The 42046-nt window shown below is 47.5% G+C and carries 33 protein-coding genes and 1 pseudogene; 13 read left to right on the plus strand and 21 right to left on the minus strand.

The window, feature by feature from the left end; genetic code table 11:
• The 3 genes from Q1A69_RS16265 to Q1A69_RS16275 all read left to right on the plus strand — a co-directional run.
• Positions 1-183 (plus strand): hypothetical protein (locus Q1A69_RS16265; protein WP_299587659.1); only part of this gene is annotated, 183 nt, incomplete at its 5' end.
• Positions 184-1110: 927 nt separating this feature from the next.
• A complete protein-coding gene (locus tag Q1A69_RS16270) occupies positions 1111-1518 on the plus strand; it encodes an FAD-binding oxidoreductase (protein ID WP_299587662.1) in 408 nt (135 codons plus the stop codon).
• A 185-nt stretch (positions 1519-1703) separates the two neighbouring features.
• Positions 1704-1916, plus strand: coding sequence for a hypothetical protein (locus Q1A69_RS16275; protein WP_299587665.1), 213 nt, complete (start codon positions 1704-1706; stop codon positions 1914-1916).
• Positions 1917-2145: 229 nt separating this feature from the next.
• Here Q1A69_RS16275 and Q1A69_RS16280 read toward each other — a convergent pair whose 3' ends face one another.
• Positions 2146-3066, minus strand: coding sequence for a LysR family transcriptional regulator (locus Q1A69_RS16280; RefSeq protein WP_299587667.1), 921 nt, complete (start codon positions 3064-3066; stop codon positions 2146-2148).
• Positions 3067-3188: 122 nt separating this feature from the next.
• On the opposite strand from Q1A69_RS16280, the gene Q1A69_RS16285 reads away from it, so the two are divergent.
• A complete protein-coding gene (locus Q1A69_RS16285; protein WP_299587671.1) occupies positions 3189-3911 on the plus strand; it encodes an SDR family oxidoreductase in 723 nt (240 codons plus the stop codon).
• Between the two features lie 32 nt (positions 3912-3943).
• Here Q1A69_RS16285 and mmsB read toward each other — a convergent pair whose 3' ends face one another.
• Entirely contained in the window at positions 3944-4843 is a 900-nt protein-coding gene (mmsB, locus tag Q1A69_RS16290) for a 3-hydroxyisobutyrate dehydrogenase (protein ID WP_299587674.1), read from the minus strand.
• A 39-nt stretch (positions 4844-4882) separates the two neighbouring features.
• Complete coding sequence (locus Q1A69_RS16295) at positions 4883-6394, minus strand: CoA-acylating methylmalonate-semialdehyde dehydrogenase (RefSeq protein ID WP_299587677.1); 1512 nt, start codon at positions 6392-6394, stop codon at positions 4883-4885.
• A gap of 339 nt (positions 6395-6733) precedes the next feature.
• Between Q1A69_RS16295 and Q1A69_RS16300 the strand changes: the two genes are divergently transcribed.
• Complete coding sequence (locus Q1A69_RS16300) at positions 6734-7789, plus strand: hypothetical protein (protein WP_299587681.1); 1056 nt, start codon at positions 6734-6736, stop codon at positions 7787-7789.
• A 110-nt stretch (positions 7790-7899) separates the two neighbouring features.
• Here the strand turns inward: Q1A69_RS16300 and Q1A69_RS16305 are convergent, their stop codons facing one another.
• Both Q1A69_RS16305 and Q1A69_RS16310 read right to left on the minus strand, forming a co-directional pair.
• Positions 7900-8931: an alpha/beta fold hydrolase gene (locus tag Q1A69_RS16305; protein WP_299587684.1), complete on the minus strand. Its 1032-nt coding sequence runs from the start codon at positions 8929-8931 to the stop codon at positions 7900-7902.
• Positions 8932-9268: 337 nt separating this feature from the next.
• A complete protein-coding gene (locus Q1A69_RS16310; protein ID WP_299587687.1) occupies positions 9269-9871 on the minus strand; it encodes a GNAT family N-acetyltransferase in 603 nt (200 codons plus the stop codon).
• A 436-nt stretch (positions 9872-10307) separates the two neighbouring features.
• Between Q1A69_RS16310 and Q1A69_RS16315 the strand changes: the two genes are divergently transcribed.
• Positions 10308-11768 (plus strand): DEAD/DEAH box helicase, encoded by a 1461-nt coding sequence (locus tag Q1A69_RS16315; RefSeq protein ID WP_299587690.1) that lies wholly within the window; start codon positions 10308-10310, stop codon positions 11766-11768.
• 3 nt (positions 11769-11771) lie between these two features.
• Here Q1A69_RS16315 and Q1A69_RS16320 read toward each other — a convergent pair whose 3' ends face one another.
• The gene (locus Q1A69_RS16320) at positions 11772-11993 is read right to left on the minus strand and encodes a hypothetical protein (protein ID WP_299587693.1); all 222 of its coding nucleotides are present in this window, start codon (positions 11991-11993) and stop codon (positions 11772-11774) included.
• Between the two features lie 74 nt (positions 11994-12067).
• Here Q1A69_RS16320 and Q1A69_RS16325 point away from each other — a divergent pair, with 74 nt between their 5' ends.
• Positions 12068-14965: an FG-GAP-like repeat-containing protein gene (locus Q1A69_RS16325; protein ID WP_299587696.1), complete on the plus strand. Its 2898-nt coding sequence runs from the start codon at positions 12068-12070 to the stop codon at positions 14963-14965.
• A gap of 40 nt (positions 14966-15005) precedes the next feature.
• On the opposite strand, the gene Q1A69_RS16330 is transcribed toward Q1A69_RS16325, so the two are convergent.
• Positions 15006-16307, minus strand: a complete 1302-nt coding sequence (locus tag Q1A69_RS16330) for an amidohydrolase (RefSeq protein WP_299587699.1) — start codon at positions 16305-16307, stop codon at positions 15006-15008.
• A 413-nt stretch (positions 16308-16720) separates the two neighbouring features.
• On the opposite strand from Q1A69_RS16330, the gene Q1A69_RS16335 reads away from it, so the two are divergent.
• The 5 genes and pseudogenes from Q1A69_RS16335 to Q1A69_RS16355 all read left to right on the plus strand — a co-directional run bounded on the left by Q1A69_RS16335 (position 16721) and on the right by Q1A69_RS16355 (position 23481).
• A complete protein-coding gene (locus tag Q1A69_RS16335; protein ID WP_299587702.1) occupies positions 16721-17032 on the plus strand; it encodes a cupin in 312 nt (103 codons plus the stop codon).
• 240 nt (positions 17033-17272) lie between these two features.
• Positions 17273-17431 (plus strand): annotated as a pseudogene (locus tag Q1A69_RS16340) (DUF1272 domain-containing protein); the annotation flags it as partial.
• Positions 17432-17807: 376 nt separating this feature from the next.
• A complete protein-coding gene (gene glk / locus Q1A69_RS16345) occupies positions 17808-18770 on the plus strand; it encodes a glucokinase (RefSeq protein WP_299587705.1) in 963 nt (320 codons plus the stop codon).
• A gap of 215 nt (positions 18771-18985) precedes the next feature.
• Entirely contained in the window at positions 18986-21829 is a 2844-nt protein-coding gene (locus Q1A69_RS16350; protein WP_299587708.1) for a TonB-dependent receptor, read from the plus strand.
• 140 nt (positions 21830-21969) lie between these two features.
• Positions 21970-23481, plus strand: coding sequence for a tryptophan halogenase family protein (locus Q1A69_RS16355; RefSeq protein WP_299587711.1), 1512 nt, complete (start codon positions 21970-21972; stop codon positions 23479-23481).
• A 71-nt stretch (positions 23482-23552) separates the two neighbouring features.
• Here the strand turns inward: Q1A69_RS16355 and Q1A69_RS16360 are convergent, their stop codons facing one another.
• From Q1A69_RS16360 to Q1A69_RS16380, 5 genes are all read right to left on the minus strand, one after another.
• Positions 23553-23852, minus strand: coding sequence for a hypothetical protein (locus Q1A69_RS16360; RefSeq protein WP_299587715.1), 300 nt, complete (start codon positions 23850-23852; stop codon positions 23553-23555).
• Positions 23853-23916: 64 nt separating this feature from the next.
• Complete coding sequence (locus Q1A69_RS16365) at positions 23917-25722, minus strand: VCBS domain-containing protein (RefSeq protein ID WP_299587718.1); 1806 nt, start codon at positions 25720-25722, stop codon at positions 23917-23919.
• Between the two features lie 319 nt (positions 25723-26041).
• Positions 26042-28231, minus strand: coding sequence for a hypothetical protein (locus tag Q1A69_RS16370; protein WP_299587720.1), 2190 nt, complete (start codon positions 28229-28231; stop codon positions 26042-26044).
• Positions 28232-28234: 3 nt separating this feature from the next.
• Positions 28235-30232, minus strand: coding sequence for a DUF3857 domain-containing protein (locus tag Q1A69_RS16375; RefSeq protein ID WP_299587722.1), 1998 nt, complete (start codon positions 30230-30232; stop codon positions 28235-28237).
• 384 nt (positions 30233-30616) lie between these two features.
• Positions 30617-31471, minus strand: coding sequence for a DUF3014 domain-containing protein (locus Q1A69_RS16380; protein WP_299587725.1), 855 nt, complete (start codon positions 31469-31471; stop codon positions 30617-30619).
• Between the two features lie 263 nt (positions 31472-31734).
• Between Q1A69_RS16380 and Q1A69_RS16385 the strand changes: the two genes are divergently transcribed.
• Positions 31735-33399 carry an alpha-amylase family glycosyl hydrolase gene (locus Q1A69_RS16385; RefSeq protein ID WP_299587728.1) on the plus strand — a complete coding sequence of 555 codons (1665 nt, stop codon included), beginning with the start codon at positions 31735-31737 and terminating at the stop codon, positions 33397-33399.
• 80 nt (positions 33400-33479) lie between these two features.
• Here Q1A69_RS16385 and Q1A69_RS16390 read toward each other — a convergent pair whose 3' ends face one another.
• The 9 genes from Q1A69_RS16390 to Q1A69_RS16430 form a co-directional block, all read right to left on the minus strand.
• Positions 33480-34322, minus strand: coding sequence for a universal stress protein (locus Q1A69_RS16390; RefSeq protein ID WP_299587730.1), 843 nt, complete (start codon positions 34320-34322; stop codon positions 33480-33482).
• A 970-nt stretch (positions 34323-35292) separates the two neighbouring features.
• On the minus strand, positions 35293-35679 hold the full coding sequence (locus Q1A69_RS16395; RefSeq protein ID WP_299587732.1) for a RidA family protein: 387 nt from the start codon (positions 35677-35679) through the stop codon (positions 35293-35295).
• Positions 35680-36200: 521 nt separating this feature from the next.
• Positions 36201-36704, minus strand: coding sequence for a GNAT family N-acetyltransferase (locus Q1A69_RS16400; RefSeq protein ID WP_299587734.1), 504 nt, complete (start codon positions 36702-36704; stop codon positions 36201-36203).
• 69 nt (positions 36705-36773) lie between these two features.
• Entirely contained in the window at positions 36774-37097 is a 324-nt protein-coding gene (locus Q1A69_RS16405; RefSeq protein ID WP_299587737.1) for a hypothetical protein, read from the minus strand.
• A 786-nt stretch (positions 37098-37883) separates the two neighbouring features.
• The gene (locus tag Q1A69_RS16410; RefSeq protein WP_299587740.1) at positions 37884-38117 is read right to left on the minus strand and encodes a hypothetical protein; all 234 of its coding nucleotides are present in this window, start codon (positions 38115-38117) and stop codon (positions 37884-37886) included.
• A 785-nt stretch (positions 38118-38902) separates the two neighbouring features.
• Positions 38903-39628 carry an alpha/beta hydrolase gene (locus Q1A69_RS16415; RefSeq protein WP_299587743.1) on the minus strand — a complete coding sequence of 242 codons (726 nt, stop codon included), beginning with the start codon at positions 39626-39628 and terminating at the stop codon, positions 38903-38905.
• An 89-nt stretch (positions 39629-39717) separates the two neighbouring features.
• The gene (locus tag Q1A69_RS16420; protein WP_299587746.1) at positions 39718-40170 is read right to left on the minus strand and encodes a hypothetical protein; all 453 of its coding nucleotides are present in this window, start codon (positions 40168-40170) and stop codon (positions 39718-39720) included.
• Positions 40171-40967: 797 nt separating this feature from the next.
• The gene (locus tag Q1A69_RS16425) at positions 40968-41324 is read right to left on the minus strand and encodes a hypothetical protein (RefSeq protein WP_299587748.1); all 357 of its coding nucleotides are present in this window, start codon (positions 41322-41324) and stop codon (positions 40968-40970) included.
• Between the two features lie 81 nt (positions 41325-41405).
• Positions 41406-41918 carry a hypothetical protein gene (locus Q1A69_RS16430; RefSeq protein WP_299587750.1) on the minus strand — a complete coding sequence of 171 codons (513 nt, stop codon included), beginning with the start codon at positions 41916-41918 and terminating at the stop codon, positions 41406-41408.
• Between the last annotated feature and the right edge of the window lie 128 nt (positions 41919-42046).

The raw sequence follows: 42046 nt of genomic DNA on the forward strand, positions 1-42046 counted from the left end.
GTGAAAAAGCTGCCCGGACAGGAAATGGTTAACCTCAATGTCACCACTACCGCGACTGAATCCGGAGCCACGGAAGTCCAGGTTTACCTGACCGCAGTAGAGGGCCTTAGCGAAGTACAACTGTCTGAGTTTAATATTGCCCTGATCTCCCAGATCGACGCCGTCAACGCCCAGGTTGACTAGTGATGAGTCATAGAATTGGTATCTATGACTCATTTATTACTTGTTTTTTGAGTCATAGAATTGATAATTATCTTTATGCGACAAAATTTAAAGGAAGTTACACGATAAGTTTTTAGAGTATTCACTTGATCCGTGCCAGTTGTTAAGCAGTAATAAGCTCAATATTAGTTACGAGGAAAATTTTATAATCTTTTCCTAGAAAAAAAGTTCTAAACTTCTGATAGAAAGCATCAGTTTCAGGTAAGTGTGAAAGGTTTTTTTATAATGTTTTCCTACAATGCACAAATCTATAGGCCGGTAAAACACAATTTATGTTCTCCTTTCAGTTTTAACGAAGACATGTACTTTGCGCATGGATGCCTCAGTACATGTGGCCATTTAAAATATTTACTTTCTGTTTTTAAAAAAAATAATGAAATGCGGATGCCGTTTGGCAACGTTGGTGGTGTGGTTTTTTTGATTTTTTTGTCAGTATCACGGTTAAGTGCTTTGCCGTGCCGGATGTACAAAGAGTTATTCAGCTAGAGTTGTTTTGGACTCCTAGTGATTGTGATTCCGCATGATATCTTTAAATATTTCCTGCCGTTTATTTGTGTCCTGCATTCAACTCTGAAGTAGGTCTTCCGTTGGGATGTTGCACTTCAAAGTTGAACGCAGGAATTTTTGTTTTTTGTTGGATGTATCATTGTTGGTTTGTGTCTTTACCTTGATTTAAGATACTTTATCTTCTATCTATTTGGTTGTCCTTGTCACTGTTATATATGAGGTTACATGCAACCGTGCTGGCTGCCTGAATATTAAAGGTAAGCGGGTAAAGTAATCGGTAGCTGGATTTGCAATATTTTCCTGGTAGGTTATAGACACTTGTTTGGTTGTTTTTCCGGTTATGAGTATATTGAAAAAGAGAATAGGCCTAAAATAATATCCATGAAGTATTTGCCGTTATTGTTTTTATTCTATGTGAAGTCCCTGTTCGCTGTAGAGATAGAGGATTTTTATTCTGATGGATGCAGTATCTTTCCTGACGGTACACCCAATCAGAGTGATTTATGGCTGGATTGTTGCCGCGTCCATGATTATGCCTACTGGAAGGGGGGAAGCTATGCGCAGCGGCAAGAGGCCGATCGTAACCTAGAAGTCTGTGTTGCCAAAACTGGAGAGAGCGAAGTAGCGTTACTGATGCTGGTTGGAGTTAGAGTTGGCGGGACGCCATTCTTGCCAACCCCTTTTCGCTGGGGTTATGGTTGGCCCTATTTACGGGGTTATAAAGCCCTGACAGAAGAGGATCTGGAAGCCATTGAGCGGGCACAGGAATCTTTACCAAGGATGCCCTAGGTAATCTATTATCACCTGTATTCAACTCTATGATTTTCTTCTTTAGGTGATGCTAGAAGCAACTGATAGCGTGATCAATAATAATAAAGTTTATTAAAAATAATTTATAGGATGTTCTATTTTTGCTGTGTTTTATAGTTCGATATTACCCTAAATATGCTGGCCTTTAGCTGTTTGGGTTTTACTTGGGCAGGAATATTGGATTACTGGAAGTTTTATTAGGAATTATTCTTGCCAATTTTTCTTTGGCTTTTATAGTTGGTTGGTGTGAACGTATGGCCAAGGATTTAAAGGGGTGCTGGATCAATTTTATTCCCTATATGAGCCCCGTACTGGTAGGGTTGGGCGGTACAGCAGTTTATATTTATGCTGCGCTACAGGGAGAAAAGGTATTTTAGCTTTATTTGACGGTGTCTATGGCACAGGCAACGGCTTTTTGGGTACTTCTGGCAATTATTTTTTGTATTTATCCCTTTATTAATATGGATAGACAAGCTGAAGACGAGCCCAAGCAAAGTAACGGCGCAGAAAACCCCAGAGAGGGTTTGATAAAAGAGTGAGAAAGGGTGGATGAAGCTGCTGAACGCTTTAAAATATCATTGTATAAAGATTGGTACCTGTAACTTTTTAGCTATTTTCTACGGGCCCTCTTTTCAGCAACTGCCCATATTCTGTGGCGAAGTGGTCCTTTAACCATTGCATCAAACTGCGTACGCGGGCTAACTGGTGGCGTAAGGGCGGGCAAACCATGGAGAGCTGGGTGGACTCTGACCATCCAGGTAATATCTCCTGTAATTTACCCTGTTGGATATCCGCCTGAACGTAGATGTCCGCCAGGCGGGTTATTCCAAGTCCCGCCAGCGCTGCAAGGCGCATCGCCCGGCCGCTGACCAGTTTGATACCCTGCTCGACTTCGACCTTATGTTTGGTCTTACCGCGAGTCAGCACCCATTGACCAACACTGCCGTAAATTAGGGGCACCCCAGAAAGATCCATAGGCTTTAAAATTGGGCCCCGCACCTTGATAAAATTCGGGCTCGCAACATAGCGGGTTTTGATACTGTGCAGCTTGCGTACTTTGAGGGTGGAATCTGGCAGCTCACCCATCCGTATGACTAAGTCATAGCGATCCTCAATGAGATCGACATGCACACTGGAGAAATCCAGCTCTATTTGCACATCGGGATGTGCCTTCTGGAACTTAATGACTACGGGGGCAATGATCTCCTCACCGATTACTCCACCCACCGCGTTGATGCGTATCTTCCCTTTTACCTTCTCCTTGGAATGTGTTGCCCACTCTGTTGCACTATCCAGTTGCTGCATCGCTTGCTTGCAGCGCTGGTAATAGCCTTCACCGACCTCAGTTAGTCGCAGTTTGCGGGTAGTGCGGTGTAACAGTTGAACATCCAGGGCGGATTCCAATTCGGAGACTTGCTGGCTGAGCGTGGCCTTGGAGAAGCCTGTATGGTCCGCTGCAGCGGTAAAGCTGCCCTGCTCGGCTACGGCGATAAAAGCGCGTATGGCCCGCCAAGAGATACTGTTCATAAAATCCAAACAATGTTTTCATATTAGTTAGGTTAGTCATTCTAATTCTAAATTCTATACTGCTGATACAGAAGGGTTACCCCAGTAACTCAAGATCATTGATTTCAGAAGAGAGAGTTCGTATGTCTAAGCCGCTAGTTGTAATAACAGGCGCCAGCTCTGGAATTGGAGCGGCAATAGCCCAGCATATGTCGGATGCCGGGCATCCGTTGTTGCTATTGGCCCGTCGTCAGGAAAAGTTAGAGGCGATGAAGTTACCGAATACCCTATGCCGACAGGTCGATGTTACTGATACCGCAGCTTTAACTAAGGCAATTCAGGAGGCGGAAGCGCTGTATGGGCCTGTGGATTGCCTAGTGAATAATGCCGGTAAGATGTTACTGGGGAGTATTGAGACCCAGAATACCGAAGAGTGGCGGGAGATGTTCGATGTGAATGTGCTTGCCTTGATGAACAGTATGCAGGCTGTTTTGGCTGATATGAAATCTCGCGGTTGTGGCACTATCCTCAATATCAGCTCTATTGCCGGGGTGAAAACTTTTATCAATCACGCGGCCTATTGTGGGACCAAATACGCCGTGTCGGCGATCAGCGAAACCGTGCGGGAAGAGGTCGCCGCAAGCGGAGTACGTATTATGGCCCTCTGCCCAGGTGCTGTGGAGACTGAGCTGCTAAGCCACACCACCTCTGAAGAGATTATCAAAGCTTACGAAGAGTGGAAGGCCTCCATTGGTGGTGCCATCAATGCAGAGGACATCGCTCGTACGGCGTTGTTTATGTACAGTCAGCCCCAGCATGTGAATATCCGCGAAGTTCAGATAGCCGCTACGGGTCAGGATAGATAGGTTTGATTGGGAAAGAGACTGAATAAGCTTTCCTATTTATCAGCCTCTTTCCTGAAAATTGTCTGGATGCTGGAGAAATCCAGCCCTTCATTGCCCTTCAAACTGTGTAAGCCATATAGATTTCTAGCCAGTGAGCCGAGCGGTGTATAGCTTTTGCTATTGTCGGCGGCTTGCTGGGCGAGCCCTAGGTCTTTACACATCAACCCCACTTTAAACCCCCCGCGATATTGATTGCTCGAGGGCACACTATCCATAACACCGGGGTAGGGGTTATAAGTCTGTAGAGACCAGTTAGCGCCAGAGCTTTTCGACATGATTTCGGTCAGCACTTTGGGGTCCAGGCCGTTATCAACACCCAGTTGGAGTGCCTCGGCAGTACCTATCATATGAATAGCCAGCAACATATTGTTGCAGATCTTTGCCGTTTGCCCAGCTCCAGCAGGGCCAGCAAAAAAAACATTGGCCCCCATATGTTGTAATACTGTTTTGGCCCGCTTTACATCCTCGTGCTCACCGCCGCACATAAAGCTGAGCGTAGCGGCGGCAGCCCCTTTCACTCCGCCAGAGACCGGGGCTTCTATTGCATGAAGGCCTTTATCTCGGGCGGCGCTAAGCAGGCGTTTTGAGCTGCTTGCGGCAATTGTGGAGCAATCGATAATTAAGGATTGCTTTTCGATGTCTTCCAGCAGACGATCTTTATCAATATAAAGGCACTCCACCGCAGTACTGCTGGGCAACATACTAATAACAAAATCTGCTCCCTTCACCGCTTCTTTTGCCGATGAACATTTTTCCACTCCCTGCTCTACAGATGCCTGGAGTAAGGCCTCTACAGGGTCGAAGCCTTTCACAAGGAACCCGGCTTTGGTTAAGTTGTAGGCCATAGGGGCGCCCATATGCCCCAGACCAAGGAAGGCGGCGATTTTATTCATGACGTTACCCAAAAAATAAAACTGTGTTGGTATATGGAGTTACTTAAGTTGTATGGTCATATTAGCCTGTTCGGCGTGTTCAATATCTGAATCGAACCAGCGAGCGGTGATAGTTTTTGTCTCAGTATAGAAACGTACGGCCTGCTTACCATAAGCGTGAAGGTCTCCATAAAATGAACTGCGCCAGCCAGTAAAACTAAAGAAGGGCAGTGGAACCGGGATAGGCACATTGATGCCTACCTGCCCCACAAGAATTTCATGCTGATATTTACGTGCGGCCGCTCCGCTGGCCGTGAATATGGACGTTCCATTGCCATAGGGGCAGTTATTCACCAGTTTTATAGCTTCATCGAGGTGATCTACACTCACCAGACACAATACGGGACCAAAAATCTCATCGGTATAAATTGACATTTCGGTAGTGACATTGGCAAACAATGTCGGGCCAACCCAGTTACCATGGGGATACCCCTCCACTGAAACTTGTGAACCATCCAGCAGGCAGTTTGCCCCCTCTTTTTTACCTGTCTCGATATAACCCAGTACTCGCTCCTTTGCTGCGGGAGAAATCAAGGGGCCATAGTCGGATTGCGGACTCTTCCAATGCCCGGGTGTTATCTTTGCCATCGCGTCCCGTATTTCGGGAATCCAACTTTGCGCCTCACCCACTAATACCGCCACTGAGATAGCCATACATCGTTGACCGGCAGCACCTACAGAAGAGCCGATGATGTTGTTAATAGCGGCCCCTTTATTGGCATCCGGCATGACCACCATATGGTTTTTTGCCCCGGCAAAGGCCTGGACTCTTTTTAAATATTGGGTGCCTGTTTGATAAATATGGCGGCCCACTGGCACTGAGCCAACAAAAGAAATGGCTCGAATATCTGGGTCCTTAAGTAAGAAATCTACCTGCTCGCGGCCTCCATGGATAACTTGTAGCACACCTTTGGGGGCTCCTGCCTGCTCAAACAGTTCAGCCAGTTTGCACGGTGTAATGGGATCCTGTTCAGAAGGTTTAAGGATAAAGGTATTGCCACAGGCAATGGCTAGCGGAAACATCCACAATGGAATCATTGCGGGAAAGTTAAATGGCGTAATACCGGCGCAGACGCCGATGGGCTGAACATAGGAATAGCAATCTATAGCGCTGGCAACATTTTCAACGGTTTCACCCATTAACAAGGTCGCAATATTGGCGGCATGTTCAACTACCTCAATGCCGCGCCAAATATCCCCTTTGGCGTCCTCAAACGTTTTACCGGTTTCCTCTGCGAGAATTTCAGCCAGGGTCTCTTGGTGCTCCTTCAGAAGAGCCTGGTATTTGAGCATAATGCGCGCTCTAGTAGGGACTGGGGTATCCCGCCAGGTAATGAACGCCTGCTTTGCGGAGGAAATCGCCTGGAGTTGCTCGGCCTCAGTGGTATAGGGCGCCTGGGTTAAAACCTCCCCTGTGGCGGGGTTTGTTACATCCAGCCACTCCTCGGTATTGGATTGCAGCCAGTCGCCGTCAATGAATAGAGGAAGGCGTGAAGGGGTGGATTTATTCATATTATTTGCCTTACCAGTAACAGATGGAGAAGTGCCACACAGTTTAGGCGTTGCCTGATTGAAAAAAGAGGTGTTTTGCGCCGCTTCTTGATAGGAAAAAGATCGGCTTTGATTCTAAAGCGTATTATGGGGTGGTGAATATCGATAAATATCTTTTTTTGTGGGCTTCTCATCTTTTTTAGCAATATTGGATTTTTGTGCGCACCTTCTCAACCTGAACAATAGATTCTCTGGTTTCAAACTTCGGCCATATTCATACTGTTAGTATGCTATCTCTATAGGTTCGAAGTGATTTTTGTGAGGTTTTCTATTCATTTACTTTAAGAGAGAGGGTGGACGGTGTTTCATAATAAAATAATACAAGTATTTATTCTGTTTGTTTTGGGTTCCTTAAGCGCATTTTTATCAGCAACCACTTTGGAGGATCTAAGGTCTCACACTCCTACGTCAGATAAGACTTGGGCAGAACAATGGTTTTATAACATTGCCGTGCCGGATGTTGGTTACTTCAAAGTAAGCCTCCAAACGTATATTGCCCCAGATTTTATTGCGCCGGAACCCAAGGCTTATATCCACTTGGCGTTTTCGCCAAGAAACGGTGTTGAGGTAAAATATGATATTTTTAGAGATGAAGTTATTTTATCTAATCCAGATGGTTCCGAGGGTTTTTATTACGAAGTGCCCGGTGTGGTTATGGCAAATGAGGAGGGGATAAGAGTAAATCACTCAGATTTTAATTTCTCTATGCGTTGGAACGGGGAGCATCATCATTATTGGCATGGTTTAAATCCTGGGCAGACACCGTTTGGCATTATTCCAGAGCTTCCGGGAGTTGGCGGAAGATGGTTTCTCTACACAGTCGGAACCCCTGTTGAATACAACTTTAGCGATGCTGGCCAGTCGTTAATAGGACTGGGTTATGCCCAATTGGATAAGGGATGGTATGACAAGGAATCCAGTGCTGGCATGATCTACTCCATGGGCTTGTCAGATGAACTTTACTATATGTTCACCGGGGCAAAACTGGGGGAATCTGATTTTGAGATGTGGGCTGGTAGGTATATTTCAGATGAGTATGACTTAATATTTCATCCGGCATTTAATAATCTTTCGGTAAAGAGGGAGCTGGATGCTTGCACTGGTCGTATCAAAGTTGAGCTAAACAAAATAAAGTACAAGTTGATCATGGAGGCGCAAGCCAATATTAATAGCTTTTATCCATTGTTGTTCCCTTCAGTCATTATCTTTGGGGGCGAGCAAAGGTATATGAAGTCTATGCAGGCCAACATTGATTTCTCTCTGTATAAAAAAGGAATTTTGGTTGAATCTATCCAGGTGCCCCAGGGTCTTCTGGAATTTAGTGGTCCCTTGGCTTGTGATGGTTTTTTTAACTGAGATGCAATGCTTTTAACAGGATAATTCATTATTTTCACTTTAAAAGGCGGAACTCTAGGGTTTCGCCTTTTAAAGTAAGCCAGCAGTCCTATTGGTATCAAAAAGTGAAACTACCTACCTTGGATCAGCCAATCCTGTAATGCGCTATGTTCAATTTCCCCGATAACCGCCATGCTTGGATGATTCCTGTCTTTCAAGAGCACAACCTCGATATGATCCTGGTTCAGCGTTCGGAAGTGATCGTAGGGTGATATTGAGTCAGTATTAGAGGCAAATAAAAGCACGGGTACAGAGGATTTGGTGAGCAAGGGTTCAATTTGTGTTTCCAGTAAGCCTATATTGACTCCTTCGAGGGCAATTAATGCTCCCTTTCTTATTTCTTCCTCAGAGAGCGCTTTACTCAGTAGTGGAAAATTTTCTTTGGCATAATTATAAACAGCCTGATCAAACTTCAACATGGGGGCCTGTAATATCAGGCCACTGATGTCTTGCCGCGATTGAGTGATTCTCGCTGCGGTAAGACTTCCCATAGAATTTCCAAGAAGGTAAATAGGTTTGCTTTCTATTATGTCTTTATGAATAAGGTCGTCCATTAGTCTGTTGATCATTTCGCTATCACCAACACCATATTCCTTATGGCCTTCGGATTCACCATGGCCGAGAAGATCTGGAATCACTACCTGAAACCCAAGGAGGCGAAAGTATAATGCTGAGTTAAGCATGAACTCTTTTGAGATTCGGAATCCATGTAAAAGGACGATGGTGCCAGAATAACTGTTTTTTAATTTTTCTTTGTCTATAGAAAAATCAACTTGGCTGGTTTGGTTACCTGAACCAGTTTCTATAGAGTATTTTAGCCTCCCCCCTTTCAAAGGGGCAGCATGAAAATAACTGATGCAGAGATTTCTTTGTTTGTCACAGTAGTTATTTTTATTAAATCCCCATGATTTAATCTGTTCGTTGGAAATTATGTGGTTGTAAGAGAGGCTTTTTGAGCTTGCAATATATTCTGAAATGTTGAATGCGCAAGATGAAATAAGTATGCAAGATGATATGGTCAAAAATAGTTTTATTCGTTTCATTTTTATGGAGTTTAAGTGATCAGTTAGCTTATGTGTGAATTCAAAAATTAACAGGGCCATGAATCACAGATGTGCCGGTGGTGGCGATTACATGTTATAGCCCTAAACCGACTCAACGAGAGATAATGGGTGAGTTCTAGCAAATATAGGTAAGCAAGGTCTACCTTTCTTTTTGATTGCTATAGGGCAGTGTAAAGGTTTTAACTCAAGTGTTGCGTCTTACCGACTAGGACACTAGTCAAATAGAACGAGGAACTGGATGACCAGATAGTCAAAGGTGAGCGGTGTAGGCGAGGCTAAGAGGGATGCCGGGCTCTAACGAGAGTTTTTTAGTTTTCAGAGGTTGGCGGCAGACAAATAAAATTCGCTAACCGCCAAGAATAATAGGGGGGAATATTTAATTTAGGTTAATTCCGGCCTCCCTGGAGGCTGTATCAAAGCCGTTGGCCTGCGAGTTAGCCTGCAAATTGAGGGTATAGGTTAACAGGGTGTAATCTTTAGGGTCCGCCTTACAGATAAAACCCATAGAGCGGGCAAAAATTTGTACGCGTTTGTTATCTGCGGACTCAATGGAGTAAATCCGCTCTAAGCCCTGCTCCCTGGCACAGTCAATGAGGCGCTGTAGCATTAGCCGACCGAGCCCCAATCCCTGCCAATCATCACTGACAACAACTGCACATTCACAGGCTCTTCCATCGGCGTCCAGGGCATAGTGCGCAGTGGCCACGGCTGTTTGTGCATGATCACTGTTGCAAAGGGCAATAAAGGCTTCATGTATCTGATGGTCGTTATCGGTGAGCAACTCAATCAATTTTTGACTGGCTTTACTGCTGCCGCCAATAAATCGATCACGGCGGGTCTGTGGCGACAGGTCTTCAATCAACGCCTTTTCCAGCTGGCCATCACTGCGACATACAGGGCGTATCGAGACCCTGCGGCCATTGTCGAGTGTTACCTGCTCAATTTTATGTTCGTTACCGACACTACTGTTGTGTGACATGGTTGTGAATATCCCGACAGCACTTGGCTGAATCATTTGTGGTTCGCAACGGGGGTTGGATATCACAAAGATAGACGCTCGCGTTGCGAACGTGGAACTATGTTACGGTCGAATCGCCCAGATCCCTAACACATCTCACACTCTTGGAAAGAGAGAGTTTGGAACTATACAGTCAGTTTGTATGTGGTATAGTGTTCCGGCTGAATTTTCTCAGCTGCGTCATTTGTAGACCGGTAATCCACCGGTATCCTCCCGTGAACTTTTCTTAAATTCTTCCCGGAACCTTCTACTGAATGCCGCGCGCCGATTAACCGGTGAATAGACGGCTGTGTGTATCGAGCATTTTCTGCTCTGGATGCCAACTCCGATTTTTCTATTTGCACCTCTGTGGTGCGAATGTGTTTGATTGCGCCTGGAGCGCAGTTTGAGGTTATTTATGTTGTTTGAAGATCTGGGCCTCGCCCAGGAGATTGCCCGTGCGGTTTCTGAGCAGGGGTATAGCGCGCCTACGCCCATTCAGGCCCAGGCCATCCCAGCTGTGATGCAGGGCAATGATATTATGGCTGCGGCCCAGACGGGTACCGGTAAAACGGCTGGTTTTACTCTGCCGCTGCTACATCTTCTGAGTTCCGGGGAGCGTGCGAGTAGGGGCCGGGTTCGTGCCCTGGTGCTAACCCCAACCAGAGAACTTGCTGCGCAGGTATTCGATAATGTGCAGAGTTACAGCAAATATCTGCCCTTGCGCCACTCTGTTGTGTTTGGTGGAGTGAAGATCAACCCGCAGATGGTCCGACTACGCGGTGGTGCGGATATCCTGGTGGCGACACCGGGGCGCTTGTTGGATCTATACAATCAGGGAGCCATCCGTTTTGATCGGCTTGAGGCCCTGGTACTGGATGAGGCCGATCGCATGCTCGATATGGGCTTCATCCACGATATCAAGAAAGTGTTGAGAGTTTTGCCGGCTAAGCGTCAGAACCTGTTGTTTTCGGCCACTTTCTCCCCGGAAATACGCCAGCTGGCAAAAGGGCTGGTGAAGAATCCGCTGGAAATTGATATCAGCCCACGCAATACAACCACGGAAACGGTGCGCCAGAAGTTACACCCTGTGGATAAGGCCCGTAAAACCAAACTGCTGAGTCGCCTGATTCGCGGAAACGACTGGCACCAAGCCCTGGTATTTAGCCGTACCAAACACGGTGCCAATCGCCTGGTGAAGCAGCTTGAGGGCGATAATATTCGCGCGGAAGCAATTCACGGCAACAAGAGTCAGAATGCACGCACCCGTGCCCTGGCCGACTTTAAAGCGGGCAAGGTACAAATTCTGGTTGCCACTGACATCGCTGCCCGTGGAATTGATATCGACCAACTGCCCCAGGTGGTTAATTTTGATCTGCCTAATGTGCCCGAAGATTATGTGCATCGCATTGGCCGTACAGGCCGGGCAGGTGCGAGCGGACAGGCAGTTTCTCTGGTTAGCGCAGATGAAATCAAGCAGTTGCGCGATATCGAGCGCTTAATTGGTAAGCCGATTCTCCGCGAAGAAATTGAGGGTTTTGAGCCAGATCATCAGTTGCCTGAATCGGGTAATCCAAAGCGCGGCGGCGGACAAAAACCGCGCGCTAATGGTCAAAAGCGCAGCGAAGGAGCGCGCGGTAACGGCGACAGTCGTGGTGGGCGCAATGGCGAGGGTAACCGTTCCGGCAATCGTGGGAATAGTCGTGGCAATGGTGAGAGCCGGAGCAAGAGCGGCTCGCGTAACGGTGGAGACAGTCGCGGAAGCTCCGGGGCTCGCAGCAAGAGCAGCGAGAGCGGGCGCGGGAATAGCCCTTCTGGCACCGCTCCCCAGCGGGCGCCCCGTCGCCGCCCCGCAGGGGGCCGCTCTGAGAGCGCTTAACCATTAAAATAAAAAAGCGGCGATAAGCCGCTTTTTTATTTCCTGTCTATTTGTTTCTCTAAGTATCGCTTTTAAAGCGTTTTCAATCGTATTTTTACTGCTAAAGAAAAAGTTCACTCGATATTTGGTACCAGTGTTCAATTCTGTGCTTAATATTCTTTCCTCTTTCCTCTTTCCTCTTTCCTCTTTCCTCTTTCCTCTTTCCTCTTTCCTCTTTCCTCTCATTTTATGTCACATCTTTAAGTAATATTCGTGTTAATTTATGTTTGCTTTTAAAAGCGATTTTACAAGGAGATGTTGTGAAGCTTAGATTACTCGCAAAATATTTGGGACTTTCCTCGGCTGCTTTTCTATTTACAAACACTGCAAGTGGAGAGGTTCAGTTTCAGCCGGTAGAAATTTATTCCTCGGGATCAAAGGCAGAAGCGGTCGCTATTGCCGATTTTAATAATGATGGACTTGATGATGTTGTACTAACTACATCGAGCAACTTTGATCCTGAAAATGACTTTAAATTAAAGGTATTTCTACAGGACGAATTTGGTGGTCTGGCGGGTTCTATTGATTATCCACTTACAGGTGGAGAGACAAGTCTGCCTCAATCTATTGCAGTGGGTGATCTTGATAATAATAGTTTGATAGATGTTATTGTTGGACTTGACAGTGGCGTAACTGAGATATATCTGCAAGATCCCGTTGACGGTTTAGTATATGCGGAATCTTTGGAAAACTCCTATTCTGAGCGAGTCGCAATTGCCGACCTTAGCAATAATAGTAATAAAGGAATTCTCGGGGTTAGTTGGGAAGAGAATGGTGCTGTAATAACCCATAAAGTAGGGGGGTCACCTACCTATGTAAGTACCGCTAGCGATCTAGCTATTGAAAGTCTAGGGCAAATGGCATTGGGTGATGTTGATGGAGATGGTATAACGGATATTTCTCTAATTGCTAACGGGGCTCCCGAAAATAGCCTGGTTGTTCTATCGCCGGATGATTCTTTGAGGTTGAATGAAATTACCAGTATTGAATTAGATGGAAATGCTGATGATATTCAAATAAAAGGGATCGCCATTGGTGACCTTAATAATGATGGGCGCAACGATATTTCCGTATCACTCGTTGGTGAGGGGCGTCTTAACCCTGGAGTCGCGGTATATTACCAGGGAGAAGATGGCTTATTGCAGCAGGCTGACATTCATAACTATGGCGGCATTCCTGGGGAACTTTTAATAAAAGATATTGATAATGATGGTTTTGCTGATTTAGTTGTCTTGCCGGTTGGTGGCGAATTCTTAAGTATTTATCAGCAGCAAGATGATGGTGCTTTGGCTCTGAGTGAACAGATCGCCATTCCAGGTGCGATGTATACCAACCCTCAGAGTATGGCTAGTGGTGATGTGAACGGGGATGGTATTGCAGATATCGTTATCGTAAATCCTTCCCAGGGATTGGTTGTACTAAAGGGTGGTTCTGGGCATATCAATCAGCCGCCCACAGCGGTTGCCGGTGAAAATCAAACGGTTGAAGGTAATACGGCGGTATTGCTCGATGGTACTCTGTCTTCTGATTCCGATGGCAGTATCGAGGCCTACCGCTGGACACAGATTTCCGGGACCTCCGTCATCTTAAATGACTCTAGTGATGGCTTTGCTAGCTTTACCGCGCCTTCCGAAATTACTGGAGTGGTGCAAGAGTTAATTTTCGAGCTGGAAGTTGAGGATGATAAGGGTCTAAAGAATACTAGCAAAGTAACGATTAGTGTTGGGGTTAACTTAGATCCTGTTTTGATAGTCGATCTGATAATGTCAGCATTTACTGCCGGCCAAGAGGTTACATTATCTGCAGGTCAGTCTTATGATCCTGATGGAACCATCGTTAGCTATCAATGGCAGCAGGTTTCTAGTGGCCCGCGTATTGAACTGAAAGAGCTTGATGATGGCTCGGTAACATTTATTGTTCCCAAAATAGTTGCAGAGCCAGGAGTTTCCTACTCAGCACTAGTATTTACGATTGAGATTGAAGATAACGGCGGCGCAAAGGTTAAACAGAAAAGGTATTTTTTTGTTAAAGTGTTAACAGCTCCTGTGGTCGGAAGTGCTTTTCTAATAGTAGACCCAGGCGAGGAAGTCTTGCTTCAAGGTTGGGTTGGGGATAATGACGGCCATATTGTAGATTATCGCTGGCGTTCACTCTCCGATATGGATATCGAATTAACAGCCCTCGCCGATGGTAGCGCAAGCTTTTTAGCACCCCAAATTCCTGAGGGTACAGAAGTCACACTGGAATTTGAGCTTGAGGTTGAGGATAACGATGGCCTGACAGCCACGGGGGTATTTACTGTAATTGTTAAGCGGAATATTCCCCCGTTTATTGGGATAAGTTTTCAACCATTGGCTTTACCGAATACAAATATTACTTTAGATGGTTCCCATTCAGGTGATTCAGATGGATTTATTGTGAGTAAACAGTGGGAGCAAGTATCAGGTCCCCCCGTTGAATTGATGGATGCTAATACTTTAATTACTAATTTTAAAGCGCCAGCAGAGCCAGCCGTATTGTCATTCAAATTGAGTGTCACTGATAATAGAGGGGTGACACTTCAGTCTACTGTCAGTATAGAGGTTGCGTTAGTTTCTCCCAGAGTAATAAGTACGACTCAAGAAGTGGGGCCCGGTGAAAATATCATACTGGCTCCTGATATTTTTTGGGACGCTCCAGGTGCGCATATTGTAGATTATCGTTGGCGTTCACTCTCCGATAGGGATGTGGAATTGACAATCCATGCCGATGGTAGCGCGAGTTTTATAGCGCCACAAAATCCGGGGAGTGAATTTACTCTGGAGTTTGAGCTGGAGGTTGAAGATAACAATGGCCAGACTGCTACGGGTGTATTTACAGTAATCGTTGAAGGAAATATTCCACCGTTTATGGTGGTTGCATATGGGGCTGTAGGCGGTGTTAAGACTAATACAATTTCGACCTTGAGCGGTGGGGCTTCAAGAGATCAAGATGGAACTATTGTGAGCCAGAAATGGGAACAAGTATCGGGTCCATCCGTTGAGTTGATTGATGCGGACAAACTGACTGCTTATTTTATGACTCCAGCGGAGCCTGCCAGTTTATCTTTTAAATTCAGCATAACGGATGATGATGGAGCGACGACCGACACGACTATAACCTTAGATGTTGAAGAGTAGATAATAATAAAGGCGAGCCTCACAAGAGGCTCGCTTTCTATTACTGTTGTTTATAATTGGCCATATAATTCAAAGTCAATACAGTCAAAGCCTCAGTACCTTTGCGCAAAGCACTTTCATCCACATAAAACAGCGGTGAATGGTTGCTTGGCGCTTTGCTTGGATCTTGGCCTTGTGGGGTTACGCCAAGGAAGTAGAAGAAGCCGGGTACTTCATTCGCATAGTAGGAGAAGTCCTCGGCTCCGGTTATTTTCGGGACTTCGACCACGCGCTTGTCACCCACTACAGACCTTAAAATAGGCAGAGCCTTTTCTGTTAGCTCGGCATTATTGATCGTTACAGGGTAACCCTCCAGAATTTCTACCTCGGCGTTAGCCCCAGAACTTTCGGCAATTAATTCCGCAGTGGTTTTTAAGCGTTTAAAGATCTCAGCGCGATTATCCATATCAAAATTGCGAATAGTGCCATTCAGATAAACGCTGTCTGGAATAATATTGTTGCGCACGCCACCATCGATACGGCCGTAAGAAATTACCGCTGGCTCTTTGGTGATATCGACCTGGCGGCTGACAATCGCCTGGGTGCCCATGACCACCTGTGCAGCGGCGACGATGGGGTCAACGCCGCCCCAGGGGCGTGAGCCATGGGTCTGGCGGCCGTTGATAGTAATGCGGAACTCATCGGCAGCGGCCATGAGTGGGCCTGAGCGATAGCCGATGACACCGGAGGGTAGAGAGGAAGTCACATGCTGACCAAAGGCCACGTCCGGCTTGTACTTCTTGAAGATGCCCTCTTTGAGCATCAGTTCAGCCCCGCCTTCCTCATCATCGGGTGCGCCCTCTTCAGCGGGCTGAAAAATAAACAGTACGTTGCCGGCCAACTCATCGCGCAGGCCGGCGAGTACCTCGGCAGTGCCCATCAGCATGGCTACATGGGTATCGTGGCCACAGGCATGCATTACGCCCACGTCTTTGCTTTGGTAAGTGGCTCGCGCTTTGGAAGCGAAGGGGACATCGGTTCTTTCGGTGACCGGCAGAGCGTCCATATCCGCGCGTAAGGCAACGGTTGGTCCGGGTTTGCCACCTTTCAAAAAGCCCACTAGACCGGTATGGGCGATATCGGTTTCTACCTCAAGGCCCAATGTGCGCAAGTGCTTTTCAATGTATTTGGCGGTTTCAAATTCGCGATTGCCCAGCTCGGGATTCTGGTGCAGGTGGCGGCGCCATTCGATGACCTTGGATTCGGTATCCTGTAATAGTTGCTGTGGTCCTTGATCGGACGCAGACGCTGGGCTGGTCAGTAGGGCAGTGCTGATGGCTAGCGGTAGGAATAATTTTCTCACGGATTTCCCCTGGTTCTCATTATCGTTAGCCGATTCTAACGGGCTGGGAGAAAAGCGCCAGAGGTAATTAAGTCTGTTCCTTTTAGTAGATGCTGCTAGATTATTAGCCTTTAAAACAGACTCACGGAGTGGCTCGGTGTATATAGGTTCACTCCTATCGGCTCAGAGATAATGTAGATTCTGAAAACACTGATTGATTGCCGATTCGAATTTTTATATTGCTTCTGAATATTGAGTTTCACGATATTGTGAATACCTTTACAATAAATTTTATTAATATTAAAGGGTGCCAGGAGAAATTTGATGAAGCGAGTGAAAAGAGGGATCTTGATAACTGTCTTTTGGGGGGCGGAATATTTTGTTCGTTAACGAATTTTATTTTATGTGTACCATAAAAAAGCAGTGAGACGGCTATGGAATTTGTGAGAAGTAAAGAGTTTACCGGTAAGGTTGCCTGGGAATCAAAATTAATCGCCAATATGGATGGTGTTACAACCAAATTGCATTGGACCGATAAGCCCTATGTTTGGCATATTAATGATGGCCAGGAAGTTTTTGCCGTACTTGGTGGTTGTGTTGAGATGTTTTATAAGGTAAACGGGCAGGTGAGATCGCAGCTATTAAATACTGGTGATATTTTTTATGCATCGGAAGGCACTGAACATGTCGCTCATCCGCGAGGTGAGGCTCGGGTTCTGGTGATAGAGTGTGAGGGCAGCGTATGATAAGTCTTCCCCAGAGATGTTTAGTGATTGACTGAATACAGTAAAATCTATAGGCCGATATTTTATTTTTTCTTTGGGGCGATTGATTTCGATTTTTTATCGCTCTGCGATAAGGGCTTTTTAGCAATATTTAAGAGTTATTCAGCTTCAAGTATTTCAACTTTTAGGTGGTGGGTAGTGTTCTTCCCTAGCGTTGGCTAAGTATTGAATTTTAGGTGATTAAAGAAAGGAAAATGGTCTATGTTGGCATTGAGACCCAACTGCGAGTGTTGCGATAAAGATCTCCCATCTCACTCGGTTGAAGCGATGATTTGTACTTATGAGTGCACTTTTTGCCGCACTTGTGTTGAGGAAGTTTTAAGTAATGTCTGCCCTAATTGCGGTGGTGGTTTTTGTTCTCGCCCCATTCGTCCACAAATAGCGCGGCGTCCTGGAGTGGGGCTCGAGTTTCAGCCGCCCTCGGGGCAGCGGGTACTGAGCACATTTAGCCGGGAAGAGATGCAAGAATTTGCCCAGTCGATAAAGGGAATTGTTGCCGAAGCGCGCTGACTTCCTGAATAACGTGGGACAGAGCTCAGCCTGGTGACCAGCTGTCATCTATTGGTCAGGGGTAATGAAATGAGGGCTATCCTGGCAGTGGCCATTTTATACAAAGATAGACCACCCGGTTATTTTATGGGCCAGGCTGTCCTCAGGACGGAGTTCTGGGGCTAGCATAATTTCCTCTGACCCCTTAACTTATATCGCCTTTTTTGGGGATCTTATAGGGATAACTATGACGAGTATCGTAGCGGACATCGGCGGCACAAACGCCCGCTTTGCGATAGCCAGGCCAGTTGGGCAGGGTTATGCGCTTGAAGGGCTGAAGGTGGTGGATTGCAAACGCTTTGATGGGTTTGACGCTGCTTTACAGCATTGGCTCGATGGCCTCGATCAGCCCAGGCCCGATAAAGCGTGTATTGCCGCTGCGGGTCCGCTGGAAAAAACGGCCTCCGGTAGCCGTGTTTATATGACCAACCTGGGGTGGAATATTGAAGCCGCCACCTTAGCTGAGGCGTTTCAGTTTCCCCACTTGGAGCTGATCAATGATTTTGCCGCACTGGCTCAATCGCTGCCGCGTTTGTCTGCCAACGACTATCAAGTACTGCGGGAGGCTCCTCGCTTACCTGGAGCCCCTATGGCAGTTCTGGGGCCGGGCACAGGTCTTGGTGTGGCCGGATTGGCAGAGGCTGAAGGTCGTTACCATGTCCTCGCGGGAGAGGGGGGGCATGCCAACTTGACGGTCTCAACTGAGCGCGAGCTACAGCTATTACAGATTTTAATGAAGAGCCGCGCTCCGGTTTTTAATGAGTGGGTTCTCTCCGGCAATGGGCTGGTAAACCTGTACCGCGCCGTATGTACGTTAAATGGTAAAACACCCGATGATCTGGCCCCGCCGGATATTAGTGCCCGTGGCCTGGATAACTCCGACCCCTTTTGCAGAGAGACTCTGCTGGATTTTCTCGGCTTCCTCGGTAGCGCCGCAGGAGATGCCGCTCTGTATATGGGTGCTAAGGGCGGTGTCTTCCTGGGGGGGGGAATACTGCCGCGCATTGCCGAACTGCTGCCCGAGAGCGCGTTCGAGCAACGCTTCCTCAACAAAGGGCGGGTTCATCAGTGGATGGAAGCCGTACCGGTGTACGCGTTAAATGCGGGCTATCAGGCACTGATCGGTGCCGCAGTACAACTGGAAGGTTGATCTTTTCTTGTCCTCTCACGTCTCTAGCATCCACTCGTTAGTCCGTTTGTCAGGTTATTAATATCTGTCGCTGCAGGTTGTAATCTAGCAGCGCCTTAGTGTGTTTAAAGTCACAGATTCTCCCACCTCCTCCCCCCGCGGGGGAGGATGTTATGGATAGGGGGCCGGCCTAGGATGCAGGGTCTCAACATAACGATAAGTCCAGGGAGAAGATGATGAGTCTATCCAATAAAGGTAAAGGGGCGCTCAGACCCACTTTGCTGTCTGCGGCCATTGCGGCCTCTGTGTCCGCCTCTATTGGGGCTTACGCACAGGAGCAGGAAGCACTGGAAGAAGTAACCGTTACCGGTATCCGTGCAAGCGTCTTGGGTTCCCTTGAAGCCAAGCGCAGCGCGGATGTTGTGGCGGATGTGGTGGATGCGGGTGCGCTGTCATCTCTTCCCGACCAGTCTATTGCCGACGCCCTGGGCCGCCTGCCCGGCGTTACCACCGTGCGCTCTTCCGGCCAGTCGTCAGAACTGAATATTCGCGGTATGAATGGCGACTTCCTGCAGACTACGCTGAATGGCCGAGAGCAGGCCTCCACCAGTGGTTACACCGAAAGCACCCGCTGGATTTCCTTTGACCAGTACCCGGCCGAGCTGATCAGCCAGGCCGCGGTGTACAAGTCTCCTAAAGCCTCCCACATTGAAGGTGGTGTGGCCGGCTCTGTTGAGCTGAAAACGGCCAACCCACTGGATGCCGAGAAAGAGCACAACTTCAATGCCAATGTACGTATGTCGTTTAACGACGCTGCTGATGATGTGGGTGCCGATGAATTCGGCCAGCGCGTAACCCTGTCGTATATGGGTAAATTTATGGATGACAAGGTTGGTGTGGCCCTGGGTTACTCACACCTTGAGCAGCCGAATAGTTTTACCAAGGCGCGTGCTGGGGCTGACGAGCAGCTGGGTTATGACAATGTTGGTCTTCAAGGCGAGGGCGATGTAAATGTTCCCCGCGCTTTTCAGTGGCAAGCGGGTACAGGAACCGATACTCGCGATGGCTATCTGGCCAGTGTTGTTTTCCAGCCGACTGATAACTTTAAAGCTCAGCTTGATTACTTTAAGTCTGAGTTCGAGCGTATCGATACCCGTCATGGTATTACGGTTGGGAATTTGGATCAGTATGGGGGTTATATTGGTACTGGAGCGGTAATTTCCGGTGGCGCTGTGACAGAAGCAAGTCTCAATGTTACTGATACCATCAGTGGTCCCTGGTTTGAGGCGCGTTCCGAGGATCAGTCTACTCAGGCCGATAGCGATAGTATCGGTTTGAATCTGGAGTGGAATATTGCTGATCGTCACACGCTGGTTTTTGATTACTCTTACAGCGAAGGCACCAAAACCCGCAAGGACCAGATTGTGTCCATGCATGCCTATGATTTAGGTTACAACGAGGAGGGTGACCTGGAAACTTGGCAGGAAGCCGCGAACCAGGGTTTTACTTTTAAGATGGATGGGGAAGGAATCCCCACTTCGGCGTTTATGGGAGTGGATTTTACCAACCTGGACACCATGCGCCTTTCCCGTTACGAAGAGTATCCTCATCAGTACACCGATGAGGTAGAGGCTTTTAAGCTGGACTACCAGTTTGATCTGCAATGGGGGGCTATCGCCTCTTTAGAAGCCGGTGTTCGACTCTCGGAGCGTACTTTCGATTCAGATCGTAGCACCTTCCTCTATGGCAGTCGTGATGGTCAGTACAACGGATACTGTGCAGATAATATATCTGACGTCGAATGTATGCCCCAGCCACTTGATGGCTTCGTTAAAGTGGCATCTGTCGATGGAGCTCCAGACCATTTTGTTGTAACTAACATGGATGGCTTGGCCTCCAGCATTTTCGGCACCGGTAATTACGGCGGTGTTAAGATGTTTAGTGATGGTAAAGACTGGACATATATTGAGTCCGGTGCGGTCACCGAGGAAGTTTTCGCATATTACCTAATGGCAAACATCGATACTCAATTGGGTAGCATACCGGTCACGGGTAATTTTGGTGTACGTGTTGTTGATACCGATGTGAAATCCCGTGGTATCCAGAATGTCGGTGCTGGTAAAGGTATAGAGATTACTGATGATCTGGGTGTAACCAGTAACGACTATGATGATGTCGAATATGGCCCCGAATATACCGATACTTTACCTTCATTGAATTTAAACTTTGAGCTTACTGAACAGGACTATGTCCGTTTCGCAGCGGCCAAAGTTATGGGACGTCCACCGGTAGGGCAGCTGAAAGGCGGTGCTGGTTCGTGGAATTCTGATGGCCAAAATGACTACAACGTATGGACTAAAGGCTCCCCTTACCTAGACCCTTTCCGTGCGAACCAGTTTGATCTGGCTTATGAGCACTATTTCGAAGATGGTGGTGCTGTAACGGCCGCAATTTTCTGGAAAGACATCGAAACCTTGGTTGAAGAGCAGTTTATTTATCTCGATACCCAAGAGGAGCGAGATGCACTATTCAACTCCTTGGGGATCATAGTGCCTGAAGGGCGTGAAGCGGCTGCATTTAAAACCTTCGTTAATAACGATAAAGGCGGTTATATTCGTGGTATCGAGCTGGCGGGTACTAAAACCTTCAATGAGCTACCGGGTATTTATTCTGGGCTTGGCATGACCGCTAGTTATTCTTATACCGAGAGTGAAACGGAAGTTACTGGAGGCAGTCTCTCTGGCGAAAATATGCCTTTACCAGGGCTGTCGAAAAACGTTTGGAGTACTACGGTATTTTGGGATATCGGTAGTTTCAGCAGCCATGTGAATGTGCGTTATAGGGATGAATTTACTCAGGTAATGTCTATCCCCGGCAGTTCTACTGTGGTTCCTGCCCGGGAGTACACGACTGTGGATGCTCAGGTGTCCTATGCCTTCGATAATGGTATCGATGTAGTTTTCTCAGCCAATAACTTAACGGATGAAGCGGATGTTAAGTCCTACGGCGTTGATGGCGTCTTGGGTGAATACACCGAGTTTGGACGTCAGTTCTATCTGGGTATGAATTATAGCTACTAAGTACTTTGACTAATCTTGTATAAACCGGATTGTTGATAAAAAACCGCCCGCCGAGCCATGCTCGTCGGGCGGTTTTTTTTCGATTAAAAATCGTGACGTGCCCCAAGGTTAAGCGCGACGATAATAATTTGAGAAACGTTATGAACAGCCAAAATACAAAAGTTATTATTCTTGGCGGGGGGACCGCTGGTTGGATAACCGCTAATCTGATGGCGACCCATTGGCGGGATAAAGGGTTTGAGATTACCCTGGTGGAATCACCGGATATCGGCATTATTGGTGTTGGTGAAGGGTCAACACCATCGCTGAAGGGTTTTATGGAAACTATCGGCGTGAGCGAGGCGGAGTGGATGCCGCACTGTAATGCTACCTATAAAGTAGGTATTACTTTTAAAGACTGGTCCATTAAGCCAGGTTTTTCTGAGTATGTGCATCCGTTTGTGGGTCAGCCAGATCAGTTTAATATTCCGGCATTTTTTCATAACAGCTTTCTGCGCAGAAAAGGTATCGACCTTGAGGGGCATCCGGATCATTTCTTCCTGGCAACGGAAATGATCCGGCAAAAATTATCTCCAGTAGCACCGGAGAACTTTCCCTTTGATATTGCCTATGGTTACCATTTTGACTCCGGTTTGCTAGGCCAGTTTTTACGTCGTGTTGCCGAAGGAAAGGGTGTTAACTACAAGGCGGCAACGGTTGCCGGTGCTATGCTCGATACCCAAGGTAATATCGATCACTTGAAAACTACGGATGGCGAGGTGCTCAAAGCCGATCTCTATGTTGATAGCTCCGGTTTCCGGGGAAGCCTGATCCAGCAGTCCCTGAACGTTCCCTTTATTAGTAGTGCAGAGAGCCTATTTAACGATTCTGCAGTTGTATTCGCTACGGATCAGGAAAAAGACTATGCCGCACATACGATTTCTGCGGCGATGAAATATGGATGGGTCTGGAAAATTCCCCTGACTCACCGCAATGGTAACGGTTATGTGTACAGCTCCAGCTTTATCGATGATGACAAGGCCGAAACTGAGTTTCGTACGCATTTAGGCCTGCTCGATAGTGATGTCGAGGCGCGTCGGTTAAAATTTAAGGTGGGGCGGGTTGCCCAGCACTGGGTAAAAAATTGCCTAGCAGTGGGTCTCTCCCAGGGGTTTATTGAGCCTCTAGAGGCCACTGCCTTGGACATGGTACAGGAAACTGTGGTGCGCTTTATTGAGGCCTATAATAACGGTCATTACACCGATCAGTTCAGGGATGATTTTAATCACCGTGTTAGCGCCCGCTTCGATGCCGTGCGCGACTACATTGTGGGTCATTATCGCATTAGTTCGCGAACGGACACGGATTACTGGATCGCCAATACGACCAATGAAAAGATATCGCCCTCTCTACGTTCGATACTAATGTCCTGGATGGCTGGTAAGAATATTACCGATGAATTATTGGAACAAAAGCTGGATACTTATTTTCCCGATACTTCTTGGAACTGCCTTTTGGCGGGAAAGGGGCTTTATCCAAATCGTGAACAGCTGCGTCCAGGCAGTGATCTGGCACACAAATATAAAATTGAAGATATCCGAGAGTTTAACCGGCGCTGTGCTTTAAACTTTAAATTACATAGGGATCAGCTGCTTACACTGCAGCAATCTTGAGTTGCTTGTTTTGAAGAAAAGTTAAATGGAGAGAGAAGCCGGAAACTGTTGTTGTCCGGCTCTTCGTAAGATTATTCGTCTTCGACTTTTTCCAGTTTCTTGCTTTCTTTCAGGTGCAGCATTCGTTTATCACCGCGCTCGCCACGAATTCTTACCCGATCACCGGATTTCATGCCTTTGCGTTTAACCTCTTCGGCATCAATAAAGTAGTAAGTTCCGCTGGTTTCATCCTTGAGGCTGAAACGACGTTCGACCTTGCCGGTTTTAAAGTCTTCAGAGATGACTTCCTCTAAGGTTCCGGTGACGACTTCCTCTGCCTGACAGAAAAGGCTAAAAGTAATACTGAGTACGAATACTATAATTTTATACATAAAGTGTACCTTCTAAATTTAATGATTGGCGACGGTGGTGGTTCCCAGATTATTATTGCAGTCCTCAATTATCATATTGGACTGTTATTACTGCAGATTGATCGGCGTCACTGTTAGATTTGTAAGTAATGGTAATGCCAGCACTGTTATCTTCAAAGAAATCACCTGGACTCTCCAGTACGGCCACATGATTTGAATCTATATCATTTAAATAGTGAATGGTCACTGAATTTGCATAGTGAGAGTTTGGATTCAGGATGTTGTGGCCAACATGGTAGTTAACATAGTAGTGGCTCCGACCATTTTTGCTGCCGTTACTTTGCACTTTGAGCTGTTGGGGGAGAGTCCCAGAGAGTTCGCCAGCGGTCAGCTCAATGGCTTGGATTTCTATATCCTGAATACTGCCAGTAACCTGGTTGACGGTAGTACTGTAATCAGGAGATAACTTGTACCAGCCCATAACTTCCCTGTGGGCACTGCCAAACAGGCGAGATTTTGAGCGGTTGCCCATTAGGGAGCCGGCGGTACCGTATTCACTTTCAGCCCTGCCGTCGTTATCTTCGTCCCACCCCGCGTGGCCTAGGCCAATATTGTGACCCAGCTCGTGCCCCATCACTAATTGATCGGTGCGTGCGGCAACCACACTCCACTTACCGCCTACAGAGGCAATACCGGTGCCGATCAGGCCGGCATCCTCGGCTTCTGAGGGGTAGATATAGACCTGATGGCGCCAGTCACTGAGATTCAAGGGCTGGCCGTTATCATCAACCATCGTGTCACGGGCCCACTGGTGGGCATCGTCTCTCCAGGAGAAGCCGCCATCGGTGTATTCTCCACCCTGGCCTTGGCGTGCTTGGGCACTTGCAACACTTAAAATCCCCCCATTTTGCGGGTCTGGAATACTGTAAGTGATACAGTCAATGGAGCTTTCTTCCACGCCCTGCTGACCGTAGCAGTAGTGGGGGAGGTCTTTACTGTCGATTCTATGTCTTAGAAACTTGAGTTGCCCCTGGGAGTTTTCCAGGTAGGCATTATCGAGGGAGTCGACATCATTGAAGACCATATCTGCGATATCGCTAACGCCCGCTTCTCTGGTGGCGATTGCGTCGGAGAAGTTCATAAATATAAAAACGATACTGCTTTCAGTGGGATCTGTGGTGGCAATTGAAAAAGTCACCGATTGCTCACTGCCATCGGTCAGCAGGAACTTGATGGTATCCTTACTGGTTTCCCCTGCTTTTAATACCCCAGCGTTGCTATCGAGTGAGTATGCCCAGGTTCCATCGTTTTGAATGGTAAATTTACCGTACTGACCATTAATGGTGTCTGCCCTGAAGAGGGGAGTATTACCGTCGACATCCTCAATTTTTAATTGGCCGGAGGCGCGCTCTTTGTTATTCAGCACCAATGTAGAGAGGGGGACGCTTGGGGTGAAGGAATAGGGATCGTCAGCGCCGGTTATCTGAATACTAATTTTGGTGGTGTCACTGCCGCTACCAACGCCGAGGGTAAAGACATCGCTTGTCTGCTCATCGAGATCCAGCGGATTGGCCAGGTCGCTATCCAGCGTATAGCTCCAGTTGCCATCTTTAGAGACAGTCAATGAGCCGTAGCGGCCTTGAAAGCTGGTATTTTCGAAGGTCTGAGAGGGGTTGGCGGCGTCAACCAGTTTGCCACTCGCAGAGGCTGTGCTGTCTTCTACAACGCGGCCTTCGCCGCCGCTAATGCTTATCCCCTGGCTGCTGCCACCGCCACTGCTATCTACTTCAGTTTCAGGGTTTCCGTCACCATCGCCACCAGAGCCACCGCCGCAGGCCGTCAGGAAGGCCGTTAGGCTGATCGCTGAAAATAGTTTTATCGATTCGTTCATATTGCTCTCGAAATCTACTTGTAATTTTTCGCAGGATTATAGAGGGGTGATTTTCTTATTCTGTGAAATTGGGTGGATATTCGGATTTTAATTTGGGTTTTAGGGGCTGATGGATATTTAGTATTCATAGAGAAAAAAACAAAATGATAGGGGAAATAAATTTCTTAATTACCTGTCAAAACATGTATTTTTTGCACGAAAAACTTACATTGGCGGATAAAAAATATCCGCTATTTCACTGGTGTGTCAGTAATGTGCATAAGTGGGGGCAAAGCGACCAATCTGACCATTGACCGCTGTATTGGCAAATACTGAAGGGTTATTCAGTTTTTGATAAGAGGCTCACCAGTTCCCCTATTTCCCACTCGTTGCAAGATTGTGACTCCTGACACCTTTGTAAGGTGCGCTTTATGGTGCTATTTCCGCTTTGCTCGGAGGCCAATTTCAAGAAATGTAGGGCCTTTTTCAGATTGTAATTGGTAAGGTCACCGGAACTGTAGGCCCTGGCCAGTTTTAAAGAGGCGCCGGTATGGCCCAGTTCAGAGGCACTTTTATACAGTTCAAGGGCCAGCTCCTGATCCTTGCTTACGCCCAGCCCCTGCTCATACATGCGACCCTGGTTGAAGAGGCCATACATGGAATTGCGTTTTGAGGCGTGTTTAAACCAAGTCAATGCGTCAGTATAGTTTTGCTCACCGGTCTCTTCACCTAAGCTAAGAAATAACAACCCGAGGGCATTCATAGCGTCCACCGATCCGGCTTCTGCGGCCTGCTTCAAGTAACCTATTGCCTGTTGCAGATTCCGTTCTACTCCCAGACCATGTTGATAGAGTAACCCCAGGTTAAAACTGGCTCTGGCTGACCCCTGTTGTGCAGCATATTGGTATATTTTGAGTGCTCGCTGGTAATCCTGCTCAACGCCCGCGCCCTTAGCAGAGGCGTAGCCCAGACTGGTGATACAGTCGAGGTGGTTGACCTTAGCGCAGAGGGCATACCAGCCATAGGCAAGCTCGTGATTGGTCGGTAGTATTTTTCCGGTGGCATTTAGAGTGCCCATGCGAAATTGTGCCGGCAGGTGCCAGCGCAGTGCAGCCGCCTCAAAATCCCTAAGGGCAGATTGGGAATCTTGTCTTTGTTGATAAAGACCGTTTTCAGCAATTTTTCCTCTCAGATGCAAGGCCATAGGGAAACCGGCCTCGGCGGCCTGCTGCAGATAATACATGCCCTCCTCGCTCAGATTTTCATCGGCGACCTCAAGCAGATATTTACCATAGTAAAATTGTGCTGGAGGAAAATTCTGTTCTGCCGCTCGGCGGAGTAGCCTTTTAAAAGCGTCTTGTTGTGCGGACGGGCCCTGTAGGTGGAAGCCAGCCAGTTCAAACAGTGCCGGGGCATAGTCATGGTTTGCCGAGGCTTGGAGGTAATGTTGTACCTGCTCCTCCCTGGACTCGCTGTATTGAGAAGATGACAGTAGCAGGGCCATGATGTACTCGGCCTCACCGCTATCCATAGCTTGCGCGGCACTTGCCAGTAATTGTTTTGCTAGCGGCGTATCGGTTTCAATGCCGAGGCCGATTTGAGTGATATAGGCCAGTATGACTTTGGCCTCTTGCAGACCTTGGTCTGCGGCGGCAACAAACAGCTGGGCGCATTCATTCAGAGTAAACTTTGTGCTTTTACCAGCAAGGCACAGATTGCCAAGACTGATACTCGCACTAATGGAGCCCATGCCGATCGCTTCTAGGTAAGACTGCTCCGCCTGTAGGAATTGCCCTTCGGCCTCTTGAACTTGACCGATGGCATGGCGTGCGGCGTAATCAGTTTCTGCCATTGGCTGGATAATTTTTTTATAAAGCGCGTCAGAGAGACCTGCAAAGGGGTACTTAATCTCAAGTAGGCGGTGCAGGAAACGGGTATTGTCAAAATATATTTTTCTGACCTTGCTATTCTCTGGATCGCGCACATTGTAAATTTTATATAAACCGTTGCGGCTCGCAGCAAATTCAAAATAGCTATCGATGACTTCATAGCCTGACAAGCCGAGTAGGTCCTCGGCATCGCCCCAGCTGGCGATTTCATAGGCACTGTAAAAGGCGTCGCCCCTGCGGGTGGACAGTACACCGGTGGCGATAAAGTTGAAAATATTTTGGTGATAATTGGCCTGCGTATTATTTCCGGTGGACTCATAGCACTCGGTGGCACTCAAGTGTGGTAGTAACGAGATACTGTTGAGCTGAGTAATTTCCTGCCAATTTACTTCGGTACAGGTTTTCTGCCCGGACTCGATGGCTGCCATTTCTCCCTGGTAGCGCTGCTGTGCCTCGAGAGTTTTCAAGGATTGAGGCGATTCCAGGTAATGGCGCCAATAAGTGTCATAGAGGACGGAGTTCGGTATTTGCGCTACCTGTGCGGTTAAAGTCGACAGCGGATCTGTTGATGTTTCAATCACAGTTTGCGAGGTGCAGGCAGAGAACAGTAGGGCGATCGGTATCAGCAGCAGTTTTTTCATGTCTTATTTCCTGATCAGAGATTTAATCAGGTTTTTCATTTCCTGGCTGTTGCTGCGCTCGAGGGAGGCTTCACTCTTGGCCCAAAACTTATATTGTAGTGCTGTGTCGAGCTGCTTGAACTGCACCAAATATTGGGGCACATCCTGTTGCTCGACATGATCGGTTTTCGATTTAAAGGCGTACTTGACCTCTAGCCCATTCTTCAGCCGCTTTGCCCTGCGGGTAAAGGTGAACCAGGGGTTGTCGATACTGATGGTGTCCAGCTCTTCCTGCCAAAGTAATTCGCCGCGAATACGTACTGTCGCACTCTGCAGGACATCGACAGGGTGTGCCAGGGCCAATGGGGTCTTGCGAATAGGCCGCTGGGGTTTTGACAAGTAGGGCACGATGGCGGAGCCGTATAGAGAGAATATCTTGCGCGCGGAATGCAGCTGGGCAAATTCACTGATTTGGTAGTGTTCGGACACTTCCAGCTGGTTCTCCTGCAGGCTGTCCTTGTAAAGGATTTCTGGATTGGCGTTTACTCCTGGATAGTAGCCGGCAATAAAATTGGTATAGCTACTTTTGATCTGCTCGGAATCTGCGGAGAGGAAAAACTGGCGCACCTGCTCAGCCTTTAGGTGCGTAAAGTGTGAGCGCACGTGCAGGTGCGCGCTGTTCTCTGCGGCATCGATCTCAAACTGTTCCTCGATACGGGCGCTGAGGCTGGCGACTCTCTCTGAACTGGGCTCCATGGCTTTGAGGCTCTGGGTATGTTCTGCGATAGGCAGTGCCAGTTCGTAGTCGAAAAACCCCTTATGTTCGATGTCGATACCCTGACCGGACGCGGTGGCGTCCACCCAGTATTCGCGGTCATTTAATATGATCAAATTGATCACATGGTTAAAAGTCTCGGGGGAGGGAATATCCCGGCCGATGTCCCGCCCGCGAGAAGAGGATACCAGGGCAGGGTAGGACTCAACCCCGAGATGAGCCAACATGCTAGTGAGCAGCAGGGCTTTGTCCTTACAGTCTCCGTAGCGTTTCTGGAGGGTTTCCTGTGGAGTTCTAGGCTGATGCGAGTTGATACCCAGCTCAATGCCAAAGTAGCGGATATCTTCCTGTACATATTCGATCGCCTTACTGACGGCGCCCTCGAGCCCCAGTTGTGCCCGCCAGCTATCCAGTGTTTTTTCCAGCGCCGCGGGCAGCGATCGATCGACCTGATAGAGCTCCAGGGCCCATTTATTGACCTCTGCCCAAGTATCGTAGCCAGAGTATTGGAAGTAATTCAGGGGATCGTGCCAGTAGGGGTATTCACTCTCTGCCAGCACTCCCGCCACATCCCTCAGGTCGAGTGTGTAGGCAAAGTTGCCCTGGTGGCGGGTTTCGCTGACGGGAACGGCATGGTGGTTAAATCGGTAGTTGAGCTTTTTGTCACTAATTACTTTTACAAGGCGGCGGTCTACCGCCTGAGGCCAAGAGAGATAGAGACGGCCAAAATCGTTGCGCGCAAAGATTGGATTGCTGCCATCGATGGTGTAGGTGTAACGGATGATATCGCCTGGGCGGATATCCTCGAGGATATAAAGTGCATTCCACTGCTCGGAATAGAGTTTGCTGGATAACTCTTGTTCGGATTGAAAAAGCTTGAAAGCATCCTCTTTTAAACGATTCAGGCGCTCACCGTCACGCTGGATGCTGATGTCGTGCACCAGCAGCTTTTGGAAGGCTGGATAAAAGCTAAAATTCAGCTCGGCAATTTCATTGACGCCCTGCTGGTTCAGCGGCTCCATAATTACTTGGAAATAGTATTGCTGCTCTTTACCCCAGTGGCGTATCTGAGAATTCAACAGATGCACGCGCACGCTCCCCTGCGCCGGGCGTTTGGAGACCACTGGCGGTAACACTTCAACCCAGTCGGGGGCTGCACTGAAAAAGAGTTCCGGGGCCGCTTGTGCGAGAGAAGTAAGAGCGATAAACACGGTGGCCAGTAGTTGGCCGTGAAAACGGTATTTCAAAGTGAGCCTCTAGGGTTATTCACGGCCATGGTTACCCACAGCAGGTGTTTATAGGCCGGAGGTGAGTTCAGGCGCTCGATGGGCAGAGGGTCTCGATGGGCAGAGGGTATAGAGAGGGGCAGGGGATTACCGGTTGGGACCGGCAGATCGATAGCTCCTCCTGAACTTCTCGATAGTCGCCCGAACATCCTGGCGCAGCGCCGAGCGGTTGTTGGCTGCAGGCACACCTTTAAGCGGCTGTTATCGCAGCAATATACCTGAACAAAGGGGGAGATAATATTGGGTTGGCCGAGGGTAATGGCTGAATGTGGATAAAAAGGCGTGCTTAGGACAGTGCCCCTCCAAGGCTGTTTGTCTCGGGAGGGGCGCTTGTCGGGTCGGGTTCTACTGGGACTGCTGGGGTTGCTGTACCGGCATGGCTTCCAGCTTTTCCTTCAGCTCTTTGAGCTTTTCCTTTACCCGTGTGGCGTTGTCTGGGCCCATGCGAATCATCAGCTTCTGCACGCCGGGCAGCTTCTCCAGTTTGGGGTCGGCAAATTTATAGTATACGGATGGGCGCACCAGTTTGATGGGACCCTCGACTTCCGGGGCCGCGAGTACTTTGTCGATCGCCTCAAGCACCACTTGGTGGAAGGTTTTATTGCGAATACCCAGTTCGCTGTAGGCCTGTGCCAGGCGTGGATACCAATACTGGTAGAGACCCACGGCGGTATCGGTATTCATCAGGGCGAACAGACGCACCGGCTGGTCGTAGCGACGGTAATTGTCCGGTGATAACTGATAGCCCTCTATGGAGGAACCGCTGACAACAATCGGGCCGCGGATGGTCTTCAGCGGGCGATGCTTATGGATGAGATCCCCACGAGAGCCAGAGTTGGCTGCGGCCACCCACTTGCGAATGACTTCGTCAGTTACCAGCCAGCGTGACAGCGCGTTGTCCGGAGCGAGGCTTTCCAGATCGTCGTAAGCGGCCTTATCGCTCTCATTCAGTGGGGGTGGGGGCTCCCTGCCGGGCTCTTCCACCGGCGCAGGTTCCTGAGGTTCTGGGGCGGCAGCCTGTTCTTCAGGTTGCTCGAGTGTTCCGGGCTCAGAGGTAGTCTGGGGCTCCTCAATGACTTTAATTGAGGGAACTTCGTTCTTCTTATCATCACTGGTCCACAGCCAATAGGCTGCTGCAGCGACAACGATCACCACAATAATCCCGATGATCCACCCATGCCTAGACTGATGTTCCGACATTCCCTGCCTCCTTTTGCTGCTATCAGAATGTGACGCTTGGACCACGGCAAAGCGCTTCGGTTTCTCCGCGGTGTCTGAGTTTTACCTTACTCTCCATGAGGGCCGGTCGCAAAGCGGATTTGCCTTGGCCCTGAGCCGTTGCGAAAATTGAGGCCGTCAGAGTTTGAAGACTGGCTACGCCCCCGCCTGGGAGGATGTGTGAATCCCACGGCCAATTAGAGTTGGCTGGTAAAAATATGCGCGGCGAGATAAGAGAGAAAACAATGGTTAGATGCACCAGCTTACTGATTGGTCTATTTCTTGGGGTAGTGCAGATGCTGGGGGGCGTGCACACAGCACAGGCCGCTATGCCGGTTGATCCCTTTTGGCGCAACGCCACCATCTACTTTATGTTGCCGGACCGCTTTTATAATGGCGATAGGGGCAATGACTTCCCCTACGGGCGCAAGGATGACGCGGCATACCTGCGCGGCTTTGCCGGTGGTGACCTGCGCGGGATAATTGAAAAGATCGAGGCCGGTTATTTTAATGAGTTGGGAGTAGATGCTATCTGGATGTCCCCGGTCATCGAGAATATTCACGGTTACAATGAGTCCGACAAGCGCACCTATGCCTTCCACGGCTACTGGCCCAAGGACTGGACCGCGGTGGATGCCAACTTTGGCACCGAGACCGAGTTGGCAGAGCTGATAGAAGCCGCGCATAAGCGCGGTATTCGTGTGTTACTCGATGTGATTCTCAATCACACCGGCCCAATAACCGCAAAGGATCCAGAGTGGCCCGCCAGTTGGTTGCGCAAAGGCGCGCAGTGCGATTGGTCTGATTACGCCGGCAATGTGGAGTGCGCGATCCACGCCAATCTCACCGATATCCTCACCGAAAGTGATGAGCCCGTGGACCTGCCGCCACAGCTTGTGGATAAGTGGAAACGCGAGGGCCGCCTGGCGCAGGAGCAACTCGAGCTGGATGCATTTTTTACACGTACCGGCTATCCGCGCGCGCCCAAATATTACCTGGTCAAGTGGTTGACCGACTGGGTACGGGAGTACGGAGTAGATGGCTTCCGTGTCGACACGGTAAAACATGTCGAGCCCGAAGCCTGGGCAATTCTGAAAAAAGAGGCAGACCTGGCTCTGGCCGAATGGAAAGCGAAAAACCCACAGAAGAAACTGGATGACCGGGATTTCTTTATGCTGGGTGAGGTTTACCATTTTGGTGTAAATAATTATGGCCCCACCGTTGGTCGTGTTTACGATTACAGTGATCAACAAGTGGATTTCTACCAGTACGGTTTCGACAGCCTGATCAACTTTGATTTTGCCCAGGTGGCCAGCCAGCCCGCCGAAAATATCTTCTCCAGCTATTCCGCTGCACTTAACGATGGCGAGTTAAAGGGTTTGGGGGTGCTCAACTATCTGGGCTCCCACGACGACCACCACTCCTTCGACCGCGAGCGCAAACAGACCCACAATGCTGCCAGTAAATTGATGCTGGCACCGGGCGCGGTGCAGATTTATTACGGCGATGAACTTGCGCGCCCCATGACCGATGCCCGAGCCCATGGCGATGCGGCCATGCGCAGCCCCATGAACTGGGGCGACCTAAAAAAATATGAAACCCGCGCACTGCTCACCCATTGGCAGAAGCTCGGCCAATTCCGCCGCGCGCACCCCGCCGTGGGCGCCGGTGTACACAAGAAACTCGCCGATAAGCCCTACACCTTTGCCCGCACTCTAGCGGGGGAGCCGCCGGTGGTGGTGGCAATGGGCCTGCCCAGCGGGGAGAAGCGCATTTCTGTAAAAGGCGTGTTTGCCGATGGTGCGGTGTTAACAGATTACTATTCTGGTGAGCGTGCAAAAGTCGAGGGCGGCAATGTTACTTTTAATACCAAAGGGGATCTGTTGCTGCTTTCAGCTAAGTCAAAATAGCCCCAGTTTTTAACAGACCCAGGAAAGAAAAAGCCCGACAAATTATTGTCGGGCTTTTTTGTGGCGCTTTCGACGAGCTATTACACGTCGGTGTTGGTGAACTGGTTACACACCATCACATCCACGTCCAATTGGCCGATCACCCGCTCGGCGGTATTACCACGTAGTAGCGAACCGGTTTCACCGAACTGGTTGAGTGTGCCCATTACCACCAAATCCGCATCAATTTCCTTTGCCACGGTTTCCACTACATCGCTGGTATAGCCCTGCTTCACGTGAATGCGGTGGGTGGGCACACCGGTCTTATCAGCGAGCTTGGCCAGGGCGCCCCGATCCGGATAGCGCATGGAATCCAGGAAGGCATTCACCAGGTGCAGCTCGGCACCATAATGGCCGGCGATATAGGTGGCGCGCTCGCTGATCTGCCGATTTAGCTGGCGCTGTTCCAGGGTCTTCGCCTGGTAGTTCACCGTAGCCAGAACTACTTTACGCGCCGCCTTGGCGCCGGGGCGAATCAACACCACGGGGCAGCGTGCGGTTTTCAAAACCCGCCACTTGGATTCCGCGAAGGTAAAGCGGCGGGTGGATTTCTTGTGCACCGGTAGGTAGATCATTTCCGCATTGCAGCGCTTGGCCTCCTGTACGATGGCTGCCTGCCAGTCACTGGACCAACACACAGTTATCTCACAAGTGAGGCCGGCGGCGGAAATGGGGTCGCGAATCTGCTCGCGGAACCAGGATTCATCGCGGAAGAGGTGGTCGTTCACTGCGCGGGTATCCACAGCCTCTCCGTTCACCGCGACAAACACAGCCAGACGCGGCTGCGGGTTGCGCCCGCGAGAAGTGCTCATTGCCCGCTCTAGGGCCACATGCTTGTCATCGTTGGGGTCCACGACCACGAATACGGTATTTTGCTGCTCCATCTTTCCTCCAGAACAATGGCTTTTTCCGGTCTCTGCCTTGTGCAGTTGACTCTTGGGTCTACGTTATCATGGGGCGTCTCTGACGCGGAGCATTTACCGCTTTAATGCGTTGAAAAGCGCGCCATTGAGGCCTTAGTGCCGGCGTATGATGAAGTAATGGGGGAAATTCGTATTGAGCCAGATCAAGAGGGTAATTCAGCTCAAGAGGCCTTGAGCAATGGAGGTAAATTTACAGTCGTTTTTTTCGGGTTTTGTATTGGCTGCATTTAGTCTCCCTCGATATTGCCCAGTGTGTCGACGGTTGTGGGAGTCCCGGCTTAATGAACCGATAAACGAACAATAAGGCTTTACATGGAATACTTGAAAGCCCTAACCATTTAAGCCTATATTGGAGACCCCGTTGTGTCACTTTCAGAGCTTCATAATTAATTATTAAAATGGTTTCAATTCTGAGTTTTTCTTACTGCCAGCCACGATGTTCATATTTAGAATTCGCGCCAAATAATTGAGTGAAGATGTCATGGGAGGTCTCAGCAGTAATACCTTCTCTTCCGATGGAAATCTTCTTCATTAGCCTGTCGTTCTTTCCGGTTCAGCAGTACCAAAATAGTTATTATACGCTCTAGCTGCTTAGGTTTGATCTTCCAGTTCTTTGACCTCAAAATTTTTTATAAATATTGTTTGGTATCGCACACCCAGAGATAGTAAAAATAAAGATTGTTTTTATCATGGTTTTAGCTTGAAAAATAATAAACCTATAGGTGAATCAACGATTCTTTTGGTTTGACTCAACGGATCTCTATCGTTCCGGCGTGAAAAATAAAAATATGACTCCATGAATTGGAAAGTTCTATAGGAGGTCATATGCGAAATTGGCAGAGCTAGGCTCATGGGAAACATTATTGCAGATCCTTGATGGTGTTTATATTCAATTATCGAAAGAAAACGTTATTTGGAGCTAAGAAAGTTGTTATAACGCTGATTTAATAGCATCCATTTCAGTTTCTACCAACCAATTTGGATCGATAAATCCATTTACTTCCACGAATGTACAAGCTGGACGTTGTTGTGAAAAAAATTTTCCATGAGCCTTAGCGGATTCTTGCCATTGTGAAATATTTGTGAGCATGATACGTGTACGTATGACATCTTTAATGCTACCGCCAGCTTCTATTATGGCCTGCAGCGAGAGCTCAAGACAATATCTGGTTTGTTTGTATAAATCACCAATAAATACTGTTTTTCCGTTATCAATGGGAGCTGTTCCAGAAACCGCTATATAGTTATCAATCCGACTAGCATGAGAAAATCCGATAGGCACTTCAAAATGAGAACCAGAGTTAACGAGCTTACGCATGTGAGGTGTCCTTTTTATGGGTGACTTGGAACTCTAACGCCATAATAAGCCCCCGAAAGGAACGTAGTGTATAGAGGTCAGATTAATTGGTTTGCTAGCAACGATTCGAGCTTGACATCTTTCGCTGCCAGCCATTCTATAACATTTTTTTTAGAATTCTTGCAAGATATATTGGGGGCTCTTTTTTAAATTGTACAATATTTGTAGTATCAAACCATGCACCATTTGAGATGACGCCCGTAAGCGAAAGAAGATCCGGAATATTATCAAGAGAGTTAACAGCAGTAGCTATCGCACCTCCTTCAAAAATTGACAATATTGGTTTTGGCTATAACGACCCGAATTTTATCGATATTTATTGAGGTTTCATTTGTCTCATATGCTAAGCAAGGGGTAAGAAAAAGTCGTATAAATACGTTTAGACAAACTAATCTCTATGGATTTTTCATGCTTTTAACAGCTGGCGCCTCAATTATTTTCCGAAAGGAGCGAGGTGTATTGAGATCGAATTGATTGGTTTGTTAGACTGGTTTCGGTAATTTATAGATATCTCTACTTAAGCCGTCATTGAACTTAGTCCGCCTGGTTTTGATGCCTCCTAATTTTTTTACCAAAGAGCGTGCTGCAATATTTTCATCATTCATGTAGGTTTCAACTTTATCCCATTTGAATTCATTGTACGCGTGTAATAAAACTGCTTTAGAGGCTTCTGTAGCAATACCTTTTCCACGATTGTCAGGCGCTACCCACCATGTAAGCTCTGTAGGCCAATACCTTCCTTGCCAAAAGCCACACGTTCCAATAAAGCTATTCGTTGATTTTAATTGGATGGCCCACACACCAAAACCTAATAAATACCATGAGCCAAGATCGGCTTTCAATCTAGCCCAAACTTGTTCTTCACTGATGGGACCACCATACATTCTTGATGCTTCTGAATCCGTGTAGAATCGTTTGTACACATCAAAGCAATCTAAACATGGAGGGACTAATTTGAGCCGTTTTGATTCTATTGTTGGTATCATATGCTTCCTATGACAGCCTAAGGCACGAGCGTTTTTCACGTTCTGTGTATTTACGTGTAGCTACCGTACTTAACGAATACTAATGATTTTAACCATGCAGTAATTGCATTGAAGTTTTGCATTAAGGTCTTGGGTTAATGGCTTTTTTATAGAGCCTGTAAATGCGCTCATGCCATCTGCAATCATGATAAATTCTGCGGCCTCGTTATACATAGACAAAACAGCGTACTCTTTCGCTCCAGCGGTTATATCTGCGGCCGTACCCTCAGAGCCTACCTCTGCAGTATTTACGCATGAAAGCGGATTCTTGGCAACGAGATTCCCTTTATTTTCGTAGTTAGTGAACTGGGAATTACCAGTGCATCCAGCTAAAAACAAAGTAAAAACTCCCATTCAAAATTTATTCATGGATTCAATGCTCCTTGGTCAGCAAATATGTAGTTAAAGGGATGTAGTAGGCAGTCCAGTGGAGGTCTTATTTTTGGTCAGAACACATTTAAACGTATTTTAATAAGTGAATTAGTCTCTAAGACTAGCGAATATATTAACATTAGGGTTATTCCTATCTGGTGAAGGCCTATGTCTGCACTATTTTCAGTAGCCCAATTTAGGTTGGCTAAAATTTTAGACAGTGTTTTCTTATCCATGGCGACCCGTATGAAATTCGCCCGGCCTAGGGTATCCCGCGGAGTTCCGAAGTAAACGACTTTTGCTTATATGGATTTTCTGGATACGCCTTACACCGAATATTGCTGGTGCTAGACTACAAATTTAACTTTCTGTCTTTACCCAGAATTAGATCATAAAGGAGTTGATCTTTAAATGTTTGATTCTTTCGCGCTTCATCATATTTCCTTTGCTCTAACATCTGAGCTCGAGGTGTTTTTCCTAGGTTTTGGATGGCCTGGTTGCTACTAGGAATAGCGATATATGAATCGTCAGACCAAAGATCAGCATACAGTAGATCCTCTTGACTCGCACATCCAACTCCACATATAACTATGGATAGAGTCATTGTAAAAATAAATTTCTTAATCATCGTCGTTCTGATACCTTAAGTGAACCGTAACGCCCATAATTCAGGCGAGTGAAGCGAGGCCAGCCCATTCATTTTGTGAGCGACATGTGAAAATATTTTTTGTGTGAATTAAAAGCGTTGGAAATATATACTTCTTGGGCTTATTTTTTTGGGGGGAGTTTAGAAAATAAGATCAGTGCTAATCCAACCAAAAACGCAGCTGCTGCTTGGTACCCAGATCCTTTCGATGGAACAATTTTATAAAAAATATTCGGCTCGCGATCTGTGAATAGATCAAGAATATACTGCCATACACTAACTGGGAGAAAGCCTAGTAAATAGAGGGCCGTATAAACGATACACAAAATTCCAAGCCAAAAAGAAAGCTTCTTCATTAATTTATACCTAACTTGGGTGCGTAACGCCTCCCATACGGGCACGCGTAAATATGTCCGAGCAGTTTTGTTGTGTTGCGACGGGTTATACTATTCACCACCCCAAGTTATAACATCCTTCCACTCATTACGGGCTTTCAAATTTTCACATCGTATTAATGACAAGCCGTCGCCAATCGATACAACAAAGCAAAGTTGTGCTACAGAATCGACTTGGTATAAAATTATATTTGAACCTTTGAATCATAACTTTCCCAATACATCCCATAATTTCCCTTACTCACCTCACCTCACCTGCAAGGCTAGGACAGGAAATGCTAACTAATATGAGGGCTAATAATTTTTTCATCTTATATTCCTTTTGATTTAACGACCAACGCTGGGGCGGGCTTGTAGCTGCGCTGCAGCGGAAAGGTTGTTACGGCCCCGTAGGGGCGATAGTTTCTTAGTATTCACAAAGACAACATAAGTAGAAATAGACGGTCCATGTGGATATGGATAGAGAACGGTACCCTTTGGAAGAGCTCCAATTGCAATAGGGGCCTCTTCTAACACCAGTGGCTGTGTGAGCGTCACAGAATCATTCTCCTTACTCCAAGAACTCCTACACCAAAACCGACCATAATCAATATTGCTGCCACTAGAAACCGAATTATCACTTCAACGCCCTGTACATACAACGCTGCGCACAGCCTCGGAAAATTATGGATGCTTTATGCACGATAATAGAAGCGCAGCGACCGGGCAAAAAGTGCGCAAAGTTGGCCGTCGGCTACAGCGCATTGTTAGCTCGCGGTGCCCCTGTGGGCCGCGATTTCTTTAAAAATTCGATTGAACTCCGAAAGTTCTTTGTCTTCAGCTAGTTCAATATGGCTCGCTTGGGGGGAAACGCGAATTTCCGACCTGGGCAATTTCCCTGCTAAATCTCGAATGCTCTCAATAGGAGCATTTTCATCTTCCTCTCCGTGATGGATGTACACGACTGGTGAACGCTGAAATTCGATTGACTCCCACGAACCAAGAAGAACTTTAAAATCAGACCACGCACCATGAGCCAATTCTTCTGAAAGGCCCAATGACGTGAGGTAGTCAATAGCTGACCTATAGCTATTATTTCGGAAAAATTCTAAGAGCTTTAATGTAGGTGGCGATTTTACCTTCTCGACAAAGATACTAGGAGTACCCATAGATGCTAAAAGATAGCAAGAATGAACGACATCAAAATAGGTGGTAGAGAAGTGAATCGCGAATGGGCCACCTCCGCTTCCACCAATTACATGGCATATATTGATTTTATTTTTTTCTAAATACGCTCTCGTCTTATCTGTACACTTGGAGAATGAGGGAGCAGAATCAAATTCGTCGTACCATGGACGGGTAGGACAAATTAGCCGAATACCAAATTGAATCGCGAGGTTTGAAAACTCCTGACCAGAATCACCTTTCTGTGGAGTTCCCGTGAAGAGAACAACTGGTACACCGCCGGAGTCACCAAATTCATGGACGTTCATCTTTATTCCTTAAGAGTGCTAGCGCGTAGCGAGTCCAGTGGAGGCCGCGCTTTTCACGGCCGGAATGGTGCTAGAGTGGCTTGTTATGTTCATGACCAAACTAACCCTACCTCAGACGTCTCAGTTGAGCAGCAAAACATCAAGTTACACCCATGGCTACTCTGCAGCTTTATTAAATCTCGCATCTCCTCGATAGCTTTAACCATTTCCTGATAAAACTCAGGATTCTTTGGCTTACGAGGAACATCTACTTCTGATGCATTAACAAGTGCAAAATCACCAACCATTAAGCTCCTACCACTGATGGCATTCCATGATGCTGCAGATTCTATATCTCCATCATCTACCGCTCTCATAAATCGCTCATTAGAAAATTTATTACTAGACATAACAGCTCGCAATGAAGACTCAACTGTGTCAATGCATACCGTTGCCACATGCGACTCATGGTCATGACACAAAGCAAAGGTATATATATCTAATTCACGAGTTTTGGCCTTTCTAAGCCCTTCATAGATTATTTTTTTAAATTCTTCTCTCATAATTACCACAGGCTAAAAAACATAACGCCTAAAGCACCTGCGTCAAAACTAAAGCGAAGCGGCGGTTTTGACGTCGGGTGCCTTTACTTGGTACGCCCAGCATGGGCGTGAACTAATGGGGTGAGAGTCCCCTGTAGGTGGATCACCATTTAATGGGTTCCATTAAATGCTAACTACTAGCGAATGGCAACTGCAATACCGCGAGGTCTTGTGGGGAGGAAGCCGCTAGCAAAACTACGAGCTGACGAACAGAAACATCCTATAAGGCTTAGCCTGGAGGCGAGGTGGCCAAGGACACCGAAGCCATGTGATCTAACGGGTAGAGTAAATGATGCAGTTGTGTAGTGAAAGTTCACGTTCTTATCTGGGGAGATCTGTTTAGTTTGCTGCTGTGAAACTGTCAGCGTGGCCGCTGACTCATAAGTAGGCCCAACCCGCTAGCCACCATCGCGGGGGTAAACAAAAATGGTGGGACACAGCAGCGCCTCGGTCAGTAATGGTCAAGGTGATTAAACAGAAGTCAGCCGACGGCATAGTAGCCAAATGCCAAGATTAATACCTTGGACAGGGTGAAGGCCTGAACCCAAAATCCACGAGTTAAAAGACAGGGCTAGCCTACTGATATGTTTCCAGTCGGATAAGTTGAGGTAGCGCACTGCCATGATACTCAACTCAAATGAAGAGCTGCTCGACGCTATCGTTGGGTAGAGATTCATTACGGATAGGGAACCGCCCATTGCGGACCCGCACGATGGGTGGTGTGGGGGCCGGTAGCTAAAAACTACCGGCTACCCGATTTATGGGTTGCCCCACTTGCTTAAAATATTGTCGAGCGCTTTAACAACCTTCTCGCGCTTAACGCCCTTATTTATACCCTTTGGCAACTTCGAGTACCACGGGTGCCAATAATGTTCTAAATCATGGCCTTCTTCTCGAGTAGAAGTGTGTACAGACTTTAAAAAGTATTCTTTGCATTCTTGTACTTGATAAGTGCTCGCAAACTGAAAAGTGAAATTACATACATCCGCAAAATAGACCCATTTTTCAATTAGATTATCTCTTGAAGCATCAACAGGAACACCACCCTCATTTCGAGTACTCATATAATCGATGTGCTTTTTTGGGTCTGCGATTTCTCGCCATACTCTACTCATTATTTTTTAACCCATAACGCCAAGCTCACCCGCGGAGGCGCGATAGCGCCGGAGTCGGGTGCAGCTTTTTGTTAGGTTACTCTACGCGAGTTGCTCAAACAATTCATGATCGCGCAAAAAATCACCGATTTGGTTTGGCACATAAGCGAACTCGAACATATCTTCACTAAGAAGATCGATTAGTTGGTTTTCACCTCTAATTCGCGAATACTCGAACAGAAAGGCAATGAATTCAGAACTAAAGCTGTCAGAATACTGTTCAAATTTCCAAACAATCTCGTCGCTTCCATCCATGAACTTTATTTCAATTAAATCACCATCCATCTTGGATGTAAGCCCTTCAAAACTTAGCTCGCCGTCAGAAAAGTTCTGAAATCCGTTTAGGTACCCTTCATAGTCGACATTAGCGTCTTGGTCAGTTCCGATGTCTTCTGGCCAAATTTGGCCCATTGATTCTTCTGAAATATATCGCTTCAACTCATATAGGGCATCATGAACTGAGGCCATATCATCGATTTTCGCATTTTTTGGCGCAAGTGAATGCTTCTTTAATAATTCCTTGAACTCTTCGGAAGACTTTTGTGTAAATTCCATTCTTTACTCCTTGATTTAGTTATTACTATTCGATGGATCAGCGCTAAAACCTAACGCTAAGATAACCTGCGCTGCAGGCGGCAAAAAAATGACCTGGCATTGAATTTAGGCCGAACTAAAGAGGCCCA

Source organism: uncultured Microbulbifer sp. (assembly GCF_947498635.1).
Lineage (GTDB): Bacteria > Pseudomonadota > Gammaproteobacteria > Pseudomonadales > Cellvibrionaceae > Microbulbifer > Microbulbifer echini.

Coding starts and splice junctions, on each gene's coding strand:
- Q1A69_RS16270 (WP_299587662.1), top strand. CDS start 1,111: ATGAAGTATTTGCCGTTATTGTTTTTATTCTATGTGAAGTCCCTGTTC.
- Q1A69_RS16280 (WP_299587667.1), bottom strand. CDS start 3,066: ATGAACAGTATCTCTTGGCGGGCCATACGCGCTTTTATCGCCGTAGCC.
- Q1A69_RS16285 (WP_299587671.1), top strand. CDS start 3,189: ATGTCTAAGCCGCTAGTTGTAATAACAGGCGCCAGCTCTGGAATTGGA.
- mmsB (WP_299587674.1), bottom strand. CDS start 4,843: ATGAATAAAATCGCCGCCTTCCTTGGTCTGGGGCATATGGGCGCCCCT.
- Q1A69_RS16295 (WP_299587677.1), bottom strand. CDS start 6,394: ATGAATAAATCCACCCCTTCACGCCTTCCTCTATTCATTGACGGCGAC.
- Q1A69_RS16305 (WP_299587684.1), bottom strand. CDS start 8,931: ATGGCCCTGTTAATTTTTGAATTCACACATAAGCTAACTGATCACTTA.
- Q1A69_RS16310 (WP_299587687.1), bottom strand. CDS start 9,871: ATGTCACACAACAGTAGTGTCGGTAACGAACATAAAATTGAGCAGGTA.
- Q1A69_RS16315 (WP_299587690.1), top strand. CDS start 10,308: ATGTTGTTTGAAGATCTGGGCCTCGCCCAGGAGATTGCCCGTGCGGTT.
- Q1A69_RS16320 (WP_299587693.1), bottom strand. CDS start 11,993: ATGAGAGGAAAGAGGAAAGAGGAAAGAGGAAAGAGGAAAGAGGAAAGA.
- Q1A69_RS16335 (WP_299587702.1), top strand. CDS start 16,721: ATGGAATTTGTGAGAAGTAAAGAGTTTACCGGTAAGGTTGCCTGGGAA.
- glk (WP_299587705.1), top strand. CDS start 17,808: ATGACGAGTATCGTAGCGGACATCGGCGGCACAAACGCCCGCTTTGCG.
- Q1A69_RS16350 (WP_299587708.1), top strand. CDS start 18,986: ATGAGTCTATCCAATAAAGGTAAAGGGGCGCTCAGACCCACTTTGCTG.
- Q1A69_RS16355 (WP_299587711.1), top strand. CDS start 21,970: ATGAACAGCCAAAATACAAAAGTTATTATTCTTGGCGGGGGGACCGCT.
- Q1A69_RS16360 (WP_299587715.1), bottom strand. CDS start 23,852: ATGTATAAAATTATAGTATTCGTACTCAGTATTACTTTTAGCCTTTTC.
- Q1A69_RS16365 (WP_299587718.1), bottom strand. CDS start 25,722: ATGAACGAATCGATAAAACTATTTTCAGCGATCAGCCTAACGGCCTTC.
- Q1A69_RS16370 (WP_299587720.1), bottom strand. CDS start 28,231: ATGAAAAAACTGCTGCTGATACCGATCGCCCTACTGTTCTCTGCCTGC.
- Q1A69_RS16380 (WP_299587725.1), bottom strand. CDS start 31,471: ATGTCGGAACATCAGTCTAGGCATGGGTGGATCATCGGGATTATTGTG.
- Q1A69_RS16385 (WP_299587728.1), top strand. CDS start 31,735: ATGGTTAGATGCACCAGCTTACTGATTGGTCTATTTCTTGGGGTAGTG.
- Q1A69_RS16390 (WP_299587730.1), bottom strand. CDS start 34,322: ATGGAGCAGCAAAATACCGTATTCGTGGTCGTGGACCCCAACGATGAC.
- Q1A69_RS16395 (WP_299587732.1), bottom strand. CDS start 35,679: ATGCGTAAGCTCGTTAACTCTGGTTCTCATTTTGAAGTGCCTATCGGA.
- Q1A69_RS16400 (WP_299587734.1), bottom strand. CDS start 36,704: ATGATACCAACAATAGAATCAAAACGGCTCAAATTAGTCCCTCCATGT.
- Q1A69_RS16405 (WP_299587737.1), bottom strand. CDS start 37,097: ATGGGAGTTTTTACTTTGTTTTTAGCTGGATGCACTGGTAATTCCCAG.
- Q1A69_RS16410 (WP_299587740.1), bottom strand. CDS start 38,117: ATGAAGAAGCTTTCTTTTTGGCTTGGAATTTTGTGTATCGTTTATACG.
- Q1A69_RS16415 (WP_299587743.1), bottom strand. CDS start 39,628: ATGAACGTCCATGAATTTGGTGACTCCGGCGGTGTACCAGTTGTTCTC.
- Q1A69_RS16420 (WP_299587746.1), bottom strand. CDS start 40,170: ATGAGAGAAGAATTTAAAAAAATAATCTATGAAGGGCTTAGAAAGGCC.
- Q1A69_RS16425 (WP_299587748.1), bottom strand. CDS start 41,324: ATGAGTAGAGTATGGCGAGAAATCGCAGACCCAAAAAAGCACATCGAT.
- Q1A69_RS16430 (WP_299587750.1), bottom strand. CDS start 41,918: ATGGAATTTACACAAAAGTCTTCCGAAGAGTTCAAGGAATTATTAAAG.